At 42.2% G+C, this 55,263-nt stretch carries 46 protein-coding genes (1 of these 46 running past the window's edge); 15 read left to right on the top strand and 31 right to left on the bottom strand.

Annotation, left to right across the window (positions count from 1 at the left end; genetic code table 11):
* Positions 1-186: 186 nt before the first annotated feature.
* The gene (locus ACT3QN_RS03720; protein ID WP_444523302.1) at positions 187-1,581 is read left to right on the top strand and encodes an alpha/beta hydrolase; all 1,395 of its coding nucleotides are present in this window, start codon (positions 187-189) and stop codon (positions 1,579-1,581) included.
* Positions 1,582-1,616: 35 nt separating this feature from the next.
* Here ACT3QN_RS03720 and ACT3QN_RS03715 read toward each other — a convergent pair whose 3' ends face one another.
* The 8 genes from ACT3QN_RS03715 to fmt form a co-directional block, all read right to left on the bottom strand.
* Positions 1,617-2,750, bottom strand: coding sequence for a metallophosphoesterase (locus tag ACT3QN_RS03715; protein WP_444523301.1), 1,134 nt, complete (start codon positions 2,748-2,750; stop codon positions 1,617-1,619).
* Positions 2,751-2,836: 86 nt separating this feature from the next.
* Entirely contained in the window at positions 2,837-3,808 is a 972-nt protein-coding gene (locus ACT3QN_RS03710) for a TIGR01777 family oxidoreductase (RefSeq protein WP_444523300.1), read from the bottom strand.
* Positions 3,809-4,085: 277 nt separating this feature from the next.
* Complete coding sequence (locus ACT3QN_RS03705; protein WP_444523299.1) at positions 4,086-4,715, bottom strand: L-threonylcarbamoyladenylate synthase; 630 nt, start codon at positions 4,713-4,715, stop codon at positions 4,086-4,088.
* A 116-nt stretch (positions 4,716-4,831) separates the two neighbouring features.
* Positions 4,832-6,085 carry a DNA-processing protein DprA gene (gene dprA / locus ACT3QN_RS03700; protein ID WP_444528952.1) on the bottom strand — a complete coding sequence of 418 codons (1,254 nt, stop codon included), beginning with the start codon at positions 6,083-6,085 and terminating at the stop codon, positions 4,832-4,834.
* A 75-nt stretch (positions 6,086-6,160) separates the two neighbouring features.
* Positions 6,161-7,258, bottom strand: a complete 1,098-nt coding sequence (locus tag ACT3QN_RS03695; protein WP_444528944.1) for a LysM peptidoglycan-binding domain-containing protein — start codon at positions 7,256-7,258, stop codon at positions 6,161-6,163.
* 325 nt (positions 7,259-7,583) lie between these two features.
* Entirely contained in the window at positions 7,584-9,005 is a 1,422-nt protein-coding gene (gene thrC, locus ACT3QN_RS03690; protein WP_444528943.1) for a threonine synthase, read from the bottom strand.
* A gap of 46 nt (positions 9,006-9,051) precedes the next feature.
* The gene (locus ACT3QN_RS03685) at positions 9,052-10,671 is read right to left on the bottom strand and encodes a transcription antitermination factor NusB (protein ID WP_444528942.1); all 1,620 of its coding nucleotides are present in this window, start codon (positions 10,669-10,671) and stop codon (positions 9,052-9,054) included.
* A gap of 66 nt (positions 10,672-10,737) precedes the next feature.
* Positions 10,738-11,802 (bottom strand): methionyl-tRNA formyltransferase, encoded by a 1,065-nt coding sequence (gene fmt, locus ACT3QN_RS03680; RefSeq protein ID WP_444528941.1) that lies wholly within the window; start codon positions 11,800-11,802, stop codon positions 10,738-10,740.
* A gap of 327 nt (positions 11,803-12,129) precedes the next feature.
* On the opposite strand from fmt, the gene ACT3QN_RS03675 reads away from it, so the two are divergent.
* Complete coding sequence (locus ACT3QN_RS03675) at positions 12,130-14,898, top strand: response regulator (protein WP_444528940.1); 2,769 nt, start codon at positions 12,130-12,132, stop codon at positions 14,896-14,898.
* 105 nt (positions 14,899-15,003) lie between these two features.
* On the opposite strand, the gene ACT3QN_RS03670 is transcribed toward ACT3QN_RS03675, so the two are convergent.
* The 8 genes from ACT3QN_RS03670 to rpmH all read right to left on the bottom strand — a co-directional run bounded on the left by ACT3QN_RS03670 (position 15,004) and on the right by rpmH (position 22,414).
* Positions 15,004-15,678, bottom strand: coding sequence for a riboflavin synthase (locus ACT3QN_RS03670; RefSeq protein ID WP_444528939.1), 675 nt, complete (start codon positions 15,676-15,678; stop codon positions 15,004-15,006).
* Between the two features lie 431 nt (positions 15,679-16,109).
* The gene (gene ribD / locus ACT3QN_RS03665; RefSeq protein ID WP_444528938.1) at positions 16,110-17,165 is read right to left on the bottom strand and encodes a bifunctional diaminohydroxyphosphoribosylaminopyrimidine deaminase/5-amino-6-(5-phosphoribosylamino)uracil reductase RibD; all 1,056 of its coding nucleotides are present in this window, start codon (positions 17,163-17,165) and stop codon (positions 16,110-16,112) included.
* A 95-nt stretch (positions 17,166-17,260) separates the two neighbouring features.
* Entirely contained in the window at positions 17,261-17,719 is a 459-nt protein-coding gene (gene nrdR, locus ACT3QN_RS03660; protein ID WP_057762240.1) for a transcriptional regulator NrdR, read from the bottom strand.
* An 87-nt stretch (positions 17,720-17,806) separates the two neighbouring features.
* The gene (gene mnmE, locus ACT3QN_RS03655; RefSeq protein ID WP_444528951.1) at positions 17,807-19,195 is read right to left on the bottom strand and encodes a tRNA uridine-5-carboxymethylaminomethyl(34) synthesis GTPase MnmE; all 1,389 of its coding nucleotides are present in this window, start codon (positions 19,193-19,195) and stop codon (positions 17,807-17,809) included.
* Between the two features lie 260 nt (positions 19,196-19,455).
* Positions 19,456-21,138, bottom strand: a complete 1,683-nt coding sequence (yidC, locus tag ACT3QN_RS03650; protein WP_444528937.1) for a membrane protein insertase YidC — start codon at positions 21,136-21,138, stop codon at positions 19,456-19,458.
* A 215-nt stretch (positions 21,139-21,353) separates the two neighbouring features.
* Positions 21,354-21,728: a membrane protein insertion efficiency factor YidD gene (gene yidD / locus ACT3QN_RS03645; protein ID WP_444528936.1), complete on the bottom strand. Its 375-nt coding sequence runs from the start codon at positions 21,726-21,728 to the stop codon at positions 21,354-21,356.
* Between the two features lies 1 nt (position 21,729).
* Complete coding sequence (gene rnpA / locus ACT3QN_RS03640) at positions 21,730-22,101, bottom strand: ribonuclease P protein component (RefSeq protein ID WP_444528935.1); 372 nt, start codon at positions 22,099-22,101, stop codon at positions 21,730-21,732.
* Between the two features lie 178 nt (positions 22,102-22,279).
* Positions 22,280-22,414, bottom strand: coding sequence for a 50S ribosomal protein L34 (gene rpmH / locus ACT3QN_RS03635; RefSeq protein ID WP_007394757.1), 135 nt, complete (start codon positions 22,412-22,414; stop codon positions 22,280-22,282).
* 592 nt (positions 22,415-23,006) lie between these two features.
* On the opposite strand from rpmH, the gene dnaA reads away from it, so the two are divergent.
* The 5 genes from dnaA (at position 23,007) to ACT3QN_RS03610 (ending at position 30,981) form a co-directional block, all read left to right on the top strand.
* Complete coding sequence (gene dnaA / locus ACT3QN_RS03630) at positions 23,007-24,446, top strand: chromosomal replication initiator protein DnaA (protein WP_444528934.1); 1,440 nt, start codon at positions 23,007-23,009, stop codon at positions 24,444-24,446.
* A 160-nt stretch (positions 24,447-24,606) separates the two neighbouring features.
* Positions 24,607-25,782, top strand: a complete 1,176-nt coding sequence (gene dnaN / locus ACT3QN_RS03625) for a DNA polymerase III subunit beta (protein WP_444528933.1) — start codon at positions 24,607-24,609, stop codon at positions 25,780-25,782.
* Positions 25,783-25,918: 136 nt separating this feature from the next.
* A complete protein-coding gene (recF, locus tag ACT3QN_RS03620; RefSeq protein WP_444528932.1) occupies positions 25,919-27,130 on the top strand; it encodes a DNA replication/repair protein RecF in 1,212 nt (403 codons plus the stop codon).
* Positions 27,131-27,609: 479 nt separating this feature from the next.
* Positions 27,610-30,222, top strand: coding sequence for a DNA topoisomerase (ATP-hydrolyzing) subunit B (gene gyrB, locus ACT3QN_RS03615; protein WP_444528931.1), 2,613 nt, complete (start codon positions 27,610-27,612; stop codon positions 30,220-30,222).
* Positions 30,223-30,354: 132 nt separating this feature from the next.
* On the top strand, positions 30,355-30,981 hold the full coding sequence (locus ACT3QN_RS03610; RefSeq protein WP_444528930.1) for a manganese efflux pump MntP: 627 nt from the start codon (positions 30,355-30,357) through the stop codon (positions 30,979-30,981).
* 243 nt (positions 30,982-31,224) lie between these two features.
* On the opposite strand, the gene rlmF is transcribed toward ACT3QN_RS03610, so the two are convergent.
* Both rlmF and ACT3QN_RS03600 read right to left on the bottom strand, forming a co-directional pair.
* Positions 31,225-32,283 (bottom strand): 23S rRNA (adenine(1618)-N(6))-methyltransferase RlmF, encoded by a 1,059-nt coding sequence (gene rlmF, locus ACT3QN_RS03605; protein WP_444528929.1) that lies wholly within the window; start codon positions 32,281-32,283, stop codon positions 31,225-31,227.
* Between the two features lie 29 nt (positions 32,284-32,312).
* Complete coding sequence (locus tag ACT3QN_RS03600) at positions 32,313-33,086, bottom strand: LysE family translocator (RefSeq protein WP_444528928.1); 774 nt, start codon at positions 33,084-33,086, stop codon at positions 32,313-32,315.
* A gap of 245 nt (positions 33,087-33,331) precedes the next feature.
* Here ACT3QN_RS03600 and ACT3QN_RS03595 point away from each other — a divergent pair, with 245 nt between their 5' ends.
* Complete coding sequence (locus ACT3QN_RS03595; RefSeq protein WP_444528927.1) at positions 33,332-34,132, top strand: crotonase/enoyl-CoA hydratase family protein; 801 nt, start codon at positions 33,332-33,334, stop codon at positions 34,130-34,132.
* Between the two features lie 193 nt (positions 34,133-34,325).
* Here the strand turns inward: ACT3QN_RS03595 and ACT3QN_RS03590 are convergent, their stop codons facing one another.
* Positions 34,326-34,964: a hypothetical protein gene (locus ACT3QN_RS03590; RefSeq protein ID WP_444528926.1), complete on the bottom strand. Its 639-nt coding sequence runs from the start codon at positions 34,962-34,964 to the stop codon at positions 34,326-34,328.
* A 435-nt stretch (positions 34,965-35,399) separates the two neighbouring features.
* Here ACT3QN_RS03590 and ACT3QN_RS03585 point away from each other — a divergent pair, with 435 nt between their 5' ends.
* Positions 35,400-36,581, top strand: a complete 1,182-nt coding sequence (locus ACT3QN_RS03585) for a MalY/PatB family protein (RefSeq protein ID WP_444528925.1) — start codon at positions 35,400-35,402, stop codon at positions 36,579-36,581.
* Positions 36,582-36,687: 106 nt separating this feature from the next.
* Here ACT3QN_RS03585 and ACT3QN_RS03580 read toward each other — a convergent pair whose 3' ends face one another.
* Positions 36,688-38,547: a BCCT family transporter gene (locus ACT3QN_RS03580; protein ID WP_444528924.1), complete on the bottom strand. Its 1,860-nt coding sequence runs from the start codon at positions 38,545-38,547 to the stop codon at positions 36,688-36,690.
* A gap of 459 nt (positions 38,548-39,006) precedes the next feature.
* Here ACT3QN_RS03580 and guaA point away from each other — a divergent pair, with 459 nt between their 5' ends.
* Positions 39,007-40,617 (top strand): glutamine-hydrolyzing GMP synthase, encoded by a 1,611-nt coding sequence (guaA, locus tag ACT3QN_RS03575; protein WP_444528923.1) that lies wholly within the window; start codon positions 39,007-39,009, stop codon positions 40,615-40,617.
* Between the two features lie 109 nt (positions 40,618-40,726).
* Here guaA and soxR read toward each other — a convergent pair whose 3' ends face one another.
* Entirely contained in the window at positions 40,727-41,176 is a 450-nt protein-coding gene (soxR, locus tag ACT3QN_RS03570) for a redox-sensitive transcriptional activator SoxR (RefSeq protein WP_444528922.1), read from the bottom strand.
* A 183-nt stretch (positions 41,177-41,359) separates the two neighbouring features.
* Here soxR and ACT3QN_RS03565 point away from each other — a divergent pair, with 183 nt between their 5' ends.
* Complete coding sequence (locus ACT3QN_RS03565) at positions 41,360-41,881, top strand: NADPH-dependent FMN reductase (protein WP_444528921.1); 522 nt, start codon at positions 41,360-41,362, stop codon at positions 41,879-41,881.
* 75 nt (positions 41,882-41,956) lie between these two features.
* Here the strand turns inward: ACT3QN_RS03565 and ACT3QN_RS03560 are convergent, their stop codons facing one another.
* The 4 genes from ACT3QN_RS03560 to ACT3QN_RS03545 form a co-directional block, all read right to left on the bottom strand.
* Complete coding sequence (locus ACT3QN_RS03560; protein ID WP_444528920.1) at positions 41,957-42,805, bottom strand: HNH endonuclease; 849 nt, start codon at positions 42,803-42,805, stop codon at positions 41,957-41,959.
* A gap of 199 nt (positions 42,806-43,004) precedes the next feature.
* On the bottom strand, positions 43,005-44,009 hold the full coding sequence (locus ACT3QN_RS03555; RefSeq protein ID WP_296208817.1) for an oxidoreductase: 1,005 nt from the start codon (positions 44,007-44,009) through the stop codon (positions 43,005-43,007).
* Between the two features lie 192 nt (positions 44,010-44,201).
* On the bottom strand, positions 44,202-45,179 hold the full coding sequence (locus ACT3QN_RS03550; protein ID WP_444528919.1) for a zinc-binding dehydrogenase: 978 nt from the start codon (positions 45,177-45,179) through the stop codon (positions 44,202-44,204).
* Positions 45,180-45,469: 290 nt separating this feature from the next.
* Entirely contained in the window at positions 45,470-45,649 is a 180-nt protein-coding gene (locus ACT3QN_RS03545) for a DUF2798 domain-containing protein (RefSeq protein WP_444528918.1), read from the bottom strand.
* 356 nt (positions 45,650-46,005) lie between these two features.
* On the opposite strand from ACT3QN_RS03545, the gene ACT3QN_RS03540 reads away from it, so the two are divergent.
* On the top strand, positions 46,006-46,725 hold the full coding sequence (locus ACT3QN_RS03540; protein ID WP_444528917.1) for an aspartate/glutamate racemase family protein: 720 nt from the start codon (positions 46,006-46,008) through the stop codon (positions 46,723-46,725).
* 24 nt (positions 46,726-46,749) lie between these two features.
* On the opposite strand, the gene ACT3QN_RS03535 is transcribed toward ACT3QN_RS03540, so the two are convergent.
* From ACT3QN_RS03535 to ACT3QN_RS03515, 5 genes are all read right to left on the bottom strand, one after another.
* Complete coding sequence (locus ACT3QN_RS03535) at positions 46,750-47,793, bottom strand: NAD(P)H-dependent flavin oxidoreductase (RefSeq protein ID WP_444528916.1); 1,044 nt, start codon at positions 47,791-47,793, stop codon at positions 46,750-46,752.
* A 363-nt stretch (positions 47,794-48,156) separates the two neighbouring features.
* On the bottom strand, positions 48,157-48,534 hold the full coding sequence (locus ACT3QN_RS03530) for a DsrE family protein (protein ID WP_444528915.1): 378 nt from the start codon (positions 48,532-48,534) through the stop codon (positions 48,157-48,159).
* A 180-nt stretch (positions 48,535-48,714) separates the two neighbouring features.
* A complete protein-coding gene (locus ACT3QN_RS03525; protein ID WP_444528914.1) occupies positions 48,715-49,257 on the bottom strand; it encodes an acyl-CoA thioesterase in 543 nt (180 codons plus the stop codon).
* 59 nt (positions 49,258-49,316) lie between these two features.
* Complete coding sequence (locus ACT3QN_RS03520) at positions 49,317-50,420, bottom strand: YheT family hydrolase (protein ID WP_444528913.1); 1,104 nt, start codon at positions 50,418-50,420, stop codon at positions 49,317-49,319.
* 243 nt (positions 50,421-50,663) lie between these two features.
* The gene (locus tag ACT3QN_RS03515; protein WP_444528912.1) at positions 50,664-51,266 is read right to left on the bottom strand and encodes a YigZ family protein; all 603 of its coding nucleotides are present in this window, start codon (positions 51,264-51,266) and stop codon (positions 50,664-50,666) included.
* A gap of 197 nt (positions 51,267-51,463) precedes the next feature.
* On the opposite strand from ACT3QN_RS03515, the gene ACT3QN_RS03510 reads away from it, so the two are divergent.
* Positions 51,464-52,168, top strand: coding sequence for a pseudouridine synthase (locus ACT3QN_RS03510; protein WP_444528911.1), 705 nt, complete (start codon positions 51,464-51,466; stop codon positions 52,166-52,168).
* A gap of 394 nt (positions 52,169-52,562) precedes the next feature.
* Complete coding sequence (locus tag ACT3QN_RS03505; RefSeq protein WP_444528910.1) at positions 52,563-53,627, top strand: disulfide isomerase DsbC N-terminal domain-containing protein; 1,065 nt, start codon at positions 52,563-52,565, stop codon at positions 53,625-53,627.
* A 158-nt stretch (positions 53,628-53,785) separates the two neighbouring features.
* On the opposite strand, the gene ACT3QN_RS03500 is transcribed toward ACT3QN_RS03505, so the two are convergent.
* Positions 53,786-54,436 carry a DUF2939 domain-containing protein gene (locus ACT3QN_RS03500; protein ID WP_444528909.1) on the bottom strand — a complete coding sequence of 217 codons (651 nt, stop codon included), beginning with the start codon at positions 54,434-54,436 and terminating at the stop codon, positions 53,786-53,788.
* Between the two features lie 415 nt (positions 54,437-54,851).
* On the opposite strand from ACT3QN_RS03500, the gene dnaJ reads away from it, so the two are divergent.
* Positions 54,852-55,263 carry the beginning of a molecular chaperone DnaJ gene (gene dnaJ, locus ACT3QN_RS03495; protein WP_444520025.1) on the top strand. It continues 725 nt past the right edge of the window, so only the first 412 of its 1,137 coding nucleotides appear in the window; it begins with the start codon at positions 54,852-54,854; the stop codon falls past the right edge of the window.

The following is a 55,263-nucleotide window of genomic DNA, read 5'->3' as shown; positions in this document are numbered from 1 at the left end:
TGCCAATAAACCTTAATATTCGCTCACAAAAAGAACAAAAAGCGGCTATTTATTCCAAGTGCTTTACGCTTATTAATCAAGCTATTACCAAAAGACACGCTGTTGCTTTGTTCACCGTCTTATTATTACCATAAATAGTATCGCCTACACTCAAATGCACGCTAAAAATCATTTATGAGAGCTATCATGTCTAATTCAAGAAATTTATCTATCAATACTTTACTGAATAAAGCATTGATGACATTGCAATTAGCGTCAAAAAAACCGTCGAACCAAGGTGAAAAGTTATTTGACTCGTTAGAAAAACGTCTAAGCGTTAAAGAGAAAATACTTACCTATAACCCTATAACAAATTACCAGCAGCATACATTGCATTATGCAATGAAGGGTCTAGGCTACCTACCAGATCCTATATTAGAGGGCATGATTGGTTACCTGAAAGGTCCCAACTCAAAACAGTATCTACATGCAAATGCTCATCTGCGCCTTATCTTTGCAGTAAACAACTACCTCAAAACACCGTTAGAACTTATGCCAATGCCAGAATTACGTGAGAAATTTACTGCTGATGCGGTAGCCATGCAATCACCTAAGGTATGGCAGCAAGCCAATAGCAATATGCTAAGTAATATAACGCCCTTTACCAAAAGAAGTGACTCATCTGTTAGCTGGAAAAACGAGGTGATTGCCAATGCTGATGATGGCGATATGACGATTCGTTGCTATAAAGCAGGTGATAAAAAGTCTGGTTTCAGAAGAAAACGTATCTATAATCCCGATGAAACAGTGATGCTGTTCTTTCATGGTGGCGGTTTCTGTATTGGTGACGTTGATACGCATCATGAATTCTGCCATGCGGTCTGTGAGCAGACTGGATGGTCTGTTGTTAGTGTTGATTACCGATTGGCGCCTGAATGCCCTGCTCCAGCAGCACTAAAAGACTGTATCACCGCGTATGCTTGGTTGGTTGAACACTGTGATAAATTAGGCGCATTACCTTCTCGTATCGTCTTAGCAGGTGATAGCGCAGGGGGTGGACTATCTACTCTCATGGCGCAGCAACTGACAGCGCCGAGCAAAAGGGCATGGACGGACCTAGGTATGGATGGGCAGAAGACGTACAGTTTATTGAAGGAACTACTCAAACCCTTAGCTCAAATGCCTTTATACCCAGTCACGGATATTGAGACAGATTATCCAAGTTGGGAGATATATGGCGAAGGACTGCTGTTAGACCATGCTGATGTAGCAGTATTTGATGCTGCTTGTTTGGAGAATAGCTTGCTGCCTCGCCTACACGTATTGAACTCACCTATGCTGGGCGATAATAGTAAAGTTTGCCCAACTTACATTGTGGCTTCTGAGCTTGATGTATTGCGTGACGAGGCGTTTGCTTATGCAAAGCAATTAGAGGGCTATGGCGTTGCTGTAGAGGCACATACAGTACTGGGCGCACCACATGGCTTTATTCATTTAATGAGCATTCACCAAGGTCTTGGACAAGAGACAAACAATATCATTCACAGTTTTAGCAGCTTTGTACGTGAGATTATCAGTACGCAATCGCGGTTAGCTGCATAAACTGTTAGCTACCTAATTAATGGTTTTACATCTAACTAATTTGCACTGCCAGAGAGCGTAATTAACCAAATCTCTGAACGCGACCCCAACCGAAAGGAAATACCCCAAAAACCATAACCAGAAGACACAACAAAGTGTCCTTTACCAATCTGCTCATAGCCATAACCCAATCGATTGATAGCATTTACAATAAAATTAGCAGGGAATATTTGACCGTTGTGAGTATGCCCTGAGACTTGTAAATCGATAGGTAATTGACTGTGATTGTCTATATCGCTCGGTCTATGGTCTAACAGTATCACTGGCTGCGACGTATCTACTTGCGCAAGTAGGTCAGTAGTCGCTACTCGTTGACGTTTATGATTATCAAAACGTCCAACCAACCATACTGGTTGACCTTCATGCTCAATACAGAGCACCTCATCGTTTAACAGTTGTACACCTGCATTTTGTAGTGCTTCGCTAATAGGCCGCTCATGGCCATATAAGTCATGATTGCCCAACGTTGCATAGACACCACGTGGCAGACTACTGCACAATTCTGCTAAATTTTGCTCCATATGATAGTCATTAAACGCATCTGTATTATCATCCATGATATCTCCTGGCATCAGCAGTATATCTGCACCAGAACGAACCATAAGTTGATGCAATCTATCTATAGCTTTCACACCAAATAATCGCCCTATATGCAAGTCACTAGCGACTGCAATGCGTAATGGCTTGGCCAAAGGTTTATCTATCTTGATAGACAGCTTGCGCACGACAGGAGAATAGGCGCTATATAATGAGTAGCTGAATAGTGCTAACAATAGGAATAGCGCTAGTACTCTTAACCCTATAGCTATCTCATTAGATTGATACGACATACTGTCTGATAAAGCAATTACTAGCAGATACCCTCCGTAGAGTAGACTCACTGCTAATGCCGTCAGTATCACAAAATGCATGACTAGCATCCAACCACTAACCCAGCGATAACTGTTAGCAAATACTCTTTTTACGCTCAATACTAATAGGCTATTAGTAATAATAAATATACTGGCCCATATCGTTGTTTGTAATGTGGACGTCGTCCAAGGCTGGAGCCACCATTGTATGCTTAATACTGTACCCAAGCTAAATAACTGCAATAGTAAAAAGATAGTGAAGAAAAACGCATAACGCATGGACTGCCCTCAGACATAAATACGGTTCAATAAGCGGTTATCGAAAAATGAGCATTAATGTTTCACATGAAACAATTGACATATACCTATTTCTGATCTTCTAATGCTTGCTGCAGTGTTGAATGTTTGAACGAATAACCTGCATCTAATAGCGCTTGTGGTAGCACCTTTTGCCCATCGATAAGCAACGTCGACATCTCCCCAAACATCAGCTTGAGCAGAAACTCTGGTAAAGTAAAAAATGTAGGACGCTGTAACCAAGATCCAAGTGCTTTGGTAAAAGTATGATTAGTCACAGGATTGGGTGCCGTGAGATTATAAACAAAGGCTAGCGTATCACTTGTCGTTTCTATGACATTATCATTGTGTGAAAATCTCTGTTCATGACCAAATTGTTTGGCAAGGTGCTGCTCAATAATAAAGATAACTGCACTGACCCAGTCCTCACGGCTGATCCAACTCATCATCTGCTGTCCATCACCCAACTGTCCACCGACGCCAAATTTAAACGGCAGCAATAATTTAGCCACCATACCGCCCTCAGGGTGAATCACCACACCTGTTCTAACTATAGCCACAGGAACATTATAATCAGTCGCTCTGAGTGCCAAGCGCTCCCATTCATCACATAATGTATGAGCAAAATCTGTCTTATAGTCGCTGTTTTCAGTCAATAACTTGTCGCCTTGTGTACCATACCAGCCGATTGCTGAGCCGCTCACTAGTAACTTAGGTTTTGTGCTAGCACGTGCAATAAAATCAATTATCGATTGAGTAGGTTTGATACGGCTGGCCATCAACTGTTCTTTGCGCGCATTGCTCCAACGAGAGTCTGCAATCCCAGCACCTGCTAAATTCATTATGACATCAAAGCTCATATCAGAAGTCGTAAGCTCGTCATAAGTTATCATATTGATATCATTGGGATGCGCTTGGCTTGCGTCACGAGTTAACCAAGTAATCGTCACGTTTTTATTTTGCGCGCGATACCGTGCTGTTAGTTCTCGACTGAATGCACCTCCCAAAAATCCTGAGCCGCCACTAATTAAAATATTCATACCCTACTCCCTATATACATCAAATATAGCCGCTATGACTTATTGTTGAATTGCTCATCGTTCAACAAAGACTAGCCTGTTGTAACCATCGTCTACTTTTTTGTGGTTTTTATCAAAACGACTTTTACATACTTTTGGTAAAGGAGTGTGGAGAGAGATAACCAAACTAGGAAGTACTTAAGTTATAAACGTTCAAATAAATAAGGCGCAGCAATATCTATCACTTTGTATGACAAGTAATTGTATTTGAGAAGTTTAAGAAATTTTATAGCGAAAGCTATCGAACGACGAAACCTGTCGTTGCATCACGAATCTGGCTAGGTAAGGTATAACCCAACGTATCACCTTGCAAGTAACCAATCTCGCCTTCGAAATAAGCATAGGCGGCTTTAAAGGTGCTAGCAGGTGTTTGACCTGAGGGGTTGCAGCTTGTAGAAACTAACAGACCAAATGGATTCTGTTCACTAACCATCTGCTGGCAAAGTTGACGGACTATAGGATGCGAGATAACTCGAACAGCGATAGTCTGATGCTGACCCGTAATCCAAGTGGGTACAGTGCTCGCAAGCGGCTGAGGAATTGGCAATAACCAAGTATGTGCTTGGTTATTTTGCAGCGCACCTCCCCTACCATCTACCTGCCAACTATCAAGAACTTGCTGGCGCTGAGTATCGTTTAAAGATGCTAGCAGAGACGCCAAGCGAGATACACTATCAGTAACGACTATCATGCCTTTGGCTTGTGGACGTTGTTTGATATCCAATATACGTTGAACAGCCACTTGATCATAAGGATCACAACCAATACCCCAAACGCTTTCTGTGGGGTAGGCGAGAAGCTGTCCGTCTTTAAGCCATTTAGCAGCTTGGATAGTAGAATCAGTGATAAGAGGTGTAGGTTGGCTCATGACTTAAACGGTTCATTGAAGTAAATTCTAATAATACCACAAGAAAGATATTGTCTAGGATAGTCTATAACTAAGGCTACCTATGCCAATGTCTAATAAGGAGTATTCACAATGTTTTAAACGCGTAAATATCGTCCGCCTTGTTCGCTGATGAGACCCATTAGCTCAAGCTCCATTAGCTGACCAATCAACTGCGGTGGTACAAGCTTGGTTGCACTAACAAGCGCATCTAAATCCTGCCCATGCCAATCAAGTTGCTCATAGATTGTAGCTAAATGCTCAGGCACAACGACTGTGCTGCGAGCAGGCTTTATCTCAGAGGATGGTTGCTGGCCAGTGGGCTGGATTGAGTTAGTTTTTACTTTTGTCTCAAGCGCATCAGAAGTTTGAGTGATGTTCGAGTAATTATTGGAGTTGGTCGCGTTCGCTGTTCTATAAGCGCCTTGATCATAGTCAAGCTGGCCATGGACATCTTCTAGTACTTGCTGAGGATGATAAATTAAGGTCGCGCCTTCACGTATTAAATGATGGCAACCCTCTGCATTACTATTATCAATATGACTGGGAATGGCAAAGACTTGTTTACCCTGCTCAGATGTTAGACGTGCAGTGATAAGCGAGCCACTTTTGATCGTCGCTTCCGTCACAATGGTTGCGAGACTCAGCCCAGCTACCAGACGATTGCGACGCGGAAAAGTATGTTTATGCGGCTGAGTGTGCGGTAATAACTCACTGATGATGCAGCCACCTTGCTCGATAATTTTAGTAAACAACTGATCTCGATGGTTGGGATAGTTCACATCAATGCCAGTACCCATCACGCCAACTGTCCGTCCCTGATAGTCAGAGTCTGTCTGTGCTAATGCACCTAAATGCGCACGTTTATCCACACCCATAGCTAGACCGCTAGTAATGATGTAACCTGCTTGCGCTAGGTACTGCGCCATATCAAAAGTGATTTTTTGCGCATGTGCAGTGGGTTTTCGACTACCTACTATGGCGATTTGTGCCTGATGTAGGCGCGCGCTATTCCCACGATAAAACAATAAGGGTGGTGGGTCGTAGATTTGTGAGAGTTGGGCAGGATAATCGGCATCATCAGCAAATAACAAACCATAGCGCCCATCTATCAATGCTTGCTGAATCTTATCGATATTAGCGAGTGTTTGCTCTGGCTGTTCATGACGTTTGAGATGGGTATGATGAATACCTAGCTGTTTCCATGCCTCTACTTTAGCTCGCCAAGCAAGCTGCGGATAACCAAAAGAGGTAATGAGTTTGTGATAAGCAGATAACGACGCATTCACCTCGTACCACAGCGCTAAAATAGCACGCTGATCGTCGGATAAAGAAGAGGTGACTGTCGTCATTGTCATCTGTCTCGTATGAGCAAGCTTAGGTTAGTATGTCGTTTAATATATTGCTTAATGAGGCCTTATCACTATTTATAAATAAGGAGGTGGCAATAACTGATCACCAATATTAAGTGGTAACTCAGAGTCTAGTACATAAGCATAGCTGATATGATCAAAGGTATTGAAAACCATCACCATACCGCTAGGCTCGTTTGGTAAGCGTACAGGCGTGTCGTTGTCCTTAGTATCACGTACCAAAGGTCCTTTTTGATAAACCGTCAGCACATCACCTGGCTTAGCACCCTGCAAGCTACCTAAATTGATAGCGACCACACTGCCCTTCGCAGCCGAGCTGATAGAATCCATCACACGTACAATCATACCACCACGACTGACACTCGCAGGCGTTGGATAAAAGACAGGCGGAATAGCATTGTCTAACTCTACAAATACGCGATCTCCTTCACGCACTTCTTTGCCATAGCTATCGATAAGCTGCAAACTAGTCACACCATTACTCTCTGTAGACGTAACAAGACCCGTCGCTACTTGTGTAACTTCTAAGCCGATCATTTCTTGGGTCTTAGGGTCCACGTATAGCTCACCCTCACGGTAAACTCCGTAACGCTGACCCACGATAAGTGGGACACCTTTAGCATAGACCTTATCACCACTAGCGGTAATCAAATTACGTTTTTTAGACGCTAGAATATAGGGCGTGGTATTGAAGTCTTGGGGATCAACGATAAGCGTTTTATCAAGCCAATGCTGAACCGCTGACCACGGAATAGGAGGAACGCTATTAGCGGTTGAGGTAATCGCGAGCGTACTTGTACCTACATTCCCATTAAGCTGTTTTTCAATGCCAGCACAGCCTTCACCTGTATCAACGCCTATCAGTGTTTTACCTTGAATCACACATAAGATAAGAACGTCATTAGGATAGATAAGGTTTGGATTTTTGATTTGCTTATTGGTTGCCCAAATTTCTGTCCAGCGCCACGGGCTATCTAGATAGCGACCTGAGATATCCCATAAGGTATCGCCTTTTTTGACAGTATAACGATTAGGCGCATCAGCTTTGATAGCAGGTGGAGGATTGTTTGCTTGAGCTGTGCTCATCAACATGGCGCTACTAAACGTCGTAATCAGCAGTGCTTTTGCTATCTTTTTTAAGCTCATCTTCATCGTTATATCCACAATATGTACCACTATGTTTGCTATAAAGAATCGTATTTAATTTATCACTGTAGAGATTTTTTAAATTAATAAACAATCAATTTTATCAGCAACTTATCAACAAAGTTCTCATAGTAACTATAGGGTAACTGTTTAGCATAATTGGCTAGAATAATTCCTAAAAAAGCGCCTGGCACAATGATGACTTGCTGGCGCTATTTTTTAATATTACAATTATATCTACCATAACACAATCATAAACACTTTATTACAATAGTGTAACTTTTGCGTGGACACTTTTTTTATCGACGATAGGCCCAAAAGCCTTAACTACCTAAGCAGGATTCGGTGTGACATGTTGACGAATTTGTTCAGCGACTAGCTCGGCTTTGTTGTCTAATATAACCACATGCCGTGGTAGGTCTTCTAAACCTTTGGTATGCGCTGGACGCTCAATGTCTATTTGACCTACCGATTCCACGATAGTGTCAGCAAACTTAACTGGTAATGCTGTCTCTGCACAAACTATGATTTCACCATCTAGCTGTAAATCTTTGGCGACTTTAATTCCGTCTGCAGTATGTGGATCAACCAATTCACTGTACTGCTCGTAAAGCGCCTTAATAGTCTGTAGACGGTCGTTATGAGTGGATTTACCAGCAGCAAATCCATAACGGTTATTGACCGTTTCCATCAAGTCGGATAAGTTAAACCCTCGACCTGATTTTACGCCGTCAAATAACTCATGAACACGCGCACTGTCTTTATCCAATAATAGATACACAAAACGCTCAAAATTAGATGCTTTTGAAATATCCATTGAAGGACTTGACGTTACATAGGTTTTTTCAGTCGGACGTGGTTGATAAGCACCTTGGTTAAAGAAGTCATTCAATACATCGTTTTCATTGGTTGCGACAATTAAACGGTCAATTGGTAGCCCCATTTCACGAGCGATATGACCAGCACAGATATTACCGAAATTGCCCGATGGTACACTAAAGCTGACTTTTTCATCGTTGTTTGAAGCCACAGCGAAGTAGGCTTTAAAATAATAAACAATCTGAGCTAGGATACGGCCCCAGTTGATTGAGTTTACCGTACCTAGATTATAAGCTGCCTTAAACTCAGCATCTTGCTGTAGCGCTTTGACGATATCCTGACAATCATCAAACATACCATTAATAGCAATGTTATGAATATTATTATCGGTCAAGCTATACATCTGAGCACGTTGGAATTCACTCATTTTGCCATGAGGTGACAGCATAAAGACTTCGATATTTTCTTTGCCACGTAGTGCATACTCCGCTGCACTACCTGTATCGCCACTAGTCGCACCAATAATGGTGATACGCGCATCTTTTTTCTTAAGCACATATTCAAAGGCATTACCTAAGAACTGCATAGCTACATCTTTAAAGGCTAATGTTGGACCGTTTGATAGTCCTAGAATATATAAACTGTCTTCAAGTTTGCGGACAGGAACAATCTCTTCACTACCAAATACCTCAGCGGTATAAGTACGTTCAATAATATCTTGCAAATCAGCCGTAGGAATATCAGTGGCAAAATGCTGCATAATCGCCATAGCAAGCTGCGGATAGCTTAGCGTACGCCACTCATTAAGGGTTGCACTATCGATGTTTGGGTACTGCTCAGGCAGCATCAGACCGCCATCTGGGGCAAGTCCCATCAAAAGCACATCACTAAAATCCATCGGCGCTGTCTGACCACGAGTACTGATATATTTCATTAGCTTGTCCTGTCTACAATAATGTTATTCAATAGTTAAAAACGTTTTATTCAGCTGTTTTTTGTAGCAACGCATAATAAAAACCATCACCACTTGCGCTATCAATCGGTAAGCACTGTCGACCAATCGCTTGTTCGATACCCCAGTTGCAATCCTCCGTAAACTCAATCACTACCGCATCATTATGATGAGTGATGAAGTCCTGCATTTGCTCGACGTTCTCTTGCTTTAAGATAGAGCATGTCACATACAGTAGATAGCCACCAGCTTTGAGTTGCGGCCATAGATTATGCAAAATATCTGCTTGCAATAGTACCGTTTGCTCGACATCCTCTTCAGTACGCAGGATACTGATATCAGGATGACGACGAATCACCCCAGTCGCGGTACAAGGAGAGTCCAATAATATCGCATCAAATACTGGCTCATTAGTAGCCGCTTTTTTATTTTTTCCATGCTGCCATCTAGTCGCATCAGCACAAACGATGTTGAGTGCGACACTTTTCTCTGCTTGCTGCAAATCATGCTGACTTAAATTCAAACGCTGTAAATTCTCACGAATACGCTCGATACGTGGTGCTTCATTATCAATAGCTGTTACTTTGAGATTAGTAGTCACAGATGATGTTTTAGCATTATCTTGTTTCACGTGAAACAACGATGATTGATCATTAGCACTTATGATTTCTAACCAATGAGCAAGCTTACCACCAGGTGCCGCACAAGCATCTAAAATATGTATTCCTTTTTCAGTACTATCGCTATCAGTGCCATCCGTGTCGGTAACTTCGGAGCTGTTTATATTAGCACTGTTGTTTTCAGCACTAAGCTTAGCCATCAATGCTTTGTTGATAATCGGTGCAGCGAGCTGGGCATGCATGTCTTGGACGCTAGCAGTTCCTTGGGCAAATTCAGGCAATGCGTTAACGGCTGTACTTTGATGTAGTCTAAGACCTTTGGTTGCTAATGTTGTAGCCGTAGCAGACTCTGACGCGTTCAATAACTTAAAACCGCTCGTTAGTTCAACGATGTCTGTATCAATTTCTGCACCATACAGTGCATGATGATAATCTTCTACCGACGTAACCGACGAGTTTACTCGTAAAAACATCGGAGCTGATTGGCGTAAGCCTTGTGTTAACTCATCATACTGCTCGCTCCAATCCTGCTTAAGCTGATAAGCGAGCCAATTCGGTAGGCTATGCTTTTTATCACACTTCTTACGAAACTTACTTGGGTTCTTAGCGACTTTGCGCAAAATAGCATTGACTAGACCAGTAGAGTGAGCAAATCCAATCTCTTTTGCTGCTTCAACAGTTTCATGAATCGCAGCATGGTCAGCCACTTCTAAATACAGCAATTGCACTAAACCTACTTGAATAGTGGTACGAACTTCCACCTCGTCAATCGGGTTATCTGCTAGCGTATCGAGCAAACGTGCCAGCGCATGCCACTGACGCAATGTCGTGAGCAGTAACGCATGGGCAAAGCCCTTATCACCATCGTGCAGACTATTTAGTAATGGGTCGAGGACGCTTGAGAGTGACTGGCCATTTTGGATAGCCAGTAAGGTACGAATCACACGCACGCGTACGCTACCATTCATAATAAGGTTGCTTGATGGTTTGAGCTTATTGTTTCTAGGCGCAGTACTGTTTTGTCTCATTAAATTTTATTTCCTTGACGTATGATCGATAGCGTCTTGTGCAAGTAGGTTAAATATAAGTAAAAGTTATTTTGATTCTGTCGTAAATTGATCGCCGTCATTTAATTGGTTGCCGTGACAAACTTGTTCAGCAGTCATTGGCTTACCACCCGCAAACTGTAAGCGAGTAATGGCTAACGTAGTGGCTGCTGATTCAGCTTCATTCTCTTTACCACAAGCGACTAGAATCGCTTTGCGACCGACACTGATAACCGTTCCAGCAGCCTCATTGGTTGGCTGTGACGTATTGACAGGTAGACTAGCCAATACTTTGACCCGTTGTTCCTCGAGGAAAGTATACGCACCTGGCCATGGCGTCAGCCCTCGGATTTGGCGCTCAATAGCAGCGGCAGACTGCGACCAGTCAATATCACCTTCGGCTTTGACCAGTTTTTCAGCATAGTTAGCCTGACTCTCATCTTGAACTACAGCCTGTGCTTGATAATGTGGCAAATCTTGTAATACAGTGCTAATAGCATTCGCACCAAGATCAGCCATTTTATCGTGGAGACTGGCAGCAGTATCATCAGCCTCAATACGAACACTGGTTTTGTAAATCATATTGCCAGTATCTAAGCCCTTATCCATCTGCATAATGGTGATACCTGTTTCATCATCGCCAGCCAACAGTGCGCGGTGTATTGGTGCAGCACCGCGCCATCGTGGCAATAATGAAGCATGAATGTTTAAGCAACCATGAGTAGGCGTATTTAACACACCAATAGGCAAAATCAATCCATAAGCGGCGACAATCATCACATCTGGCTGATAGCTGCGTAGCGTTTGCCGTGCAGCTAAGCCCTCTGCGCTAGATTTGCTAAAGGTAACTGGTTGCTCTACAACGATATCATGCGCTAATGCGACCTCTTTTACCGCAGAGGCTGACAGTTTTTGACCACGGCCTGCTTTACGATCAGGCTGTGTATAAACAGCGACTATCTCTATATTGAGTGCTTCCTGTTGATCGATCAATGCTGATAGACTGATAGCTGCAAATTCAGGGGTCCCGGCAAATACTACCCTCAAACGATTAGTAGTTGAGGTATCATGGTCAGTGAACGAATTGGATGTATCAAAGGTGGGAGTAGTCATAGTCATAAATTATATAAGGTTTATTTGTTCATTATAGGTGAGTTTACGGCGCAGTGCCATGATTGTGATGGCCTCACTGCATGATAACCAATGACATGGTTTATCCTTATAATGTAAAGGAAGTTAAATGTTCTATTTATATCTTTTACAAAACAACTTGATGTTAACAACCACTCTCTATAAACAGAGAGCTGTTATTCTGCTATAAATAGAAGTAAGCATTTATACCTTTAGGCAATTTAGCTATCGTATAATCCAATTTCTGTATGTAGAAACCTCATTTTAATTTCACTATATTTTTTCGTGTCGAGATAGGGCAACGCTTTCATGCAACAGTATCAGTCCTTACAGCGCTTATTGATTTTTTATACCTTATCTCTAATGGTTATGTTGCTGTTGTACTATGTCACACTGTTTGATGGGTTGCAGAAACATAGCGAGCAACACAGTATAGATACGTTTCATTCTTTACAGCACAATATCGTTGAGCATGCAGCGCCTGTAGATAATGAAATAAAGAAAATCTTAGAACAACCTACTTTTGACCGCATCAGTTACCAACTAATTTTAATGATGCCTTCTGGACAGACTTATATTCATCATAATGCCCGTACCAATGAGTCTGCCTTTTCTACCGTTACTTTTCCTACTATTGGTACATCAACTTCTAACAGCAATGATCATAGCTCTTACACAGTCAACAGCAATGAATTAACAGGAACTATTAACCTAAACAGCGGACATCAAATTTACATCATATTGCGCCACGAACCTTTTGATGTCGACTGGGTATCCTATCGTTATTGGCTCCCTTTGATGGTAGCCATCGTATTTTTCTTTATGGCACTACTTTATGTACTTAATCGTCGAACCAACTGGGAACAATTACTGGTTTATACCGATAATTTGAGTAATCGTGCCAAAGAATCCTATACACCACCGCCGTTCTTGCAAAAAAAATCTACTACCGAGTTCATGCTTTTAGGTCATGCACTAAGTCGCGCCAGCTACCAAATACATAATGACTATCGGCGTATTAAAACGTTGACTCATCGTTTAGAACGTTTGGTTGATCAAGCACCCTTACCGATGTTGATGAGCATACGTCATGATCAAATCAGTTTCTACAATCAGCGTTTTGAACAGGTATTCACTCCTTCTACGCAGAAGGAGCAGAGCTATCAGCTGACTGATTTCGTTGAAGGGAAAGATGAGGCCACTCAAATACTCTTACAAAACATCTCGAGTTTACGCGTTACTCGTACACTCTTAGTTTATGGCTTGGAAAACAAACAAGCCTACCAACTACACGTCACCCCATGGTTTGGTGAACACGGGCAAGCTCACGGCTTTACGGTACTTCTTAGTAATATTGATGAATTTACCAATCAAATTGAACAATTACAGCTGCACAACCAACAACTGCAATTACAAATTAATGAATCAAACGAAGCCCGAGCATTTATAGGTCGTAAGTTAAGGCTACCACTAGAGAAGATAATTGATTCGTTAGAGCCCATCGACCCTTCAACATTGACGGATCAAGGCAAAAAAACTCTAAATACATTGATTGCAACCAGTCAAAAGATGCTAGCGACACTCAATGACACGTTAGCGACAGAAGAAGTTGAAGTCAGAAAAACACATCTAAGTATCGAAACGGTTGATATTTATAAGGTAAGCAAAAAGGTTAGTAATTTAGTCACAAAAGAAATAAGACAACAAGGGTTAGAATTGATCTACTTCTTTGCGCCAGGCTGTCCTCGTTATATCGAAACTGATTACATTCGACTGCACCATATCCTATTAAACCTGTTGAAAAACGCCATTAGCTTTACAACGTCAGGCTATGTCGCGCTCACTGTGGATCGTTTATCTGAAGATAAAGTAACGCGAGTAAGCAATCAGTATTTAACTCCTGACAATGACCCTACAATACCTGCGCAGACACCTTATTGGATTCGGTTTAGCGTAAAAGACACTGGAGCAGCCATTACTCCTGAGAGACAAAATCAATTAGTTAACATCTTGAATCAAGACAGTGACCAAACCAATCATAACTTAGTTGAAGACAGTAATATTGGCTTGAATGATGCCAATAGCTTCGCTAAGTTACTTGGCGGTTTTATCGAACTAAACACTACGGTGGATAAAGAAACGATATTTAACCTTTACCTTCCTTATCCTCATTCCACTTATCAGTCGGTATATCATCGTTGTTCGCAGCTACCCCATATTCATCTGATCGCTATCATCAATCAACCTCTAGTTGCTAAACATTTACAACGTTTATGCGAGTACTTAACGATATCCGTGACTACCTACAGCATTTTAGAGAGAGCCACTGTCCAGCAGCTAAAAAACAAATTAAAACAAGACGAGCAAACCGTCATTCCTGTTTTGTTATTAGATTATGAGTACAGCCAATCTATCACCTCATCAGCTCATGCGAGCAACAAGTATAGTGAGCAACAGGAAGTGTTAAACGACCTAGTCGCTACGCCTTCATTACCAAAGATATTACTTAGCATGAAACCTGAGAGGCATATCCCCTCTACTTTACTGGGACGATATGATGGATTTTTAACCAAACCCTTGGATGCAAGCTTACTACTTTCTGAGCTGCTACGCTTATCCTTGTCTGCAAGGAAAAAATTAAACATACTAGTCAAACATCAATATGACAGCAGTCCATCTTTTGTGGAAGAAGATATATCTGAAAAAGAAGCTTTGCCTCCACTAATTTTGGTCGCAGAAGATAGTCCTACTAACCAAAAAATAGCCTGCAAGATGTTAAGTAAACTCGGTTATCGTAGTATTGTTGCAGAAGACGGACAGCAAGCACTTGAAAAACTCAAAAGCCAGCGCGAAGAGATTTCTTTGATTTTGATGGACTGCCGAATGCCTGTTATGGATGGCTTACAGGCCACACAAGTGATTCGTTCACAAGGTGATAAAATACCTATTGTGGCGCTAACTGCAAATAATACAGAAGAAGATCGCGAGGCTTGTATGCAAGTAGGTATGGATGAGTTCTTATCCAAACCCATTAGCAAGAAAGATTTAGAATCCGTTTTGCAGAGTTTTATACAATAAATTTTAAAAACAAATAAAAAACACCCTTTCGATATCACTCAGTTTAAGCAATATCGAAAGGGCGAAACGCTTGATAAGAATATGACATCTTTGCAAGCTTAGTGGTTATTTCATAAACCCATTATCTGCCAAAAATGACTCTGTGATTTTACTTTGCGGGCTCGCCGCATTCATACCGTCAGATTGAGATTTATTTAATAGACGTTCTAGATAACGGGCAACGATATCTACTTCGATATTGACCTTATTACCTACTAACCAATGCTTAGCAATATTCGTCACTTGAGCAGTATGCGGGATAATGTTTAGAGAGACGATGTTATCACGCACCAAATTTGTTGTCAGGCTAATACCATCTACCGTGATAGATCCTTTAGTCGCTGTATAATGTGCCAGCTCTTTTGGTATCTCAATCTCAATATAGATAGAGCGAGCATCTTGTTGTAGTTTACTAACCACCCCTACCCCATCTACATGACCTGCAACGATATGACCACCAAAACGAGTGGTTGGTAGCATGGCTTTTTCTAGATTGACCGTGTGCCCTGCTTTTAACCCTTCTAACGCTGTTCTAGCAATAGTTTCACGTGAGACATCCACAGAGTAGTGGTTACTTCCAAGCTCTACTACGGTTAAACAAATACCATTTGATGCAATAGAATCACCTAGCTTCACGTCACTGAAATCTAAGTCATCAGACTCTACTGTCAAACGTATGTCACCGCCTGTTGCCTGCATAGACCTAACTGTTCCAACGCTTTCTATAATTCCAGTAAACATATTACCCTCATCTCATCACAGTATTGCCGTCATAGGCGAATATTTTAGTTTATCAAATCATCTATCAATTCTTTATCAAAATTTTTTCAAATATCTGACAATTAAACATTATCAGATTTAATCTTCAATAGGATAGATTGTGGATAAGTAAGGATAAATCAATAGAGATATATCTAAAAGTCTTTATGAATACATAGTTATCCACAATAGATGCAAATTTTTCGTGGAACATGAAAAACTAATAAAAAATACATAAAATATTGATTCTGTTAAGTATTTAGTAGAAAAATCAAGATAAATGCATATTCCCTGTTTCATGTGAAACAAAGTTATACACAGTTCCATGTGAAACATAAAAACCAATAAATTATTTATCCACATCCTAGTCTTATTTCCAGAAGCTGTGGATAATATGCTTACACAAAAAATATTTATAAAGGTAATAAAGTTAATTTGAGATCTGGGCCAAGCTGTTGATAATTTTCGATATCAAAACGTAACTGCTGAGCAAGGAAGATAGGATTGAAGTTAACCATTGGACGTGCTTGGTCACCTAGCAGACAAGGTGCCTGATAAACGATTAGCTCGTCTATCAACTGTTGACTTAAAAAACTACCTGCGACACTAGAACCTGCCTCCACTAACACGTCATAGCATTGATGCTCACTAACCAGTTTGGCTAACAACGCCGACAAATCATCTTCGTGCCAGTAGATAGTATCTGGATGCCGACACAGCTGATAATCAGACTGTAGACTGTACTTTAAACGCTGACGCCTATCAAGTATGACTATTTTGGGATTAGGTATTTTCTCAGATGGTACATCCAGTTGTCTTGAGCGCACATTGAGTTGTGGATTATCAGTTATTACGGTTTCACTGCCTGTGATAATCGCGCCACTTTGTGCTCGTAGTTTTTGAACATCTTCGCGGGCAGCTGTCGAGGTAATCCACTTTGATTCACCAGATGCCATTGCTGTACGGCCGTCTAAACTGGTCGCTATTTTCAATCGTACATAGGGCATTTGAGTGCGCATAGCTTTTAGAAAACCGCGGTTTAATGCTTCTGCCTGCTCTGTCAAAATACCGACCGTTACTGCAATTCCAGCTTGCTCTAATAGTTTCACACCACGTCCTGCGACCTGCGGATTTGGATCTAGATCCGCAATCACAACGCGTTTTATCTTAGCAGCAACAAGCGCCAACGCACATGGCGGTGTACGTCCCGTATGACTACATGGCTCTAATGTTACGTAAGCAGTTGCTCCTGCTGCCTGTGTACCAGCCTCTTTAAGCGCAAATACTTCTGCATGTGGCTCACCAGCTTTTGGATGAAACCCTTGACCGACAATCTGCTCTGCCTGAACAATAACGCAGCCTACTGCGGGATTTGGTCTAGTGGTATACAAACCGCGCTTCGCTTGTTCAATAGCAAGCATCATAAAATAGTGGTCTTGTGCATCTTGAACATGGCTTTGAATAGACATAAGGCTAAGCTTAATAAATGATTGAGGGTTCTATACAAGAAAATAAGGTTCGAAAGCTGATTGGCCGTTAAAATTTACTTATTAGGTTGGTTTGCTTACTTTTCATTTGGACGAATATTAGCAATTTCTTGATGAAAGGCATCGATATCTTGAAAGTCGCGATACACACTGGCAAAGCGTACATAGGCGACATCATCTAAAGTTTTAAGCTCACTCATGATGATCTCACCCAAGACCTTACTACTGATTTCTCGCTCACCCATCTGCCTGACACGCTTTTCGATACGACTAATCATTGCCTCTTGTTCATCGATAGTGATAGGGCGCTTTTGTAAAGGTAGTAAAATAGAACGGCGCAGCTTTTCATTGTCGTAAGGTTCAATCTTGTTACTCGATTTAATAATCCTTGGCATGACAACTTCTACCATCTCAAAAGTCGTAAAACGTTCTTGGCAGCTGTTACACGAACGGCGTCGACGCACTTGTGCACCTTCCGCAGCAAGACGTGAGTCAATAACCTTGGTCTCTGACGCATTACAGTACGGACAGTGCATAGCATTTCCTTATTTTACGATTGAGCATAAGAGCAGTGTTTTTAACATAGCTAAGTTTATTAAATAGTAAAAAACACCACTTACTAGTTATTTACCAATACAAAAGCTGCCGAATATCTTACCCAACAAGTCATCGGCGCTGAACTCACCCGTAATTTCACCTAAACTTTGCTGGGCCTGACGTAAACTATCAGCAACCAACTCACCCGCTTCAAATACCGTTAATTGTTCATGTGCCTCTGCCAAGAAATCAGCTGTGCGTCTAAGCGCATCTAAATGCCTAGTACGAGCGGTTAAGCTATTCTCTGGTGGATGAAAACCTACTTTTTCACATAGTGCTTCGACTAAATTATCAATACCAACGCCTGTTTCACATGAAACATTGACTTGCTCATAACCTCTGCTCTTGATTTCAGCTTGGGTCATAGCAGCGACTTTTTCATTACTACTATCGCTCAATAAGTCGCTCTTATTAGCAATGATTAGCAAACGCTTAGCTTCTGGCAACTCACCAAATAACTGCTCTGCAAGCTGTAACGGTGTGCTCTCTTCTTCCACATCACGAGTCACATCATAGACCATCAGTAGCATATCAGCTTGCGTGATGGCAGTACGGGCACGTTCAATACCAATACGCTCAACAGTATCCTCTGTATCGCGTAGGCCTGCCGTATCAGTGAGATGTAGTGTCAAACCGTTGAGCACCACAGTCTCTTGTAGCGTATCACGTGTCGTACCAGCGACATCAGTCACAATAGCACGCTCCTGCCCTGCAAGACGGTTTAGCAAGCTCGATTTACCTGCATTTGGTCTTCCTGCTAGCACAACATGGATACCATCACGCAAAAGTTGACCCTGCTTTGCCGTTGCTAAGACTTGTTGTATTTTATCTTGCGTGTGCTCGAGTTTGCTTTGTATGACTCCATCAGACAAAAAGTCGACATCTTCTTCATCAGGAAAATCAATCGCAGCTTCAACATGTAAACGCAAGTGAATAAGTTGTTCTAATAGTTGGTTGATTTTTTGTGAAAACTCACCGCTTAGTGAGCGAATTGCACTACTGGCTGCGGCGGCACTAGTTGCATCGATCGCATCGGCAATTGCTTCTGCTTGTACCAAGTCCAATTTATCATTATCAAAGGCACGGTAAGAAAACTCTCCTGCACTTGCTTGCTTGGCACCTAGCTCAAATACACGCGAGAGCAGTTGGTTTTGTAAAATAACTCCACCATGCCCTTGCAGCTCAATCACATCCTCACCTGTGAACGAATGCGGTCCCTTGAAGAACAAGACCAGCCCTTCATCGATAACAGTGCCGTCAGCCTGATAAAAACGACAAAAACTGGCCATGCGTGGTGTAAAAGCAGATTTACCCGTCAAAGCGCATGCCATGTCATAAGCACGACTGCCTGATAGGCGTATAACACCTACACCGCCTCGTCCAAGCGGCGTTGCAATCGCAGCAATTGTGGCCAATCCGGATGTATTAGACTTTTCAGAAGAATCAGGTTTGGCTAATGCTGTCTCTAAGGAATCCACAATTACTCTCAATGTTTAAAAGCTCCATTATAGACGTCTGGACTCATACTGACAAAGCAAACTTTGAAAGGAGATAGTATTAGACGCACTTTCGTTTTGGTGTTGATAAGCTGTGGATAAAATCTATCACTTACCCACCACCTATAAAAAAACCACCGCTTACGCGATGGTTTTTTATGTTTCTTACAAAGAGCTAGTTAATCAACTACTTTTACCGTACGGCGCTTTTGCTCTTCTTCAACTTTTCTATTAACGATATATTGTTGAGTCATACTAAACAAGTTATTCACGGTCCAATATAGAACTAAACCTGCTGGGAAGAACAACATAAACGCTGTAAAGATAATCGGTAAGAACTTCATGACTTTTGCTTGCATTGGATCAGCTGGCTGAGGGTTCAGCTGCTGCTGTACAAACATTGAAGCGCCCATTAGCAATGGTAAGATAAACCATGGATCCATCGCTGAGAGATCTTGAATCCACAAAATCCATGGTGCATGACGAAGCTCAACACTTTCTACTAGTACCCAATATAGCGCTAAGAAAATTGGCATCTGCATCAAGATAGGTAGACAACCCGCCATTGGATTGACCTTTTCTTCTTTGTATATTGCCATCATTTCTTGTGACATTTTCATACGATCATCGCCATGCTCTTCTTTGAGCACTTTGAGTTTTGGTGCGATAGCGCGCATTTTTGCCATAGAGTAGTAGCTCTTATTAGAGAACCACATTAAGGCAATTTTAACCAAGATAGTCAGGATAATAATCGACCAACCCCAGTTACCCACTACTTTGTGCACACCATCCAAGATAGCGAACAAGACTTTAGATATAGGCCATAATAAACCGTAATCAACTGTCTGGTTGAGACCTACCGCTACATCTTTAAGCTCAGACTGTACTTTCGGACCTGAATATAGCGTCGCATTCAAAGTAACTTGCTTGTTCGGTGCTACGTTTACTGGTTGACTGTTAAAGCCAATAAAGTAATCACTACCAGTTTCGCGACTAAAGAATTTACCCGTGAAGTTTTGAGGCGTCCAGGCAGAGACAAAGTAATGCTGTACGATACCAACCCAGCCTTTATCGCTAGTCGTCGTCAACTCACCATCACTAAAGTCACCAAATTTCAACTTATTATAAGGATCATCTGGTGTACCCCAAGCACCGCCTAGATAAGTCGCCATGCTCAGCGCGCCTTTATCAGACATACCAGGATCTTTACTATCATCACGCTTTAGCTGTGCAAACATCTGACCTTGCCAAGCATTGGTAGACGCGTTTTGAATCTGATAGCTAATATCAATTGGATATTTATTTTCAGTGAAAGTAAACGTCTTGGTAATCGTCACGCCGTCTTTTTTGTAAGTAAGCGGTACTGACAACGTTTGCTGTCCATCTTCCATTACGTAGTTGTTGGCGGCATGGCTATAAGTCGCTCTACCCTCTGCTGTATCAATACCGTTCTGACCAATAAGTCCAGATTGAGCCACATATACACGGTTACTGTTGTTTTCTAACAGTACGAAAGGCTTATCGCTATCGAGCGTTGCGTCATACTGCTTGAGCGCAGCATAAACAATATCACCACCTTCTGGATTGATTTTTATATCATAGCGATCGGTTGTTACCGTGATTAAACCAGCGTTTTTCGCAGGAGTTGCTGTCACAGCATTGTTATCCACAGGTAATGTCTGTACCGGGATATCACCTGCTGCACCAGTAGTAGAAGGAATGTCAGCACCTACCGAACTCGTAGTTTCTGGCACCGCATCTACCGCTGGAGCATCGGCATAATCATCTCGCCATGCCAAAATCAGCAGATAAGCGGTAATTAGCATCGCAATGATGATCATCACCCGAAATATCTTTTGCATAAACCTTTCCTAGATTAAAAAATTAGGGAATGAAAAATTAGGGCATGTGTCATGACTGTATTACACAGTTGTTCTGTTACAAGACAACTGTATCAGTAGTCATTTACATAAAATGTGCATCATTTTACTAAAAATCTGTCTCAAATGATACCAAGAGTGTGGATAACTTGTGGGTAACTTAATAGGGTATATATCTGGGTCTGGAGAAAGAGAGCTTATATTGATTTCAATAAATGATTAAGCTGTGAAACATAACTAGTATTGTTTTGATAGACACCCAATCCCTGAATATTAGTATCTGACACACTAATAGAAGATAGGTATTGATAGTTATAAGAAGCTAAAGGCAAGGGTACAAAATCTACACCGTGTCCACCTAGAGGGTGACAACTGCTAAGACGTTTTAACAGTAACCAACTGCCCTTACGAACACCATGCCATGCCAAAGCTTGTTTGCCATAATTTGAGCATGTTGGATAATAGCGACAACGAGCAGGTATTATAGGACTAACTATTTTTTGGTAAAATATTATTAAATAAAACAAAAGATTATAAAATATTTCATTTATATTTTTTAATAAAAATTTCATTTTATTTATTTTCTATTTTTTTAAGTATATTAATTATTTGATTTTTTAATTCTTTGTTATTTATATTCCTAATAGGTTTCTTAACAATAAAAACAATATCTTTATTTTCCATTTTAAAAGCTTTTGTGCGAAACTCTTCACGTACGTATCTTTTAATCAGATTTCGAGCCACAGCAGTAGGTACTTTACGCTTAGTAATAGCCATACCAACTCGCGGCTGTTCATGTTCATTGGCACGTACAAAAGCCATCAAGTGACTCTGATGGATCTTGCGTTCAGGTGCGTCAAAGACCTCACGGAAGGCTGCAGGAGTAAGCAAGCGTTGTTGCTTAGTAAAACTAGCTGTAGGTGTATCTGAAAGAGTGTTGGACATGGTACAACCTAGTAGGATAATGATCGAAGAAACAGTAACAAATTATAGAGACAAAAAAAGCGCCAATGTGGGCGCTTTTAATATATGGCTAAGTGTCAGTTGTGATGTTGACTATCGCAATCTATAAACAATAAGAACACAACAAGCACTATTAGCCATGCTTATCGCAAACTACTGATTATACAGTAAGGCGATGACGTCCTTTAGCGCGGCGACGAGCTAAGACCTGACGGCCTTTTTTAGTTGCCATACGAGCACGGAAACCGTGAGTACGTTTACGCTTGATCACGCTTGGTTGGAATGTACGTTTCATAACTCACCTATCAAAATAATGGACTAAATTCGTAATAACGGAGGATTATACCATTAAGTATGGTTTTGGTCAATGAACTAATTTCGTCTTTCTCTAAACATGAAATAAATAATATTAGTTTAGTAGAAAAAATCTCTTAAAAATCTATGTCTAGTCAACCGAATTTCATGGTTATTTATTATACAACTTTAAAAGTTATCCACAGTTACGCTCAAACTCTATAATAATAATTGATTAATATAAGTATAGTATTGTTATTATTGGGATCATGAATATCTGTGGTTAAGTCATTTTTCTTCTTTTTTATCAAGATACTAGGCTATGGGTAAGATTGTGGATAACCTGTGGGTTAAATATGGATAACTAGCTTTATAAAGTTATACACAAAACTATCCACAGTATTATCCACAAAAAAACAAGGTTTTATCCACAGGGCGTTTGTGTTAAATTAGCCACTACTTAATATACGGCCTCGTATAGGTTATCAATCCGAGCTTTGCGGCCAGTTATTGCACGTAGTATCAAGACTTAAGTAGCAATTTATATTGCTGTAACGTAACCATTATTTCAGATTATAAGGTTAGTATTTTTCATGATAGACACAGCAAATATTTGGGATAAATGTCTAAACGATTTGCGTTATAACGTCAAAGATAATGTGTTTACTATGTGGCTGAGACCTTTGTCAGCTCATCAAGAAGCACAAACTTTAATCATTCTTGCTCCCAATGATTATTTTGTGACGTATATCAAAAAAAATCATCTTCAAGATATTCAGCAATTAGTGAATAAGCACAGTCAAGGTAGTATTGAAGAGGTTGTTGTACGTGTTGATAATGCTGGGCGCAATGAAGAAGATAATGGTCAATCAGGTTCTTTGTTTGTAGAAAATGAGGTCTCCCCTACTCCATCCGAACACAAATTTGAGTCTATTCATCATAACAACGCGAAAGCAGATATCGATGCGAACATGCGTCATAATGAGCCAGTGGAGTCTGCTGATACAAAATCACTAAGCTATTTGAATCCTGACTTTACCTTTGAAACCTTCGTTACGGGCAAGTCCAATAACTTGGCTTACAAGGCTTGTTATGAGCTTGGTAAGCGCCAATCGAAAAATCGTCACAATCCTTTATTTATATACGGTCCTTCTGGATTGGGAAAAACGCATTTAATGCATTCTGTAGCTCATCGCTATTTAAAAAATAATCAAAGTTTTTATTATTTCACTTCTGAAAAATTTATAAATCAATTAGTTTATTCATTAAGAAATAATAAAATAGAAGATTTTAAAAAGAAAATAAAAAAAGTAGATTTATTAATTGTAGATGATATTCATGTATTAGCAGGAAAGACTAAAAGTAGTAATGAGTTTCTAACATTGTTTGCAGATTTTACTAGTGGTGATAAACAGTTAATTTTAGCCTCTGATCGACATCCCTCCCAAATGACAGAATTTGATGAACGATTTAGATCACGGTTTTCTTGGGGGTTAACAGTCGCTGTTGATCCTCCTGAGATTGATACTCGAGTACAGATTCTGCAGAAAAAAGCAGCTTCTTACGGTATGGTATTGCCAAAAGAGTGTGCTCTGTTCATTGCACAAAATGTGGTATCTAACGTCAGACGTTTGGAAGGTGCTTTAAACCAAGTGTTTGCCAATGCTAATTTAACAGGGGCACAAATTACGCTTGAGATGGTGCAATATGCGCTAAAAGATATCGTTGCGATGCGTGTACAAGCTGTAAATATGGATAATATCCGTAAGATAGTTGCCGAATACTACGATGTAACAGTTAAAGATATTATGGGACGTAAACGTACGCGTAGCATTGCAAGACCACGCCAAATAGCGATGGCTTTATCACGTGAATTGACAGGCGATAGCTTTCCTGAAATTGGTCAATCATTTGGGGGGCGTGACCATACGACGGTGATGCATGCTTGTGATAAAGTAAACGAATTAAGAGCGGCGGACCCTACGTTTGATAAGGATTATAAGACCCTATCTCTGATGTTACAGGCAGGATAGAGTCGCCATACATCGTTGTGTTTTAGCGGAGATAGATGGTTTATAATATCGAAAATATAAGTGCACAGATGCTTTGTAGATTATCATCAGTAGACAAGGTATTATTGTGTCATTGTGACAAATTTTTATAAAAGAATCATTCAAATAAGAGTAACTAAGCATGCAACTATCGATCAATCGAGAATCGTTACTAAAAGCTATCAACTTGATCGCTAAAGCCGCTGATAAACGCCACAATATGGTTATATTGGGTAATATTAAGCTACAGCTATCAGAATCTGAGCTCATTTTGACAGCGTCAGATTTAGAGGTGGAGCTTACATCGACATTGAAATTGCCTGCTGGTGCTTGTGTTGAAGCAGGTACCACGACGCTTCCTGCAACCAAGCTAAAAGATATTTGCAAATCGCTACCTGCACAGGCGCAAGTTAATCTAGCCACTCAGGCAAATGAACGTTGCTTACTAACTAGTGGTAAAAGCCGTTTTACATTAGGGACGTTACCAAGTGAAGACTATCCAAGCTTGGGTAATCCTGAAAATATTACACCTCTGACTATCAGTCGTAATCGTCTGACAGACTTGATTCATAAGACGCAGTTTGCGATGGCGATTCAAGATGTACGCTATTATCTAACCGGTATGCTATTTGATGTGTCACAGCAGCAACTGACAACGGTAGCGACTGATGGCCATAGGTTGGCATTGGCTCGTAGTGTTATCAATGTGAGTGCAGATCTCAATATGCAGGCTATCTTGCCACGTAAGGCAGTGATTGAGCTTGAGCGCTTGGCTTCCGAGCTTGGTAAGATGCTTGGAGATCAGGACAATGTAGTTACTCTGAGCTTTGGGCGTGAGTTTCTGCAGGTAAGCTTGCCGTTTGGTGATGTAGATAGTACAGGGCAGGTGAGCGATAACTTGATGGTGACTTTTACGGCGCGTTTGATTGATGGTAAGTTCCCTGATTATCGCCGTGTTATGCCAAGCAATACCGATAAACTGGCGTTATTCAACCAAGAAAAAGTGACAGATGTGCTACGCCGCGTTGCGATTTTAAGTAATGAGAAATCTCGTGGTGTGGTCTTCAATTTTGCTAGTGATGGCATGGTAGAAGTGCGTGCTAACAATGCTGAGCAAGATGAAGCGGTTGAGATGATACAAGCTAAGTATCAAGGTGAGCCAATGGAACTGTCATTTAACGCTGCGTACCTGCAAGATGTATTAGGTGTCATCCAAGGTGACTTGCAAATGCATATGAGCCAATCTAATGCCTCTGTACTGGTCAATCAACTAAATGATGAATTCCATCAGTATGTCATTATGCCAATGCGTATATAGTTTTTTTTCTTTAAAAACAAACAAAATTGAATAGAACTATTAAATTTCAAAGAGTTTTATTTCCAGTACTGAATATAAATTTTAGTAAACTTTTGCCTGCCATTTTAGCGGGCTTTAATGGGCGGCTATCGATACCATGATTGAACGTCTACAAATATCTCATCTTAGAAATCTTACTCAACTTAGCTTACAGCCTGCTGCTTGCAATGTTATTGTCGGTGCGAACGGTAGCGGAAAAACCTCTTTGCTTGAATCTATATTTTTGTTATCAAGAGGTAAGAGCTTTCGCCATCACCAGCCTAAACGCTATATCCAGCATCATCAAAAAAATACAACCGTTCATGCTAAGCTCAGTGATAGTCGTACTTTGGCTATTCAAAAGCAAGCAGATGCTACGACTGTCTTACGTCTCAATCAGACCACTGTTTATAATCAGAGTATCCTGACAGAACAGCTACCTACCTTACTCATAGATCCATCAACAATGGATATGTTGGAGCAGGGAAGTGCGAGCCGTCGACAGCTGTTAGATTGGTTGGTGTTTCACATGAAACAAGGATTTCATCCACAATGGATGGCTTATCAACGTCTCATAAAACAGCGCAATAGTTTGCTAAAAAGCACTCGTCACTTAACCCAAGTACAGTTGGCTGAGCTGAAATCATGGGATAAAGGATTGAGTAACCATGCTGCCTTGATTCATCATTATCGTGAACAAGTATTTACTGCATGGCAACCTTATTTTGCCAAGAGTATCGTACAGCTATTGCCATCTTATGCTGAGCAACTGAGCTTGAGCTACAACGCTGGTTATGACACTAGTATCGCGCTAGATGTGCAGCTTAATGAGCGGTTAGAGCAGGATTTGCAACTGGGATATACCCGTATAGGCAACCATCGTGCTGATATTCATGTGCATTGGCGTTCTGATGCATTTATAGAAGATCAAACGACAGATACTAAAACAGCAGCTTTAGGACATAGTGTCCAAACCAAATTACCGACTTTGAAAGAGCAGGCAGCCAATGTGTTGTCTCGCGGTGAAAAGAAGCTACTGATCACGGCATTGCGTTTATCGCAACTACCATTATTGCTAAATGATAAAGAAAGCAGTAATTCACTTAATGATGATTTATCATCGAGAGCGACACCTGTTGTGCTGCTAGATGATATTACTGCAGAGTTGGATGATAGAGCTATAGGAATACTTCTGTCGACCCTAGCTAAACTCCCTTGCCAAGTATTTATGACTAGCCTGACAGATGATATTTTGCCCTTAGTCAATGAACTTTGGTCATACCCAAACGTGTTTCACGTGAAACAAGGTGAAATCTTACTTACTGACTAATATCTTATATTCTTACCTCTCATTCTTTGACCTGACAGCGACTAATATTTTTCCTAAAAGCTACTATGCTAAGACAACCTTCTAGAGGCTGTAAAACTCTCAGTAAACAGTGACTTAGCAGCAAAAAAATGTTAAAATAACCCTTTATTTTTGTCCTGTGCTCAGCAATTGATTGGATAGCATCTTAAGCAAGATTTCTATTTTTCTATTTTATGTAAATACTTGATAAGGATGCATTTTATTTATTTTTCAATAGTTTTAATAATGGCTAGAAGAACAAAGACTATTACTAATAAATAATTTGCTAATTTGAACTCTGTGCGGCCTTTTTTAGGCTAACGGTGGTTAGTGTTTTAACTGCTCATATGCACTCTAGATTATGGATAATAGATGTTAATTTTAAGATGCTATTATGAAGTGCATTTTTTATAAATGCGCTAATTATAAATGGCTGATTATGGCTAGATTAAGGAATGTACATGAGTGATTCATTACCTATTGACCACGAGCAATTGATAGACGACAGTGCTACTGAAGCTGCTGTGCCTACTGTAGTTTCAGAAGTATTACCTTCTGATTATAGTTCTAAAGATATTCGCGTGTTGCGTGGGCTAGAGGCTGTACGTGTGCGCCCTGGTATGTATATCGGTGATACCGATGATGGCACAGGTTTGCATCATATGGTCTTTGAGGTAGTGGATAACTCTATCGATGAGGCACTTGCTGGTCACTGTGATCAGATTGATATCGTTATTCACGAAGATGAGTCTGTCAGTGTGATGGATAACGGTCGCGGTGTGCCTGTTGATATTCATCCAGAAGAAGGTGTATCAGCGGCTCAGGTTATTATGACTGTTCTACATGCGGGTGGTAAGTTCGATGACAATAGCTACAAAGTGTCAGGTGGCTTGCACGGTGTAGGGGTATCAGTAGTTAATGCTCTCTCTCAAAAGCTTGAGATGAATATCTGGCGTGAAGGTTATCACTATCATCAGACTTATACTGATGGTGTGCCTGACAGCGATATCAAGCAGATGGAAGCAACCGATAAAACAGGTACACAAATTCGCTTCTACCCCAGTGCCGATGTGTTTACAGGTACAATCTTTGAGTACGATATCTTAGCAAAACGCTTACGTGAGCTATCATTTTTGAACTCTGGTGTGCGTATTGTTTTGACTGATGAGCGTATTGATAAACGTCATGAGTTTGAACACAAAGGTGGCTTACTAGAGTTTGTCAGCTATATTAATGCAGGCAAAGATGGTATCAACGAAGTATTCCACTTTACCAGTCAGCAAGATGACGGTATCAGCGTAGAAGTCGCGCTACAATGGTCAGATACTTACAACGAAAAAGTATTGTGTTTCACTAACAATATTCCGCAAAAAGACGGTGGCACTCACTTATCAGGTTTCAGATCAGCACTTACACGTGGCTTAAATAGCTATATGGATCGCGAAAACTTGTTCAAAAAAGAGAAAGTTGCTGCAACTGGTGATGACGCTCGTGAAGGGTTGACGGCGATCGTTTCTGTGAAAGTACCAGATCCAAAGTTTTCAAGTCAGACCAAAGACAAGCTGGTTTCAAGCGAAGTGAAGTCTGCTGTTGAATCAGCAATGCACGATAAATTCAATGATTATCTATTAGAGAATCCAAGTGCTGGTAAAGCCATTGCTAATAAAATTATGGAAGCAGCACGTGCTCGTGATGCGGCTCGTAAAGCGCGTGAAATGACACGTCGCAAGACGACTTTGGATATTGCAGGCCTACCTGGGAAGCTGGCTGATTGCCAAGAGAAAGATCCTGTACTTTCAGAACTCTATATTGTGGAGGGTGACTCTGCAGGTGGCTCGGCTAAACAAGGTCGTAGTCGTAAAACGCAAGCAATTTTGCCACTAAAAGGTAAAATTCTGAACGTTGAGCGTGCTCGCTTTGACAAAATGTTGTCTTCTGCTGAAGTGGGTAACCTGATTACTGCATTAGGTTGTGGTATTGGTCCTGACGAATATAACCCTGACAAAGTACGCTATCATAAAATCATCATCATGACCGATGCCGATGTTGATGGATCGCATATTCGTACGTTGTTATTGACGTTCTTCTTCCGTCAAACGCCTGAGTTGATTGAGCGCGGTTATGTATATATTGCTCAGCCACCGCTATATAAAGTGAAAAAAGGCCGTCAAGAGTTATATTTGAAAGATGATGAAGCGCTCAAAGCATATTTATTGTCTTCAACAATCGATAATACTAAGCTGCATATCAGTGCTGATGCACCTGCGATTACTGGGCAGGCTCTTGAAGCACTGCTTAACGACTATAACCAAACGCAGTTGGTCAAAGCACGTTTACAGATTCGTTTCCCAGCGGTGATTTTGGACGCATTAACGCATACACCAAAACTTAGCACTGACATGACTTATGATGAGTCTGCCATGCAATCGTGGAAAGCAGCGATGCAGACTCAGCTTGATCAATTTGGTAGCGATCTAAGTCCTGAGATTGAACTGATTAATATCCATGCGCCGCAGCCAAAAAATATGGATGCAGCCGCAGCAGATCTATTGGGTATGACGCCAGTAGTAGGTAATGAAGATGGCGAAGCGTCAGATAGTGAGGCTTTATCTACTAAGGCCCAATGGCTACCACGCGTCACAGTATATGTTCACCAGTTAGCCCATCATTATCTGTTAGATGCTAGCTTTATTAACTCAGGTGAGTATAGCAAGTTGTTACGTTTATCAAGCGAATGGAACACACTCCTTGAGGATGATGCCTTTATCCGCCGTGAGAGTAATAGTGGTAGTAAAGATATGCCGATACGAGACTTTGATTATTTGTGGCAACAAATGATGGTCGATGCGCGTCGTGGTCTATCCGTTCAGCGCTATAAAGGTTTGGGCGAGATGAATGCGGATCAGTTATGGGACACCACGATGGACCCTGAAAACCGTCGTATGCTGCGTGTGTCTATCGAAGATGCCATTGCTGCTGATCATATGTTTACCTGCTTGATGGGTGATCATGTGGAACCACGCCGTATCTTTATTGAAGAAAATGCATTGACCGTTTCTAACCTTGATATCTAATCTTGGACCTTAAGTTTGATATCCTAGTTTAGGACTTGTTCTAATAGCATGTAAAAATACCGCTTTGGATGCCAAAGCGGTATTTTTGTTTCACGTGGAACAAAAAATCGACTATTTTATGAGAAAAACAAAATGATTGAGGTGATACTGCTCGCTATCGCGCTAGCTATGGATGCGTTTGCAGTGGCGATCGGATTAGGTGCTAAATCACAAAAGCAAAGTCATTATCATATGCTGCGTTTGGCTGTTTATGCTGCCTTGTATTTTGGTATTGCACAGGGCATGATGCCGCTTATAGGCTACTTATTAGGTGCAGCACTGTTAGGTTGGTTGGCAGCGGCTGCGCCTTGGATAGGTGGTCTTATTCTTATAACTCTCGGCGGAAAAATGCTTTACGAAGTGTTCTTTGGAGTTGATGAGGCTAGTGATGTTGATAACAGTGCAGAAAATAAAGAGATTGAGGTAGATGCTGATACTGTCTTAGTCAACAGTACCGTGCAAAAACAGATTAGTCAGCGTACTTTATTTACACTCGCCATTGCGACCAGTATCGATGCGATGGCAGCGGGATTTACGCTCAACTTATTGGCAATGAATGCTTGGTTAGCTTGTCTGATTATTGCCATCGTTACCGCTGTATTTGGCTTACTTGGTGTTTATCTAGGGTGGCGCTCGGGGACGCGGTTAGAAGATAAAGCAGAAGCATTGGGCGGTACGGTACTTATCTTAATTGGGCTAAAGGTAATGTTTTTTGGTTAAATTTCCGCTAAACGGTGTCAATATTTTCATATTTACTGCGAGTTTTTCCTTGTTTAGCATTAATTTATCTCGTTTTAATGCTCATAACCTAATTGATAACACGCTCTGACTTTAATAAAGATTGGCCTTTATTAAAATTAGTCGTTGTAACAATTAATCCTTAAAAAAAGGCACCGCTTTGAACTTCAAAGTAGTGCTTTTCTGTTCCACGTGAAACAAGGTGTTAGTAGTCTTGTTTAGTGATTACTCTTTATCGGTGTCGAAACGCCATGCCAATACACGTGTGCTTTTTTGGCCTTGGCTCATCTCAATGATTCGCATTTGAGTGACATTCAATTGCTTTAGTAGCAGCTGTAACGGCTTCACGTTTTCAGATTTTGAGACGAGGCTAGTAAACCAACCGACATGCTCTGCAAAACTCTGACTTTCTTTTATCATCTTGGTTAAGAAGGCAATCTCGCCACCTTCACTCCACAGCTCTTTGTGTTGACCACCGAAGTTTAGGTTTTGAGCAGCATTGCCTGACTTGGTTGAATGACGACTGATTTGAGGGCTTTCGTTTTTACCGCGATGGCGTTGCAGGTTATGCTGCTTACGACTATTAGCTTCCATTGCTTCTTCTAAAGACGCATGAAACGGAGGATTACAAACCACGATATCAAAATAATCTTGACGACCGATGATGTTTTTAAAGATGAATTTAGGCTCAGGCTGGAGCTTTACTTTAACTGAGTTTTTTAGTTTTGGGTTTGACTCACAAATCAACGCTGCGGTATTGACCGAAATAGGATCAATATCGCTTGCGGTAAAGCGCCAGCCATAACTCTGGCTGCCAACGATAGGATAGATGGCACTAGCACCAGTACCGATATCAAGCGCGTGAATCTCTTTGCCTGTCGGCGGTGTGTTATCAGCATTTACGTGAGTGGTTTGCGCCAATAAATCCGCGATGTAGTGAATATAATCTGCACGACCGGGGATAGGCGGGCATAGATAGCCTTCAGGAATATCCCAAAACTTAATCCCATAATAGTTCGCCAACAGTGCTCTATTGAGCACGCGCACAGCCTGATGATCCGAGAAGTTAATCGTCGACTCACCTTTAGGGTTGGTAATCGTATGTTCAGCAAGCTCGGGTAAGGCGCGAGTCAGTACCGCAAAGTCATAACGACCTTGGTGCGGGTTGCGTGGGTGCAGCTGACCGAGCTTTTTTGCGGTCGCAGGAGATCTGTTTCTGTGCTTACTGTTCGAGGGATAACTGGTCATAGTGCGTGGCTTTGATGTTTGAATATAATCAACCATTTTAGCAGATTTCGCCGCAAACAAACGTTTTATCGGTTACGTAAAATGAGGTTTAATCCCAATACTATCATCGCTGTACCTAATACGCGGTCGATCCAATGCTCAAACCTTTGAAAGCGGCGGTGAATAGCAGGGATAGAGAGTAGCATAACGACTGTGCTAAACCATGACATCTGTAAGATCATCATCCATACGCCATAAATAGCCAGTTGCCAAAGCGGTATATCAGGCGACAATACAAGCGTAAAGATGGCGACGAAATAGACAGGCGCTTTTGGATTAAAGACATTACAAAAGAACCCACGACGCAACGTAGCAAAGGTTGATTCGCTATTACTCGGTGATTTTTCGATAGTGGCTGCTTTAGTTGGGAGGGTGTTTTGGCTGGTGAGCGTATCTTGTGAAAGGTGATCGCTGGAGCTCACCTTTAAGTCTGCGCTCTCTAATGGATCTGCTTTTTCTAAAGGGTGCATTTCTTTTAAAAGATCAGCTGTGGCTAAATCTGCTGGTTTTTTGGGCTTGGCTTGGATACCTTGCCATCCCAAATAAATCAGATAGCCGCCGCCCAACCATTTAATAGTAGTCAATAACGGCTGCGAGTGAGCAATGACTGTCGCCAGTCCCAATACCGAGTAGATAATATGTACAGCAAGGCCTAAGGTAATACCGAGACTACAAATCAAACCAGTGCGTCGACCTTTTGCCAATGTCTGCTGCGATACTAAGACAAAGTCAGGCCCTGGTGAGGCGGCAGCGAGTAGGTGGACGCTAGTGATAAGCAAAAAACCGTGCCAAAATTCCATAAAATGCTCTGAGTGATGTCTTAAGTTTGATAATGGTTACACTGATCGCAAATAAGGTCAACTGATATTGAATTGCGCTTTATTCGTGGCAGTTCTGCTGCTTGTGTTATAGCGCGAGGGTGTCTATATTAAAAGTGGGTCTATCGACAAAATTCTGTGAATAAAGTATCAATATTTAACTATACAACCACTCACTATGAAACTACCCACTATAAGACAATGATTATTTGAACAAGGATGAAACCATGACTACGGACAGTAACAGCACAGACAATCGCATCACTTATGACACGCAAGGCCATGTTTGCCTTATGGGGCTCAATCGTGCCAATAAACGTAACGCCTTTGACAGTCATATGATCGGGCAGTTGTCTGATGCGATGACTCGCTACGAACAAGACGACAACTTACGCTGTGCCCTGATATTTGCCCATGGTGACCACTTTACCGCTGGGTTGGATTTGGTCGAGTTACAAGACAAGCTAAACGATGGCGTGTTTGAGTTTAATGACGAGCAAATCGATCCATGGGGCATCAGTGGGAAACTGCGTACTAAGCCTGTGGTTGTAGCGGTTAAGGGCACGTGCTTTACCGTAGCTATCGAGCTGATGCTAAACAGTGATGTGGTGATCGCCAGTGACAACTGTAACTTTGCCCAAATGGAAGTCCAGCGCGGCATCATGCCATTTGGCGGGGCAACGGTACGCTTCGTCGCGGCGGCAGGCTGGCAAAAAGCCATGCCTTATCTACTTACTGGTAAAGCATTCGATGCTCAGACAGCTGATAGACTGAATCTGGTCAGTGAGGTAGTAGCTAATGGGTCTGAGTATGAGCGCGCATTAACGCTGGCACAAGAAATCTGCAAAGCTGCGCCTTTGGGCGTCAGAGGTACATTGTCATCAGTGCAAGATGCGAGCCGTAATGGGGCAGCGACCGCATTGGCTAATATCCATAGCTATCTGCCGCCTTTATTTTACTCCGAAGATGCCAAAGAAGGTGTAATGGCGATGGTTGAGAGACGTGAGGCTGAATTTACTGGGCGTTAATACTAATATGGTTTAAGAGTTATTTCTCATACGCAAAAGTTAAAAGGTCGATATGTGGAGTTATCTTTTAAATTTCCGTAAAAGTCCTATTTAGTCGAACGTATCACCCAAAAAAACCTCGCAATCGCGAGGTTTTTGATTTTAGCTAGTATGACTGACTACAACAGCGTCAGTGTTGACCACTCAACTATAGTTATTTAGCCTTTTGGTAGTAATCAACCATCATCGTACCTAGCGTACCATTGTCATCGATAGTGACGATTCTGACCGTACCTGATTGTGCTGCGGTACTTGACTGCACTTGTCCAGCGTTACCTAAGACGACCTGGTTGTCTTTAGATGCTTTTGCCTCATTGCCGATAGCGATACTGTTCATACCGCCTGCCATAGATTTATTACCGACCGCGACCGAAGTTGCGCCTTGTGCTGCTGCTGCTTCACCGACAGCAGTCGAGCGAACACCACTAGCATCAGCTAGATGACCAAATGCCTGTGCACGTTCAGCAGTAGCTTTTGATTTCCAGCCGATAGAGGTTGAGCCTAGCCCTGCAGCATTTGCTTGACCACCAACGGCAGTAGCTGAGTTTAGACCTGCATTGGCTTGACTGCCGATAGCGACGGTATCGTTGGTACCACCAGCCATTGCCGCTTCACCAAGCGCGATGGCAGTACTACTAGTAGCACTTGCGGTAGTTTGGGTATCTGACATTTTATGATCAGCGCCTGTTGCCATAGTTGTGCATGCCGTAGTTGCGGCGATAGCTAACGTAATCGCACCAACTTTGAGCGTTGTACTGTTAAGTGCTAGGTTTGATAGAGAGTCCATTTTCATTATGCATAGTCCTGTAAAAAAGCCATAGTAGCTTTAGGGTGGGTTTATAAGTGGCTTGATATTATCAGATAAATATAGTCAATCTTATATAAATGAAATACGTTGTCAGGTTTGCTTAGCCTACTATTTTTAGCAGTTACACTTACCTTCCTTGCATCTAAATTATCTTGAACCGACTATAATTATCATACGGTGATGACATTAGTTCCATTTAGTAGTTTAGATTAACTATACACTTTTTACATTAACTTATAATGACAGATCAAGCAATAAGTACTCTACACCTTCAAAAAGTAGTTAAGCGGATTATTCAATAGTCATGGTTTAAAACACGCCAACTATTCGTCTATCTATACAACAACCATAAAGCCATTGGCGATGACACACTTCATGTTGTACTCTAAACCACTATTTTTATAATTGAGAAGAAACCCAATGCAATACAACTTTGATGAAATAATCGATAGAAGTAATACAGGTTCACTCAAGTGGCACTATACCGATGACACGATTCCGCTATGGGTCGCAGACATGGACTTTAAAGCCGCCCAGCCCATTTTAGATTCAATTGATCAAATCGTGCAGCACGGCATATTGGGCTATACCAAACCTACCGATGCCCTGTATGACTCAATTATTCAGTGGCATGGCAGTCGTTATGATTTGCCGCTGAAAAAGCAGAATATATTGTTTTCCCCCGGTGTCGTACCCAGCCTAGCGTTAATGATGAATGTCTTTACCGAAGTAGGTGAGGCAGTGCTGGTCAACGATCCTATTTATACGCCGTTTATGAGTAAGGTTGAGCAGAATGGTCGTCGGCTCATAATCTCTGCGTTACAAGAGGTTGAGGGTAGATATCAGCTGGATTTGGCTGATATCGAAGCCAAAATCATCGAGCATAACGTTAAGCTTTATCTGCTGTGTAACCCGCAAAATCCAGGCGGGCGCGTATGGACGACAGGTGAGTTAGAAGCACTGCTTGCGATTTGCAAAAAGCACAATGTGGCGATTGTCAGTGATGAGATTCATCAAGATTTGGCCTTGACTGGTCATACGTTTACGCCATTTCTAACCCTAGCTAAAGGCTATGAGCATAATGTAGTCAGCCTGACATCGATGACCAAAACCTTTAACATCGCAGGTATCAAAGGCTCTATGATATTTGCGACAGACGAAGTATTGGTCCAAAAAATCAGCCAACAGCAGCAGTTAAATGACGAGTACGAGCTGAATCTATTTGCTTATACAGCGATGCGTGTGGCTTATGAGCAGGGCGGTGAGTGGCTGACGCAGGCGCTGAGTTATATTGAAGCCAACATTGAGTTAACGGTGCAGTTTTTAAATCAGCACCTGCCTAAGATTAAGGTCATGCGTCCAGAAGCTTCGTACTTGATTTGGATAGATTGCTCAGCGTATGGTCAAGATGATCAAGTGCTATATGACACACTGCGAGCTGCCAAGGTTGAGCTGAGCGCAGGATATAAGTACGGTGAGGAAGGGCATCTTAAAATGCGTATTAATGTGGCCTGTCCTAGAGCATTGCTACTCGAAGGATTAAATCGTATGCATATGGCATTGAGTGAGACGACATTGGGCGAGTCATCCGAAGCTATATAATTGACTGATATAGCGGACAAATAAAAAGGCTGGACTATCGATATAGTCCAGCCTTTTTTAGTGTTTTTGAATAATATCAAACGGCAACCATTATGATGCTCAATGATTAACTATTATTTTCAGGGTTCTCCGCATTTTCAGTATCCTCACGCATCTGTTCCCACTCTTCATTTTGATGCAGGACTGAACCCTCTAGTGCTTCTGAGGTTTCGCCTTCTTCCCACGGCGCATTGTCAGGTAGCTCTTCGATATGGATAGTTTTGACACTGTAGTCAGGTTGATACTCAAGATCATATCGAGCGGCTTTAATCACAGATATCATCATCATACCCAAAATAATGATGAGCGGTGCACCAGCGAAAATAGACGCGGTTTGTAAGGTTTGCAGATCTCCTAAGAACATCAAGGTAGCGGGTAATAAACACAAAGTGAATGCCCAGAACAAACGATTCCAACGATGCGGCTCGTCATCCACTTCTTTTTGGACGACAGACGCCAGTATATAAGAGATAGAGTCAAAGGTTGTGGCAGTAAAGATAATCGATAAAAAGGTAAATACCGCGATGACTAAATAAGACATCGGTAAGCTATTTAAGATAGCAAAGATGGCAGCGGTTGGAGATTCGTTATTGAGTACCGCCACTACATCGACCGCCCCCGTCAACTGTAAATACAGACCGTAATTGCCTAAGATAACCATAAACATGGCACAGCCAAGCGAGCCATAAAACATCGACCCTACTACCATATTACGTATCGTACGACCTCGCGAGATTTTGGCAATAAACAATCCAATCGTTGGCGCAAATACTAACCACCACGCCCAATAAAACACCGTCCAATCTTGCGGGAAGGTTGTGTGTTCAAAGCCGAACTCTGGGAAGTCTTTGAATGGTTCGATATATGTCATCATGCGCGGCATTTCAGTGATAGAGCGCCCGATAGCCTCCAACCCAGTATTCAAGATAAAGACAGTTGGACCGACAACCAAAATGAATAATAAGAAAATGACAGCCAAGTAAAAGTTAATATTAGAGAGCTTTTGGATGCCGCCTTTTAGCCCTTGATAGGCGCTATAAGCAAAAATTATAGTAGTGACTAATAACACGACTATTTGCATCGTGGTGTTACGTGGTAAACCAAATAGATTGTATAACCCTTCATTGATCAGTGGAGATGCCAGACCGAGCGTGGTGGCGCCACCACCAACCATGCCGAAGATAAATAACACATCTAATAGCTTGGCCCAGTTGCTGCTTGCTAGCTTTTCGCCCAATAATGGCATGAGCGTTTGGCTAACTTTAAGTACCGGTTTTTGACGCACATAATAAAAATAAGCGATAGCCACAGCAGGTACCAAGTAGATAGACCAAGCCACAGGTCCCCAGTGAAAAATCCCGTAGGTAGTTGCCCAGCGAATAGCGTCAGGTGAGCCGCCAGGTAAATTAAAAGGAGGACCTTGATAATAATATGCCCACTCAATCAGACCCCAATAAAGGATACTGGCACCAATACCGCCGCAAAATAACATGGACGCCCAAGAAGCGTCTGAAAACTCAGGTGTTTCTTCTGGGCGGCCTAGTTTGATCTTACCGATATCAGATATCACGATGTAGATCACAAACATTATAGATAGTGCGCCAAATGTTAGATAAGCAAAGCCAAAGTTATCTACTACAAAGCTGCGGGCTAGGCCTACCCAAGCCTTACCCTGCTCAGGGAACAGTATCAAAGGTATGGCGATACTAAAAAGGATAACCAGCACCATAAAGAAAGTGAATTTATCGATACGAGTATCAGGTACGTGGTCAGGTCGCCACTGTGGTACTGACATGCCGACATCAAACGTACCTAAGTGCGGAGGACTATGATGCTTTGATCGCGCCTTTACGTAATCTGGCAGGTATTCTTTTGAGAGTTTGCTTGTGTCCTTATTTGGATTTTGATCGTTATTCGTGTTGCTCATGTTATTGTCTCTTTATATTTGACGTTACTGTTTTAGCTTGATCAGCTCTCCTAGAATTAGAAATTCCTTTTTTTGTAAATGTTATATGGCCCATTATAAACATTGGGGTATTCAAAAAATTATTGTCGTCTACAGTGTCTGACCAGTTAGACAATACTAGACAGGCACTATTGTATGATTGCTAATTCAATCGTTATACCTACAATCAATAGTAGATTGATGATAGGTATAGTAATGGCAAATGGAAGATTTTGTTTGATTGGTTTCATATATCACCCTAATCAATAAGTTTTAGTTTTCCTTAACACTGGTCTTTCGACAGGTTTATTTTCCCGATTTTATTTTTCATGAATTTAAATATTTATGCATAACTGTTAATAATTAACCATCTAATAGCCAATAGAGGGCGTAAACTTGTTAAAATAGGGCACCAATTTATCTATTGATGGATATCGATTTATGACCACTGCTGCTGCCACTCCTGCAATCAAAGAAGATCGCATCTTAATCCTCGATTTTGGCTCACAATATAGCCAGCTAATCGCTCGCCGTGTGCGCGATTCTGGGGTGTTTTGTGAGATGTTCCCTTATGATATCGATACTCAGCGCATCATCGACTTTGGCGCAAAAGGCGTCATCCTGTCGGGTGGCCCTGAGAGCGTTCACGCAGAAAACAGCCCACGTATCAATGACGCGGTGTTTGAGCTAGGCGTGCCAGTATTAGGTATCTGCTACGGTATGCAAGCGATGGCAGATCGTTTTGGCGGGCAAGTTCATGCCAGTGATATTCATGAGTTTGGTGCTGCGACCATTGATGTCACTGGTCATTCACAGCTGACTGACGGTATCGAAGACAGCAAGACTGAAGGAAACGCATCTAAACTCAATGTTTGGATGAGCCATGGCGACAAAGTCATCGAAGTACCTGAAGGTTTTGATATCGTTGCTAGCACGCCAAGCTGTCCAATTGCGATTATGGGCAATGACGACAAGCAATATTACGGCCTACAGTTTCATCCAGAGGTAACGCATACGCTACAAGGTCAAGAATTGCTTGGACGTTTCGTCCATCAGATTTGCGGCTGTGCAGGTGATTGGACACCAGACAACATCGCTGATATGCGTATCGCCCAGTTAAAAGAGCAAATCGGTGACAAGCAAGTATTGCTAGGTCTATCTGGCGGTGTCGATAGTTCAGTGGTTGCTGCGCTATTGCATAAAGCTATTGGTGATCAGCTGACGTGTGTGTTCGTTGATAATGGTCTACTGCGCCTGCACGAAGGCGACCAAGTCATGCAAGTCTTTGCCGAAAACATGGGTGTAAAGGTTATCCGTGTTGATGCTGAAGATTTGTTCCTAGATGCGCTAGCAGGCGAGTCTGATCCAGAGAAGAAACGTAAAATCATCGGTAAAACCTTTATTGACGTATTCGCTGATAGCGCGCGCCAAGTGAGTGAGCAGAGCGATGGTAAAGTCGTTGAGTTCTTGGCACAAGGTACGATTTATCCTGATGTCATCGAATCTGCTAAGTCACATCAAGGCAAAGCGCATGTCATTAAGAGCCACCATAACGTAGGCGGTTTGCCAGATGACTTGGCATTTAAATTGATTGAGCCGTTGCGTGATTTGTTCAAAGATGAAGTACGTAAGCTAGGTATCACGCTTGGCCTACCTGCCAAAATGATTTATCGCCATCCGTTCCCTGGTCCAGGTTTGGGCGTGCGTATCCTTGGTGAAGTTAAGAAAGAATACGCAGACGTGTTGCGTTTGGCTGATGCCATCTTTATGCAAGAGCTTGAGCGTTCAGGCTGGTATGACAAAACTGCCCAAGCATTTGCCGTGTTCCAACCCATCAAATCAGTGGGCGTGGTCGGTGATGGCCGCCGCTATGCATGGGTAATCGCGCTACGTGCAGTTGAAACGGTAGACTTTATGACGGCTCGCTTTGCGCATCTGCCGTATGATTTGATCGAGACGGTATCGAACCGCATTATGAATGAAATCGCTGACGTATCACGCGTGACGTATGATGTGTCGAGCAAGCCACCTGCGACGATTGAATGGGAGTAATCACTCCTTAAGTATCACTGTTAGCTATAGAAAAAGCCCACGATAGCGTGGGCTTTTTTATGATATTTTTAATGCTAATAAGCCATAAAAAAGGGCTATCAACTCAAAATTACTCCGTCATCAAACGTGGTCCTGCGCCTGTCTCACCCAGCTCGTCATAAGGGTTAAGCAGTTTGCAGCGCTCCAGCGATAGGCAGCCGCAGCCGATACAGTCGCTCATCATATTCTTTAGCTCAGTCAGCTGGACAATCTTACGATCCAATTCCGCTTGCCATCTGAGGCCTAACGCTTCCCAGTCTTTAAGTGTGACACGGGTGTGATTAGGCAGCTCATCAAGCTCCAGCAAAATCTCCTCTAAAGAAAATCCCGTACGCTGCGCCACTTGAATCAATGAGACGATACGGATGACATGCTTCGGATATTGTCTATGATTGGCGTTGTTCCTTTGACTTTTTATCAGCCCTTTACGTTCATAAAAATGTAGCGCAGACACCGCTACGCCCGTCCTTTCACTGAGCAGACCGACCGATATCCAATCAGGCGTGAGTCTTTTTTGCATTTTTTCTTGACCTCAACTTAGGTTTAGGTCGCACAATAGCTCTCATTCGAGATGAACACAAGTACAAACGCGCAAAAATAACTGGTGATAAACATCATCATCCTGTCAGATTCTTTGCGCATTATACTTTTTACTCATAATAACGCTACCTGAAATAGGGTAGGCAAACATAAGGATTTTACAATGAATGTACTTGCCTTTGGCACCAGCAATAGCAGAAAATCTATTAACCAAAAATTGGCACGCTATAGCGCCTTGCAAATCGACGATGCCGATGTGACGCTACTCGATATTCATGATCTTGAGATGCCAATCTTTAGCGAAGAGCGTGAGAAAGAGAGCGGCATCCCACAATTTGCCCATGATTTTTATCAAGCAATTGGGGACGCTGACGCTGTTATTATTTCATTTGCTGAATACAATGGCTCATACACGTCCGCTTATAAAAACCTGTTTGACTGGGCGTCACGCATCGATATGAAAGTTTATCAAGACAAGCCAATGATTATGCTTGCTACATCACCAGGATCTAGCGGCGCGCAAAGCGTGCTTGCTGCGGCTAAAGGCTCAGCGCCGTTCTTTGCCGCTGATGTCAAAGGTGCATTGTCATTGCCCAACTTCTTTGATAATTTCGATGTTGAGACAGGACAAGTGACGGATGAAGCGTTTAATAAGCAACTGAATGAGATTATCAATAAGTTATAAAACTTAAACAGTCGTGATAAGCAATAAAAAAACACTCAACTTGGTTGGGTGTTTTTTGCCCTAAAGTTAAGCGTTTCACTGATTAAGTTCTGCTTCGATAGCAGCAACTTCGTTTATCAACTGACTATTAAATTCTAAATGATTTAAAGAATAGTGTGCTCTTCGATGGCAGGTAGGACATAGAGCAATAACGTTTTGAGGTACGTCCGGACCACCATCGGCCAATCTAGTTAAATGATGGACTTCAAGGTAAGGTCCAGACTTAGTTTCAAATGGAGCTATCTCGTTACACCCTTCGCATATGCCATTAGCTCTGTTCTTAGCATAAAGTTTAATTGCTCTACTACGGTTTTGGATAGACTGAATTTTTTCTTGTGTACTTCCTTGGGTTGGCGTTGAAATTAAAGCAATCTTTCGTAGTTTTTGTAATGACTGGCCTTTGCTAGGCTTAGTAATGTACATCGCTTTAGGTGATTCAACTGTTTTAGAAGTTAGAGTTTGAGCTGCATTAATATTTTGAGTATTGACTATATCTAGATGGAAAATGATAGCCTCGCGAAGATTACCATTTCTATCTGGCCGCTCTTCAGTATGGTGAAAAATATAATTGCATGTTCCTAAAAGCCGTACATAACCTCGCGATGTATATTCAAAGAGTAGGATTTCTTTATTGTTTTTTTGATGATCGCGAATAGCTAAATTACCTTTAGACATTTTCATGTCACCCTCTTGTCCTTCACCTGTGTATTTAAAGGTACCATTAGGATCGAAATCGTCAATATATCCATACTCGTTACCAGAATCACCTGTAAATATAAATATGTATGGATGAGCGGCAGGAGTAGCTATACCACCATATTGTTGGCCCTTATATCTACCGTGTATATCAGCACGCCTATTATAAACTTTCCCTATTTCAAACAATTTAACTTCCTTATTACTAATCTTCTATGAAGATAATATAGTAAACTTAAGTTTGTTAAAGTCAATTCGTGTTTTTCGGCTTTTTATCCTAAGTTTCAACATGAATGAGTTTTCTATTGTCTATATGCCAAAAAAAGCGGTGCTCTTTTAGATAAAGAGCACCGCTACTACTTATAAAATTCGACCTTAAACTAAAATTTTATCCCTTCACATTTACCACATAACGCCCAACCACTTTACTCGACATAAAGCGATCTAGATATTCTGGTGTTTGCTCTAACGTAATCTCTTCACCATAGCTCTCAAGATTGGGCAATTTCATATCAGTGGCGACACGTTTCCAAATAGCTTCTTTATCAGCCAATGGGATATAGACCGAGTCGATACCCAGTAGCGATACTGCTCTAGTGATGAATGGCATGACCGTCATGGAGAACTCAGCGCCGCCCGCTAGACCACAGCTCGTCACCGCGCCGCCCGCTTTAGTTTGTTTAAGCAAATTAGATAAGTAGTCGCCACCAATGGTATCAATGGCGTTTGCCCATAGCTCACGGCCGACAGGTTTATTACCGATCTCATTAATAGTATCACGATGACGTACTTCGCTCGCGCCAAGCTCTTTTAAATGCTCGCTTTGCTCTGGTTTACCTGAGAAGGCAATCACCTCATAGCCAAGCTGCTTTAAGATAGCGATACTGATCGTACCCACGCCGCCAGTTGCGCCAGTGACAGCGACTGGGCCATCACTTGGTTTTGCGCCCATTTTCTCTAGCTTTTGCACACTCAGCGCTGCGGTTAGACCGCCAGTACCATAGGTCATTGCTTCTTTTAGCGTCAGCGTTTCTGGGCAAGGTAGCGCCCAATCTGCTGGTATTGATATCATTTGACCGAGTCCACCATCTGTATCCATACCGAGATCATAGCCGAATACCAATACCTCTTGCCCTGCGCTAAACGTGCCTGATTTATCACTGACGACCACGCCAGCGGCATCGATACCTGGGGTATGCGGGTACTGTTTGGTGATTCTTTTATTGCCCGTGGCTGACATGGCATCTTTAAAGTTTAACGATGAGTAATGTACTTCGATGAGCAAGTCGTTCTCTGGTAAATCACTGACTTTACGCTCTTGGATGCTTTTTTTAAATTCGCCATCACTGGTCTCTTCGACGACTAAGGCTTTGAACGTTGTATCGTTTGACATGGTTATATCCTTATTAAGTTTTATTGTTTGTGTTTATTAATAACGGTACGGCGATGCTATTACAGCTTCGCTATAATTGAAGCAGCTCCGCTAAAAAAAGCCCACGGTATTATCTGATGAGTAATACAAATGGGCTTTCTTATACTTTCTAGTACCACTGTTTTTGCTCTCGTTACGAGGCGAGTACAGGGATTAAGGTTTTAAAAGAACTTTACCTTTTTTGCTCGATTGTACTTTTCCAGAGACGGCAGTTGTGATGTCATCTAGACTATAAATAGCTTCGATAGGGAGCTTCAAATCACCACTTGCAGCGCGCTCTAGTAGCTCATCTATCAGACGTTGTTTGTTATCAAGGTCCATTTCTTGGCTGGTTTTGCTGCCCCAGAACCCTTTTACCACAGCTTGCTTAAAGATTAAGCTGCCAGCGTCTAGTGCCATTGGCTTGCCTGACATGATACCAAATGAGACTAGCGTTCCTTTGCTGCCAAGTAGCGATAGTAGCTCGTTGCTCGATTCACCACCGACTGAATCGACGGCTGCGGTAATCTTGTCATCACCAATGATGGCTTTGACTTGGTCTTTCCAGTCGTCATCAGCAGTGACGACATTGTTTTTGATATCAAGTGCTGTCAGCTCCTCGAGTGAGTCTTTACTACGCACCAGGTTGATTGTATTCACACCGCGTGCAGCAGCGAGCATGGCTAGCGTTTTACCAACGGCGCCATTTGCTGCGTTATGGATAATCCATTGACCGCTATCGACTTCTAGAAACTCTAGCAGCATCAAAGCAGATAATGGCATGGCAATCAGCTGTGCAGCCAGTTCGTCTTCGATACTATCAGGCATGTTAAATACCATACTGGCAGGAGCGACAAAGTACTCTGCCCACGTTTCGTGCACACTGGCACACGCCACACGTTGGCCAACACTAAACTCTGTGACGTCATCACCTACGGCATCAATAATACCTAGCGCTTCACTACCACCGATGGCTGGCATCTCAGGCTTATAGCCATATTGTCCACTTACGGTCAGCATGTCATGGTTGTGAATAGGGGAGAGGATAGTTTTGATACGGACTTCGTTTGCAGCTGGCTGCGGCATAGGACTGTCGCCCACGCTCAATACGTCGGAGGGTTTACCGAAACTGTTATGAATAGCACTACGCATGATAATTTCCTTTATCTATGAATTTATATATTTATAAGTATATTAAAAGTATGAATAACCGATGATAAAAACAGCATCGTCACAGTTATTCATCAATATGTTGTTCTTCGAGTAAAAACAATACCACGTTAATAACGCTCGTAGGTTATCGACTCACAAAGTTACTATACTTAAAAAAAGTTACTATACTTAAAAATAGACTGGTCGTCTAGATAGTGGATACATTCGCGCTAAATGGATTTGGTTATAGAAAGCTTGGCTTACATCAGCAATATTCTAAGTAATGCTGTTTAGTAGAACTCAATACGGCTGAGCAGATGTTCCTGTACGATGTATGCGCAAATATAAGCACTTGGCCATGCAAACATAAAGGCCAGTCCCCAGGAGTGCATCAGCTCCATAAAGAAACCCTCAATGAATCCTTGTTTTACTACCAATAACGCGGTTGAAATGATTAGTGACATCAACATCGCCATAATGCCAGTAAAGATTAGTCGGTAGTACTTGCGGCGTGTACGTATCCTGATAGTGGGAAAGTTGGCCATAGTATTTGGTTGTCCTGCATAGTATCAGCTATGCCCAGCCTATGATGCGGGCATACGTTGTATATATAATAGTTAGGTAATGAGTAGTCATAATAGATAGGGTAATAGCTACCAGTGTCCATCATACTCCGTGAAGTCGGACGGGTAAAATCGTTATTATCAATAGTAGGATTTGCTCTATTTTAATAACATTGTTGTCTTAAGAGCTATTATCAAATAGCGCGTTCTCAGCAGACGGTTTTGCTACTATAACTAAGACTAAAAAGATTCTAGGAATATATATGGCAGCTCAAAAACAACGAGACTCTCAACAGAAAACACTAGGTATCATCGGTGGTATGAGTTGGGAGAGTACCGAGAGTTATTACCGCCTCATTAATGAAGGTATCAAGGATAAGCTAGGCGGCTTACATTCAGCAGACTTGTTGATTCATAGTGTCGACTTTGCACCGATTGGCGAGATGCAAGCAGAAGGAGCATGGATTGAGCTTGGCGCGATGATGGCAAGTAGTGGCGAGCGACTACAAGCGGCTGGTGCCCAAGGGTTATTGATGGCGACAAACACTATGCATAAAGTGATCAGCGACGTTGAAACCACGACCAACCTGCCGATTATTCATATTGCTGACGCTACTGCTAAAGAGATTGAGAAACAGGGTCTGACCAAAATTGCGCTACTTGGTACGCAGTTCACCATGACTCAAGATTTTTATAAGCAGCGTTTGATCGATGCAGGCTTGCAAGTACTGTTGCCAGAAGATGAGGCGAGAGCAGAGGTACATCGTATTATCTATGATGAGCTGTGCAAAGGCCAGATACTTGATAGCTCACGCCAGTATTATCGCCAAGTCATTACCGATTTGGCCAACGAAGGTGCAGAAGGTGTGATATTAGGCTGTACAGAGATTGGCTTACTTATCAAACAAACTGATAGCCCCATACCTGTATTTGACACCACGGCTATTCATGCAGCCGCGGCGGTAGATTTTTTATTAGAGTAGTGTGGATAATAAAAACAGGCAAGTTTATAGCGCTTTAACCAAGCGCTCAAGCAGTTCAAGCGTGCTCTCTTTTTTGACCAGAGCCACCCCTTGTCCTGCCCATAAAGACAGATGTTCTGCATCCATGTTCTGAGACGCATGAGCTCGCATAAATTTGGTCATGGCGTTTAATTGCGGATAGGGCGGTAGCGTATCAGCGCTTTCAAATTCGGCAAAATCACGTAGATAATCATTTAATAAACCGCGAGCGAGCTTACCTGAGAACAGACGCGTTAATCGCGTTTCTGAGCTGCGCTTATCTTGACTGGCATCAAGTAGCGCTTGTTTATAAGTATCATTAATACCGCATTTATCAGTGGTCAAAAACGCTGTCCCTATTTGTGCCAGCTCAGCACCAGCCGTCTGAACCGCTTTTATGGCTTGTCCGCTCATGATGCCACCCGCTGCAATCAATGGGATGTCGGTACAGGTACGCGTCTGGCTAATTAGTGTCAATAGCCCCAATGGATCGCTTTCACTTTGCGGCAACCAACCACCGCGATGTCCGCCAGCTTCGACCCCTTGTACACATACCGCATCTGCACCGATATCTGCCCATGCCTTCGCTTCTAACGGATGATTGGCAGTGCCGATGACAAGTGTGCCGAGGCTTTGTAGGCGCTGGACTTGCTCGGCACTGATAATGCCAAAGGTAAAACTGGCGACGGGAACGGGATTGTCATAGAGCACTTGCAGCTGCTCTGAGAAGTTCTGAGCAGGGCATTTAGGTAGTGTAAATTCGATAGTGTTGTCTCGATAGTACTGACTTAGCCAAGCAGGGAGTTCGGTATCAATGGTCGTATACTCCTGTTTGGAGAGTACCATCAGGTTGATCATAAAAGGTCGGTCGGTGAGCGACTTAATGGTATCAATTTGGCCAGTCAAAACATTTGGTGCCGTCATGCCAGATCCTAGTGAGCCCAGTCCACCAAAGTTACTCACCGTCGCCGCTAGTTTAGGTGTGGTTGCACCTGCCATTGGTGCTTGGACGATAGGGTAGGAGAGGTTCAGAGTATCAAGTAAGCTCATGACTGGCTGCCTTTTAGTAGAGTGTTTGCATGAACTACTTTAACAAAGCTGAACATCGTCTGTGTTAGATAGTGTGCATTTAGTTGAAAAATAAGATGGTGGGTTTTGGCTACAGTTTTGTAGTTAAAAGCTATTAAGGCACATACTTAATATCATTAAAGTACCTAACCAAAGCAAGTTGAAATAAATAATGAATCAAAATGGCTAAAGAAATTTTAGCGGCTTCTCTATTACTTAGTGTTAACTTCTTATAATCTACTGAATTTTATGAAAACTGCAAATAAAATAGGCCAGCTTCCAGGCCATCCAACGATGACTAAGAAACCGACCCATTCTTATGATCTTACTTTTTAACTTTTGCTATTAGTTCAACTGCAACGACCCTTTAGCATTCATCAGTAGCTCAACCACATCATCACCGCTAATCACTTCAAAACGCTTATCAACATCTGAATCTGCTACACCGTTGTGTTTCATGCAAGCGCCGCAGACCAATACTTGACCGCCTTTTTCGATAAATGCTTCTAGTAACTCACCAGCAGGCTCAAACGGGTCGCCGATATCTACGTTGTCTAACGCACTTGGTTTTGCCAGATGTACTGCATCTACCATGAGTATGACAGTAGCAGAATGGCCTTTCTTCAGTGCTACACCTGCCATGGTAAATGCTAGAGTAATTTTGCTTGGGTTTGATTCACTATTATCAAATAATGTGCCGACATAATCTGTTGTGTTAGCCATGTTGTTCTCCTTATAAGACTATATTTATTTTGTCTGAGTATGTACTCACTACTATCCTAGCATTTATTATACTTATTTATATAATGTATTGTTATGCAATAGTAGTCATAAGGTTACTTACTTGTGACGTGCTTTTGAGTAATATTAAATAGAGCCGTTTTTAGCTAAGCTAGCTTGATATTACTCCGTCGGCGGCCAAGGGCGGTCGGCATCACTCTTGATCCATTCAGCCACGTAACCTGTTGGCGGTAGATCCCAATCAGACTGTCCCAATGCGGCCAGTACTTGTGCCGTGTCGATCACTCTACCACCCTTTGTTACACCTGTACGCAGTAGGCCAGATGAGCAAGGCTTACCTTTGACCCACATCGATTGCTCGATGTAGAGCCAGCGCGCATCGATACCGACGATTTTGGTCTTGAGCGTGACTTTTTGAAAGGCGCGAATACGCTTACGGTATTGAATAGTGCTGCCAGCAATCACCAACCCCCAACGTTGTTTTAACAACTGCTTGCCAAGCCCAGTCCGTACCGCAAAGTCCATACGTCCCAAATCATAAAGTGTAAATACCCGACCGTTATTCATCTCCAAAAAATTATCGATATCAGATAAGCGGCAGCGAAATTGAATCTCGCTAGTGTCTTTGAACGTTAGTGTGTCGCCTTTTTTTGCTTTTAGAGCAGCATGAGCGATAGTGCTAGCATAACGGATAAATGGGTACATAAAACACTCTCAAAAGTTTATAAACGTTGGCGTTATTACTTTGTTATTGATGACGATGGTTATTTGTCGTCAGACACCATAGCCTGAGAGGGTTCGCCAGTAGAAGCTACACCAATCCAATTAAAATAAGCACTGACAGTTTCCGGTATCCAGTTGATATCGAATTTTGAGGTTTTGGACTCTTTATTATTGGTGACAGACGATTTATTTTTGGCCTGACCGTTGTTTGAGCGATAACGCAAATAACCAATATGTCCACCGTGGTCAGTATCTAAGATAGTAACACTCTCAGAGACATCATTTGGGGTAGCAGTAAAGCCGATGAAAGGGTCGTCCTTTGCACTAATGAGCAGTAGAGGGTGCGTGACGTTGCGCAAATAGGGCATGGCGGATGCAGTGTGGTAATAGTCATTCTTGGAGCGATATCCGTGACGCGGCGCGGTAAAGATATCATCAAAATCACTGATACGATTGGATGATTTTATAGCGTTGATTTCATCTTGTGTGAGATCGTTTGCCAATGCTTTTTTGATAATTGGGTTAAGCAGGTACGGCGTATAGATACGATGACTCAAAAAACTGTGCATAGTAATAGCCGCTGAGGACATATCGACTGGTGCAGAAATAACCACTGCACCTTTGCATAGGACTTTGTTCTCATATTCGCCCATATATTTGGCCAGTGCATTACCACCTAATGAGACACCGACCGCGTAGATATTGGCATACTGCTCGCGTAAGTTCTGTAGCGCATGATGTACTTCATCCGTATCTCCCGCGTTATAAAATACCTTGCCACTGGCAGGAATACCACCACAACTGCGAAAGTGGGCGACGACAAAGTGCCAGCCTTGCGCATGGATTTGGTGCGCTAGCGCACGAGCATAATGACTGTCACTACTACCTTCCATACCATGAAACAGTACGATTAGTGGTGTTTGCTCAAGCTCGCCATCTTTTGGTGGTTCTACAGGGTGCGCATCATAAAAGTCATAGGCAATATCGCTCTCGTCCAATGAGTCTTTTTCGACCACGCGGCGATAGGTTGGAGCTTTGGGTGCAAAGAATTTAGGTAAGATACTTTGTAGATGCGGATTGGTCAGCCAAAACGGTGTCTTGAAAGGGGCTGGAGAAAAAGGTTTGGTCGAGTTGGAAGCTGACATAAATGGCTCTTATTTAATTATTGTCAAAAAGCAATGTCTTATCATACCGAGGCTAATACTCAAAACCAATAACTTTCAGTGAACGCATGATTACTGAAAAAAGCTACTGAAAAGCAGCTGACAAAAATCATTCACCGAGAAATAGCCATTGAAAAAAGCTAACAAATAAGCACATTGAAAAGGAGGCTATCTAAAGCGGCTAATGACTAAAACGGCTGATGATAGTATTCAGTTAAACTCTTCTTAATTTTCTGGCTTATCCAATACTCGGCCATCCATTGCTAAGCGCTCTTTTAAATTGTCAACATCTGCTTCAGCAAGTGTTGCAGTTAAGGTCACTTGCTTACTGTATGCAACATCATCGATATGACCGCCAAGACTCTCTATCATATAGCGGCATTGCGCCTCAGTTGCAAACTCTGCCAGTATCTGAACCTGTGTCATCGGGACATAGGGATTTAGTACCATCTCATCGACAGCCGCCTGAGCAGAGCCTGCATAAGCACGGGTGAGACCACCAGCACCCAATTTTATACCACCGAAGTAACGTACGACGATGATAATCACATTGCCGATAGACTTATGCTGCAGCACATTCAATATTGGACGACCCGCTGTACCGCTTGGCTCGCCATCATCATCAAACCCTGCACTGGTGGTGTTATTAGGATCACCGATAATATATGCCCAGCAGAAATGACGGGCATCAGGATATTGCTCGCGTAGATGTTCCACGTGAAACATTGCTTGCTCACGAGAGGTTACTGGATAGGCGTAAGCGATAAACTCGGATTTTTTAATTTCTAGGCGTGTGGTAACAGCACGTTTTAGCGTTTGATAGCTCATATTTCATCAGGCTTAGGTTGGATATGTTAAACTGGTCTGACTTTCACTGGCTTCTGTATTGGGTGCAGTGTTCATTTAATTTTTCATTATAGTACCATTTCTAACCATCGAAGATAACGTGTCGCTCACGGCTGAGTGTTGGTGTCGTTAGTTTCTGATTTAGGGCTGGTATAATAAAACCGATGGTAGTAAATAGTATGCGTTTAGATAAATTCATCAGTAAAGCCACCGAGCTGTCGCGCAAAGAATCAAAAAAGATCATGCACGCAGGTGAGGTTACCGTAAACGATCAAGTGGTCAAAGATCCTGGTCTACATGTCGATGTCGTCAACGATGATGTGATGTGGGCAGGCGAGCCATTGTCGGTCGCTGCTGGTAATCGTTATATCTTATTGTATAAGCCTGAAGGCTTTGAATGTACGCTCAAAGTTAAAGAATATCCAATCGTTACCGAACTGATTGCTGTGCCAGAATTAGGTAGCCTTCGTATCGCTGGACGTCTCGATGTTGATACCACTGGTGCGTTGCTGATGAGTGATGACGGCGGTTGGCTACATCGTGTCACCAGCCCTAAGCACGAACATGCAAAGGTATACGAGCTAACTTTAGCAGATGCAATGGATAGTGGCGCACAAGAGAAAGCCATAAAGAAAGTGGCTGAAGGTATCTTGCTTGAGGGTGATTACGAGCCAACCAAGCCTGCGACTCTTGAGTTCATTGATGAAAAACATGCACGCCTGACATTAGAGCAGGGCAAATATCATCAAGTAAAACGTATGATGGGTTACTTTGGCAATCGAGTCACGGAGCTGCACCGCGCCAGTATCGGTCACATTAATCTAGAAGGCCTAGAGAAAGGCGATAGCCGTTTCTTAACGTCAGAAGAAGTCGCCAAATTCTAAGAGGTAGTAGAAATAGTAAAGATAGGCACTGAACCAGCTAAGTCTTTGCATTGATACTTGTATTGAAATTATCGTTTCAAACCCATTAGCAGCCATTATATAGTGGCTGCTTTTTGCGGTCTGCCATCTCGTATTTATGTCCATTGTCTACCTGTGTTGCCTATCTCTTAAAGCTAAGTAGCAGTTTTGCGACATTAACCATTTAGCGCTTTGCAAAACTATCCTATATGCTACAGTCTTTTTTATCTATATTTTTATAACAGACAACCCTTAAACCATTTTCAAAAATTCAACTAGTAAGAAGATGGATTGCTACCTTTGAATTAATGGTGGCTTTAAAATTGGGGTTAATATCGAAAACCGTCATTATCAAAAACCAGATAGGAACCCTTCTGTGACATTACCTGTATTAAAGTCTGCCAGTCTAATCAGCGTCATACTACTAGCAACTACTGCTTGCGCTCAGCCCAGTTCAGCAGATGCTAACAGTAACAACGTAAAGAAAAACGCCACAAATTCGCAAGCAACGCAAACAGTGAGTATGACTGTCGATAAGCGATTGCGCCAAATATTGACTCAGGCAGGCATCAAAACACAGATTACTTCTATTGTGCCATCCAAACTGCCCAATATGTATCAAGTAAGTTTGGCTGGACAATTGCCACTACATATCACCGAAGATGGTCGTTACGTCATCCAAGGCGAGCTACAAAAGAACCCAAGCGAACGTGTCGTGACCGAGACGCCTGCTCGCAGTACGAGTGCGCAACTGGGCAAGCCGGTTAGCGCCAGCACGAAGTCAGATATATTAGCCAATATGTCTGCGCTCAAAAACATGAGTGCCAAAACGCCATTCTTTTATACCGCAGTACCGGGCGTTATTTGGGGTGCGACATTAGAAGGCGTGCCTTTCTTATTATCAGATGATGGTCAGTACATTACCGATGGCGAAATATCAGTCATCGAAAACGGTCAGTTTGTTGGGCTTGATGAAGAGTTCGAAGCATTGAAGAACCAGTCTGTGTTTGCGACATTGGATAAAAGCCAGCTAATTACTTATCCAGCAACTAGCACTGAAAGAGCCGTTATTTATGTGGCTGATGATGTGAATTGTCCTTACTGCCGCCGACTACACCAGCAAGTGCCATCGCTGAATGCAAAAGGTGTAACGGTTAATGTGATCGGTTATCCGATATATGAGGCGTCACCGAAGCAGATGCGTGGTATCTGGTGTCAAGCCACCGAAGACAGTCGCCGTCAGGCATTTGACAAAGCGATGCTACAGGGTGAAATGACACCTGCACCAGCGAGCTGTAATACAGATCATGTGACGCCCAATCGTGAAAAAGCAGCCGGATTGGCTGTGATGGCAACACCTGCAATCTATCGTGAAGATGGTGTGCTATACCAAGCAAGTTTTGAGAGTCCAGAGTTTCTAGAGTTCTTAGGCGTTGAGTAATTAATTGGTGTGATCAAGTGCTTTAACAGTTCAAAGCTTTAAGGTATTAATCTGCTAGATAAAGCAATAGAAAAACCGCCTTATGAAGCAGTTCATAAGGCGGTTTTTTTATAGTTCTATTCAAAAATTTCTACGTCTCAAAAACTATTTTAAATATCTTATGGCAAGACGATATCAACGATTTTCCAATTGATAAGCCCTTCACGTTGCATCTCGATAGTGAGAGGATAGCCTTTCACTTGACCGCTAATACTAAAGCAATTGATACCGCAGTAGCTGAGCGTTGGTTTTTCACTATCATTACCTTGGGCTACTTGCTGCTCAAGTTCTGCAGCTTGTTTTTTCATGACTTGCTGCATTTGGCTTTTGACCACCGCATCGACATCACCGCGCTGAATAATTAAGCTTTGAATCAGGTTCTTTAAATCAACTTGATCGCTAGCGATGGCCCATGCTGCCGCTAACTCTTTGGTTGCTGTATTGGCCTGACCTTGGGTGTTAATTACCTTTTCGATATTCTGCGGCGTGATGGCCCCTTCAACGGCCTGCGCGATGAAGCCGTTCGCTGCTTGGGTCAACGCATCACCGCCTAACTCGGAGATTAGCGGATACTTAGTCATGGTCGTTGCAAATTGGCTAGTTAGCTGGTTTTGGACACTTGGTTGCACCTGATCATAATTAATAGCCGCTGCAATCGTGGCACCATCCTTATCGTCGTAAGCATTTTTGAGCTGATAAGCGCTATAGTAAGGCGAGCCTGCATACACTGCTATCGCAATTATGATGAATAGAATAACCAGCTTTTTCATAAGACTTGATACCTTGTCGCAAGCGTCATCACTATGAGTTTGAATGACCGTATGTGGTGACAAATATTAGCATGACTGGACACGGCTCAGGTACGAAAAGCTTTGCAGTAACCTTAATAAATCGTTTGTCTTTTGCCACGGTAGGATCAACGGCTAATTTCATCATTTAAGATCTTGATAAATCAGAAGACCATCTCCATAAATAGCGCAAACTTTTTATAATTGATTTGGCTAAGCAGCCTTTACCGTATTTGTTGGTTAAGTCTAGATATGATCGTTTTATAGCATTGCGACCTATTATGTTTCATGTGAAACGTTATACATGTCTAGTGCGTAAGAATAATGATTAGTATCACTGTTAATTGAGCTGATGATTTGACGAACCGGTGTGGCTGTAAAGACGATAGGAGAGAGCATGAGTAAGCGCGATTTTTATGAAGTATTAGGTGTCAGCAAGACCGCTGACAGCAAAGAAATTAAGCGAGCCTACCGTAAGCTTGCCATGAAATACCATCCAGATCGCAACTCTGATGATCCTGATTCGGAAGAAAAATTCAAAGAAGCTTCAATGGCTTATGAAGTATTGAGCGATGAAGAAAAACGTTCAGCCTACGATCGTATGGGCCATGCAGCCTTTGAAAACGGTATGGGTGGCGGCGGCTTTGGCGGCGCAGGCGGCGGAAACTTCCAAGATATCTTTGGCGATATCTTCGGTAACTTCGGTGATATCTTTGGTCAGCAGCGTGGTGGCGGCGGTGGGCGTTCGCGTCGTGGCTCTGACTTACGTTATGTGATTGAGCTGACATTAGAAGAAGCGGTACGTGGCT

The sequence above is a fragment of the Psychrobacter sp. AOP7-C1-14 genome (assembly GCF_052376135.1).
Lineage (GTDB): Bacteria > Pseudomonadota > Gammaproteobacteria > Pseudomonadales > Moraxellaceae > Psychrobacter.
The sequence above is the reverse complement of the archived record's forward strand: the minus strand, read 5'-3'. Positions and strand labels throughout refer to the sequence as shown.

Bases quoted from the DNA above. Each gene is read 5' to 3' on its own strand.
- ACT3QN_RS03720 (WP_444523302.1), top strand. From the start codon at position 187: ATGTCTAATTCAAGAAATTTATCTATCAATACTTTACTGAATAAAGCA.
- ACT3QN_RS03715 (WP_444523301.1), bottom strand. From the start codon at position 2,750: ATGCGTTATGCGTTTTTCTTCACTATCTTTTTACTATTGCAGTTATTT.
- ACT3QN_RS03710 (WP_444523300.1), bottom strand. From the start codon at position 3,808: ATGAATATTTTAATTAGTGGCGGCTCAGGATTTTTGGGAGGTGCATTC.
- ACT3QN_RS03705 (WP_444523299.1), bottom strand. From the start codon at position 4,715: ATGAGCCAACCTACACCTCTTATCACTGATTCTACTATCCAAGCTGCT.
- dprA (WP_444528952.1), bottom strand. From the start codon at position 6,085: ATGACGACAGTCACCTCTTCTTTATCCGACGATCAGCGTGCTATTTTA.
- ACT3QN_RS03695 (WP_444528944.1), bottom strand. From the start codon at position 7,258: ATGAAGATGAGCTTAAAAAAGATAGCAAAAGCACTGCTGATTACGACG.
- thrC (WP_444528943.1), bottom strand. From the start codon at position 9,005: ATGAAATATATCAGTACTCGTGGTCAGACAGCGCCGATGGATTTTAGT.
- ACT3QN_RS03685 (WP_444528942.1), bottom strand. From the start codon at position 10,671: ATGAGACAAAACAGTACTGCGCCTAGAAACAATAAGCTCAAACCATCA.
- fmt (WP_444528941.1), bottom strand. From the start codon at position 11,802: ATGACTACTCCCACCTTTGATACATCCAATTCGTTCACTGACCATGAT.
- ACT3QN_RS03675 (WP_444528940.1), top strand. From the start codon at position 12,130: ATGCAACAGTATCAGTCCTTACAGCGCTTATTGATTTTTTATACCTTA.
- ACT3QN_RS03670 (WP_444528939.1), bottom strand. From the start codon at position 15,678: ATGTTTACTGGAATTATAGAAAGCGTTGGAACAGTTAGGTCTATGCAG.
- ribD (WP_444528938.1), bottom strand. From the start codon at position 17,165: ATGTCTATTCAAAGCCATGTTCAAGATGCACAAGACCACTATTTTATG.
- nrdR (WP_057762240.1), bottom strand. From the start codon at position 17,719: ATGCACTGTCCGTACTGTAATGCGTCAGAGACCAAGGTTATTGACTCA.
- yidC (WP_444528937.1), bottom strand. From the start codon at position 21,138: ATGCAAAAGATATTTCGGGTGATGATCATCATTGCGATGCTAATTACC.
- yidD (WP_444528936.1), bottom strand. From the start codon at position 21,728: ATGAAATTTTTATTAAAAAATATAAATGAAATATTTTATAATCTTTTG.
- rnpA (WP_444528935.1), bottom strand. From the start codon at position 22,101: ATGTCCAACACTCTTTCAGATACACCTACAGCTAGTTTTACTAAGCAA.
- rpmH (WP_007394757.1), bottom strand. From the start codon at position 22,414: ATGAAACGTACATTCCAACCAAGCGTGATCAAGCGTAAACGTACTCAC.
- dnaA (WP_444528934.1), top strand. From the start codon at position 23,007: ATGATAGACACAGCAAATATTTGGGATAAATGTCTAAACGATTTGCGT.
- dnaN (WP_444528933.1), top strand. From the start codon at position 24,607: ATGCAACTATCGATCAATCGAGAATCGTTACTAAAAGCTATCAACTTG.
- recF (WP_444528932.1), top strand. From the start codon at position 25,919: ATGATTGAACGTCTACAAATATCTCATCTTAGAAATCTTACTCAACTT.
- gyrB (WP_444528931.1), top strand. From the start codon at position 27,610: ATGAGTGATTCATTACCTATTGACCACGAGCAATTGATAGACGACAGT.
- ACT3QN_RS03610 (WP_444528930.1), top strand. From the start codon at position 30,355: ATGATTGAGGTGATACTGCTCGCTATCGCGCTAGCTATGGATGCGTTT.
- rlmF (WP_444528929.1), bottom strand. From the start codon at position 32,283: ATGGTTGATTATATTCAAACATCAAAGCCACGCACTATGACCAGTTAT.
- ACT3QN_RS03600 (WP_444528928.1), bottom strand. From the start codon at position 33,086: ATGGAATTTTGGCACGGTTTTTTGCTTATCACTAGCGTCCACCTACTC.
- ACT3QN_RS03595 (WP_444528927.1), top strand. From the start codon at position 33,332: ATGACTACGGACAGTAACAGCACAGACAATCGCATCACTTATGACACG.
- ACT3QN_RS03590 (WP_444528926.1), bottom strand. From the start codon at position 34,964: ATGAAAATGGACTCTCTATCAAACCTAGCACTTAACAGTACAACGCTC.
- ACT3QN_RS03585 (WP_444528925.1), top strand. From the start codon at position 35,400: ATGCAATACAACTTTGATGAAATAATCGATAGAAGTAATACAGGTTCA.
- ACT3QN_RS03580 (WP_444528924.1), bottom strand. From the start codon at position 38,547: ATGAGCAACACGAATAACGATCAAAATCCAAATAAGGACACAAGCAAA.
- guaA (WP_444528923.1), top strand. From the start codon at position 39,007: ATGACCACTGCTGCTGCCACTCCTGCAATCAAAGAAGATCGCATCTTA.
- soxR (WP_444528922.1), bottom strand. From the start codon at position 41,176: ATGCAAAAAAGACTCACGCCTGATTGGATATCGGTCGGTCTGCTCAGT.
- ACT3QN_RS03565 (WP_444528921.1), top strand. From the start codon at position 41,360: ATGAATGTACTTGCCTTTGGCACCAGCAATAGCAGAAAATCTATTAAC.
- ACT3QN_RS03555 (WP_296208817.1), bottom strand. From the start codon at position 44,009: ATGTCAAACGATACAACGTTCAAAGCCTTAGTCGTCGAAGAGACCAGT.
- ACT3QN_RS03550 (WP_444528919.1), bottom strand. From the start codon at position 45,179: ATGCGTAGTGCTATTCATAACAGTTTCGGTAAACCCTCCGACGTATTG.
- ACT3QN_RS03545 (WP_444528918.1), bottom strand. From the start codon at position 45,649: ATGTTGATGTCACTAATCATTTCAACCGCGTTATTGGTAGTAAAACAA.
- ACT3QN_RS03540 (WP_444528917.1), top strand. From the start codon at position 46,006: ATGGCAGCTCAAAAACAACGAGACTCTCAACAGAAAACACTAGGTATC.
- ACT3QN_RS03535 (WP_444528916.1), bottom strand. From the start codon at position 47,793: ATGAGCTTACTTGATACTCTGAACCTCTCCTACCCTATCGTCCAAGCA.
- ACT3QN_RS03530 (WP_444528915.1), bottom strand. From the start codon at position 48,534: ATGGCTAACACAACAGATTATGTCGGCACATTATTTGATAATAGTGAA.
- ACT3QN_RS03525 (WP_444528914.1), bottom strand. From the start codon at position 49,257: ATGTACCCATTTATCCGTTATGCTAGCACTATCGCTCATGCTGCTCTA.
- ACT3QN_RS03520 (WP_444528913.1), bottom strand. From the start codon at position 50,420: ATGTCAGCTTCCAACTCGACCAAACCTTTTTCTCCAGCCCCTTTCAAG.
- ACT3QN_RS03515 (WP_444528912.1), bottom strand. From the start codon at position 51,266: ATGAGCTATCAAACGCTAAAACGTGCTGTTACCACACGCCTAGAAATT.
- ACT3QN_RS03510 (WP_444528911.1), top strand. From the start codon at position 51,464: ATGCGTTTAGATAAATTCATCAGTAAAGCCACCGAGCTGTCGCGCAAA.
- ACT3QN_RS03500 (WP_444528909.1), bottom strand. From the start codon at position 54,436: ATGAAAAAGCTGGTTATTCTATTCATCATAATTGCGATAGCAGTGTAT.